Below are 57671 nucleotides of genomic sequence, written 5' to 3'. Positions count from 1 at the left end.
AGAGGAAGAACCTATCCCCGTCCATCGTCGGGAAACGAGTGAATCACAAATAGTTTCAACCAATATAGCTACTATTTATTTTGAGCATAACAACCGGGTTGCTACCTTGTTGAAATTAGTTGGATATGTATTTTTAGTGACAGGATTCTTAGTAGGGTTGTTTTTCCTTGTTAATGAGGAGTTCCTAGGCTTTTTCTGGATGGTGATCTGTGCAGTCATATCATTCATCCTTGCTTTAGGATTTGCTGAAGTCGTTCAACAGCTGCATCATATTAATATCCGTTTACGGAAAAAGGATTTTTTATTGGATGAGGAAGAAACGAAATTCAATTCCAATGAATGATACATAATTGTGAGGCACTGGAGGGCAGTGTCTCTTTTTGATTTTAATATAATAATAGTGAAAACGTGATAAATATCACAGACTTACAGGCTACAGCCATTTATTATTAAGGTACATTCATCATACAGGAGGTAGGCATGATGAGGCCTTTACTCGATAGATTGGAGCAAAATGAAAAAGATTTATTGCTCGCTAACTCAAAAGAAACATTCGTCAAACGTGGAGAAGTAATATTTGAAGAAGGATCGGAAGCTTCCCATTTGTACTTTATCCTAGACGGTACAATTCGTGTTCATAAGCAGATGAAACAGAATAAAGAAGTAACCGTATTTTTACGTAAGAATAATGATTCATTCGGAGAGATAGGGATCTTCTCTGGAGAAATTTATTCTTGTTCTGCGGTTGCTTTGACAGACGCTTCTTTGTTATATATATCAAAAAACGATATGGAAACCTTAATGGCGCAAAATGGTCGATTAGCTTTAGGCATTACGAAATGGCTGGCAGAATCGCTCGAAGCCAGTAAAGCCAAACTGCGAGACTATTTAGTGTTCGGTTCGGAAGGTGCAGTCGCATCTATTTTTATCCGGTTAAGTCATATGTATGGTAAAGAAACTCCAAGAGGGGTGGAAATTACAGAACCGATTGTCGTCCAGGATATCGCAAAGTACGTCGGGATTACCAGGGAAACCGCCAGTAGAGTGATCAGTAAGTGGAAAGACCAAGGCCTCATTGACAATGAAGCAAAAAAATTCTTTATTAATGATATCGAATATTTCCGCTCCTTATTGATGTGTGATCAATGCGGCGTTCAAAATTGTACATTATAGAAAAATTTATTTAGAGGCTATAAAAGCCTCTTTTTTTATTGGGATTGGTATATTCCTCAAAAATTACAGACCATGCTTAAAAGTCTTTCCAGTAAACAGCTTTCCTATAATAGGGTTGTTTTTTTCGAAATTTCAAAATAATATGGGATTACAGCTTACTAACCAGTTGATATGTTAATAGATTATGGTTAATGATATAGATTTACACCAGGGCCTCGGGGCAAAATTTAATATGGGAGGAATCGATTATGTCAGATAGATTTAATGGAAAAGTAGCATTTGTAACCGGCGGAAGCCGTGGTATAGGAAAAGGAATTGTTCAAAAATTTGCTGAAGAAGGCGCAACAGTAGCCATTATCGATATTAACGAAGAAGCGCTTGCGCAAGCTGCAAATGAATTTAACAAAAAAGGTTATGAAGTGTTTACGAAGGTTGCTAATGTGATGGAGGCAGAACAGGTAGAGAGTGCCATGGCAGAAGTGTATGAGAAATATGGTTCGGTTGATATTCTAGTTAACAATGCTGGTGTAATCAAGGATAATATGCTATTTAAAATGACTGATTCCGATTGGGATACCGTCATGGGAGTGCACCTTAAAGGATCCTTCAATGCCGCCCGGGCAGCACAGAAATATATGGTTGAAAAGAAATTTGGCCGCATTATTAACATCTCCTCGACCTCTGCCTTGGGCAATCGCGGACAGGCAAACTATGCTACAGCTAAAGCTGGATTGCAGGGTTTTACCAAAACATTGGCAATTGAACTTGGCCCCTTCGGCATAACAGCAAATGCGGTCGCTCCCGGGTTCATTGAGACTGATATGACCAAGCAGACAGCGGCAAGAATCGGTATTTCCTTCGAAGAATTGGTGGAAGCTAGTGTCTCCAATATTCCTGTAGGAAGAAGTGGTAAGCCAGAGGATATTGCAAACGCTGTTGCTTTTTACGCTGATGAACAATCATCCTTCGTGAATGGTCAGGTACTCTACGTAGCTGGCGGACCAAAAGATTAATCAAGGAGGAGTCATAGATGCTGACACATGTTATTGGTAAGAAATCGAAACCCGTAAAGAATACCGTGGAAAGAGGAGCAGTCAAGAAATTTGCAGAAGCTATTGGTGACTTGCACCCCATATTCATATGTGAGGAGACCGGGAAGCAGTCAAGGTATAACAATAACATTGCTCCCCCGACTTTTCCGAGAGTCTTTGATTACGGCGCTATTGAAGCATTGGAGTTGCCTGGTAAAGGTTTGATCCACGGCGAAGAAACCTTTCATTATGAAAGACCTTTGCTCGTCGGAGAGGAAATCAATTGCTACGTGGAAGTAAAAGATTACTATGAAAGAAAAGGAAAAAGCGGGGAAATGGGCTTTTTACTTTTAAAAAGATATGGGGAAGACCTTGATCGGAAGCTGGTTTTCACAGAAGAGCAGGTAGTCATCATTACAGAAGCTGTTCGGAAGGAGATGAAGGTGTGAATCGGTTAGCTGTGTTAGAAGCAGGGGAATCACTGGAGAACGTAACGTTATCTCCGGTTTCGAGGCTGGACTTGATCAAATACGCGGGCTCATCAGGTGATTACAATCCAATCCATACGATAGATGAAGAAGCCAAAAAAGCTGGGCTTCCTGGAGTTATTGCCCATGGCATGTGGACGATGGGCAATCTCGCTAAATTATTCACTCCTTATTTTGAAGAAGGGTTTATCCAGGATTATACCATCAGGTTTCAAGGTATGGTCCGACTGCATGATGTCATCACCTTACAGGCGACATTAGCCGATAAAACTGACCGGCAATTACATTTCGATGTGAATGCAATTAATCAAGAGGGAAAGGATGTTATCAAGGGTACAGTTGTATTTAGTCAGTATGAATAGGAGTATCAAAGGAACATAAAGAGATAAATACAAAAGATAGTCACCCTATAGGATTCGATTAATTTTTATGTTTTTCGACAAAAAATTAAAAATCCCATTGCACTACTAAACTACCCTTGTTATAATTATAAATGTCATTTCAAAAAGGCATTTTCACTATACGGGTGTAGTTTAGTGGTAAAACCTCAGCCACGAGCAACGCATCCACCGAATAAGCTACGAGTTGTCTCGACGGATATACTTCCATGAATTATCTGGCAGAGGAAGAGACATGATTGTTCGTGAACCTGACTTAAAGCAGTCATTTAATTAACATGCGGGTGTAGTTTAGTGGTAAAACCTCAGCCTTCCAAGCTGATGATGTGGGTTCGATTCCCATCACCCGCTCTTATTGCCGGTTTTATCCGGCAAGAGTAATTATTTCCCCAATCAAGTTAACCAACGCAGTGTTTCGTTCTAGGTGACAACGAAGCATTGCGTTTTTTATGTTGTAAAGATGGCAACATTGTAAATAAACAAAGTAGATAATTGGATTGGAGATGATTCGTGATGAAGAAACTTCAACAGCAATTACAGCAAATAGACGGGAAAAGTTATAAAGGTTATAAGCAATTGCAGGGAAGCTATCAGTTTGAGCGCTACCGGCTATGGATTGATTATGTACAAGGGGATCCGTTTGCGGCTCCTTCTAAAATAAGGATTCAAGTGCCGTACGACAAACGTCCGATCAAAGCCGAATGGAGAAAAGACAGGAATCGTCGCGTCTATGCGGAGGATACGATTACAAGAGATATCGCCCGTACACTGATGAAGCTTAATCCTAATGTGAAGGGATCAGGTAAGAGCGGATTGGTGGCAATCGATCGCCCAGGGCAGGAAATATTAGAACGTACGGCTGTCGAATTGAATAGTGACCATATGATTATCTGCCTAAGCATAGGTTTACCGGCCAACGGTAGACGTATTAATGGAAAGCAAGCAGAGAAACTGTTCTTACAGGTGCTTCCTGAGCTGATTGATAAATCTGTCTTTCGTATCAACGATGAAGAAATTGAGGAAGCAGTGCAACTGGCTGACCAGCATGTAGCGATCCGCAGGGAAATGGAAGCGAATGACTGGATTGCATTCGTCGCAGATGGAGCAGTTTTACCTCGGAAAAGCGGCGTCAGTGAACGGCCGATGGAAGGTGCGGTGCCGTTTGAAAGTCCTGAACAGAATCGTGTCACAATTGAATTACCTCACCGCAACGAGCCATTGACAGGTATGGCGTTGAAAAAAGGGATAACGTTGATTGTCGGAGGCGGGTACCATGGTAAAAGTACCCTGTTGAATGCGATGGAACGCGGGGTGTACCCTCATATTAAAGGGGATGGCCGTGAGTATGTGCTGACTGATCCGGCAGCAGTGAAAGTCCGCGCAGAGGACGGAAGAAAAGTTACAACCGTAAATATTTCGCCGTTTATTAAAAACCTGCCGCATGGTACAGACACAACCAGGTTTACGACGGATAATGCAAGTGGAAGTACGTCGCAGGCTGCCAATGTAGTGGAATCTCTTGAGGCAGGCGCTGGCACACTGCTGATTGATGAAGACACCAGCGCAACGAACTTTATGATACGAGATGAGCGTATGCAGGAGCTGGTAGTGAAGGAGAAAGAGCCGATTACTCCTTTCATCGATAAAATCAAACTGCTTCGCGATGAATTAGAGGTCTCGACGATACTAGTCATGGGGGGATCCGGTGACTATTTCGATGCTGCTGATAACGTCATCATGATGGATCAGTATCTCCCTTATAATGTTACGAATAAGGCAAAAGAGATTGCAGATAGATATCCGCAACAGCGTAAAATTGATAGAGAATACAGCTTTGGCGAGATAACCAGGCGTAGATTTTTACCAAACAGCCTGCAGACCCAAAAAGGGAAGAAAGCTAAAGTACAAGCAAAAAGTAAGACGTTGATTTTAAAAGGAAACACGGAAATATCCTTGCATTATGTAGAGCAGCTTGTAGACGCATCCCAGACACGAATGATTGCAGATATGCTGCTTCATTTAGATAAAAAAGGCTGGCTGGAAAAGAGCAGGTCTATGGAAGAATTACTTGATGCCATGGAAGATCAACTGGATAAGCAAGGATTGTCTTCCTTCGCCCCCTTCCAAAACCAGCACCCTGGTGAACTGGCACGTCCTAGGCGGTTTGAAATCGCAGCGACTTTAAACCGCATGCGAACAGCAAAAGTAAATCCTATATTATAAACTATGGACTTTAAAAATGGAGTAAGTGAGTGAATTCCTAATATCATCAATTTAGTCCAATTAATCTAAATGAAAGGAGGGGTAAGGATGGATTACAAGCAATTGAAAGAAGAAGTTATCGCTTATAGTAAGGAAATAGGCATTGATAAAATCGGATTTGCCTCCGTAGATGTGTTCGGGGAAATGAAAGCCCGTCTGAAACGACAGGAAGAACTGTCGTACCAATCGGGGTTTGAAAAAGGGACAGTTGATGAACGCACAGAACCAAGCCGGCTCTTGCCTGAAGCACAGTCGATTATTTCGATTGCTTTAGCTTATCCCTCTAAAATGAAAGATGCACCAAAAAGTAAAAAAGGCGACAGGCGTGGTATCTTCTGTCGTGCTTCGTGGGGACAGGATTACCATGATGTCTTGCGGGATCGACTGCAGAAGCTTGGAGAATTCTTAAAAGAAAGATTTCCTGAGGTCAGTATCAAATCGATGGTGGATACAGGAGAGCTGGCTGACCGGGCAGTAGCTGAACGTGCGGGCATTGGGTTCAGCGGGAAAAATTGTGCGATCATCACGCCTGAATTTGGTTCCTATGTATATCTGGGAGAAATGATTACGAATATTCCCTTCGAGCCGGATGAACCTGTCGAGGACAGTTGCGGCGATTGCAATATTTGTGTCGATGCCTGCCCGACTGGAGCCCTTGTCCAGGGGGGACAGCTGGATGCCAATAAGTGCATCGCATTTTTAACGCAGACGAAGGACTTTCTTGCTGATGAATATCGTGTGAAGATCGGTAACCGGCTATATGGTTGTGACACTTGTCAAACCGTATGTCCGAAAAATAAGAAGAAAGATTTTCATCTGCATGAAGAATTTGAGCCGAATCCAGAAGTGACCAAGCCAAGATTGAGGCCGCTCCTTTCGATTTCGAACAGGGAGTTTAAGGAGCAATTCGGTCCGATTGCCGGATCCTGGCGTGGCAAAAAGCCGATTCAACGTAATGCTATTCTGGCATTGGGTCACTACAAAGATGAGACTGCAGTGGACGACTTAATTCGTTTGATGAAGGAAGACCCTCGCCCGGTCATCCGTGGAACTGCTGCCTGGTCGCTGGGTAAAATTGGTTCTCCTGGGGCTTACGAAGCAATTGAAGCTGCGATGGAGAAGGAGACGGATGAGCAAGTGTTGTTTGAAATGGAAAAAGGGCTTGGGTTTCAGCTGAATTGACAGAAAACTCCTTCCCATCTTTGCATTTCTCTAGTATAATAAAACAAACTTTTTAAAAAAGAAGGGGTTGTTTATGGCTAAACGTTCCTTTCTTTATTATGATGAATTGGAAACTCCACTTGGTCCGGTAACATTCGTTGCAGATAAGGACGGTGTCTGCCGGATCGACTATGGAAGCTATCAAGAGCTGGCAACGCATCATAATAATTGGGCGAGACAGTATTTCCTTTGTCCGAAGTTTGTGCAGGATGATGAGTTGTTAGAACCAGCCAAGCAGGAGTTCCAGGAGTATTTTCTAGGAACCAGGCATGCATTCACCTTTGACTATCAATTGTATGGAACCCCTTTTCAGCAAAAGGTGTGGAAGGCTTTGTGTGAAGAAATTCCTTATGGAGAAACAAGGTCGTACAAAGACATCGCAAAAGCGATCCAGTCGCCTAAAGCGATACGTGCTGTAGGCGGTGCGGTAAACCGCAATCCTTTATCGATTATTATTCCATGTCACCGAGTGATCGGTACGAACGGAAAATTAGTGGGCTACAATGGTGGTTTAGAAAAGAAAAGAAAGTTATTGGAATTAGAAATGCCACAGATGCTTTTCAATTTTTAAGATGAAGCCGTGATATACTCACGGCTTTTTTTGTTGTTAATCCCTGTTTCTTTCATAAACTGATAGGGGAGGGAGGAGCACTGATGGTGAATGGTAATATACTTAAAGATTTCTGGAATGAGGTATTGACCAGTCAGCGGGACATGGACACCATCCCATGGCTAAAGAGAAAATGGGAGCTTCACAAAGAACGGGGATACCGGGTAGCCCGTGTTTCTGGAGCTGTCACCCCTTATCAGCGGATAGAGGATTCTGATAGCAGGACAGATTTGCGTTATATGTTGAAAACTAATTTTGTCCTCAAAAAGAAGAACGATTTCTATGTGGAAGAATTAGAAATGGACTGCCGGGCACAGATGAAACACAATGAAATTTTACGCCATGAATTCATGGAGGAAAAGAATGGACCTGTGGAAGGTGACAAAAAGTATGAGCCCATTCCGATGGGAGAAGTACGGGACCTTCGTTTCAATTATGATCGCCGAAGCGCTGTGAGATACGCTGAACGCTGGTGGAACAGTTATAATCCTGAATATCGTACATTCACAGATGATTGTACGAATTTTATCTCGCAATGCATGCGGGCTGGAGGAGCGCCGATGTGGGGGACTCCGAATCGCGGAAAAGGCTGGTGGTATTCGGGGAAATCATGGAGCTACAGTTGGACGGTAGCCCATTCCTTCCGTTGGTATCTGAGTGGATCCCGGCAAGGGCTGACTGGAAAGGAAGTCGATTCACCGAAGGATCTGATTCCAGGTGATGTTATCTGCTATGATTTTGAAGGGGATGGAAGATGGAATCATAATACGATCGTCGTGAGTAAAGACGCGGATGGGATGCCTCTGGTAAATGCCCATACTTATAACAGCAGAATGCGGTACTGGTCCTATGAAGACTCCACTGCTTATACGCCGAACATTGAATATAAGTTTTTCCGAATCGGAGAGTGAGTATGTTATAATAAGCGGGTCATTAAGCAACCAGAGGTGAAGAAAATGCCTATCCATGTCGTTTTATATCAACCAGAAATACCCGCTAATACGGGAAATATTGCAAGGACCTGCATCGCTACCGGTTCTACCCTACATTTAATCCGTCCGCTCGGTTTTTCAACTGATGACAAAATGCTTCGCCGTGCCGGTCTTGATTACTGGCATGATGTTGATATCCATTATCATGACAGTCTCGACGAATTATATAAAGTCTATCCAGAAGGTGAATTTTATTATATCGAGAATTTCGGGACGAAACATTATACGGACTACAATTTCAATCAGCCTGAAAGAGATTTGTTTTTCGTGTTCGGAAGAGAAACAGATGGAATCCCGCTTGATTTGCTGGAAGGGAAAGAAGACCGGTGTCTGCGTATTCATATGACAGATAAAGTCCGTTCTCTAAACTTATCCAATACAGCCGCCATCTTGATTTATGAAGCGTTACGCCAACAGGATTTCCCTGGCCTTTCGTGAAAAAAGGACTGGAAGCCATATAAAAAACCCGCATCTGATTGGATGCGGGTTTTGTTCGACCTTATGTTTATTTTTGCGGGGTACCTGGCTTTTCGTCATATCCAGCAGCGAAAATAGATGTCAGGAATGTCACACATACTCCGATGATCAACGCTAGTTTCATAAAATGGCGCCTCCTTTATTCTCTACAATATCAACTAACCCTTATTATAACTAAATTGTCCAAAGATGTGAATTACTAATCGTACAAATGTCTATAAACTCCTGCCTATACATCTGGGTACTTCCCCACATACAGTGAACCATAGGTTACGCTGTACAGAAAGGGGAGGAAGAAAGTGGACTATGATTACTACCCTGAAACTATGATGGAGATTGAGGATGAAAGACAGCGCCCGCGTCCTGGAAGACGACCCAGAAGGCCGTACTACGGCGGTTATGGAGGATTTTATGGATCCCCATTTTTGGGCGGGGTGCTGGGCGGTTTGTTAGGGAGCGCTTTATATCCCTATCCATACTATCCGCCGTATTACTACTACCCACCTTATTATCCACCATATTATTATCCGTATTATTAATTCATGCAAAAAAAGCCATCCTGGCATCAGGATGGCTTTTATAAGTTAAAAGTTCACGTTATCCAATTTTTCACCCTGCGACTCATAGCCTTGCATATATTTGATACGACGCTGGGCGGATGTGGAATTGACTTGTTCGTCAGCGTGATAGGAAGAACGAACCATAGGCCCTGCTTCACAGTGTCTAAAGCCTTTTTCTAAAGCAATCTGCTTTAATTCCTCGAATTCATCCGGATGATAGTAACGTTCTACATTCAAATGTTTCTTGGTCGGCTGCAAATATTGTCCGATTGTCATGATGTCGACGTTATGTGCAAGCAAGTCATCCATCGCTTCGATGATCTCTTCTTTCGTTTCCCCAAGGCCAACCATGATGCTTGATTTTGTCGGTGTGTCAGGAGCGATTTCTTTTACCCGTTTCAAAAGGGTAAGGGATTGATCGTACATGGCACGGGCACGGACACGCTTGGTCAATCGGCGGACCGTTTCGATATTATGGTTGAAAATGTCCGGCTTTCCTTCCATTAATGTATGAAGGCTTTCATAGTCGCCTTTCATATCGGAAGGTAAGATTTCTACTGTACAACCAGGTACACGGCGACGGATGGCTTTTACTGTTTCGGCAAAAACTGCTGCACCGCCGTCTTTTAAATCGTCACGAGCAACCGCAGTGACAACCACGTGTTTCAGTCCCATGATTTCTACAGATTCAGCTACACGTTCCGGCTCGCCCCAGTCCAGCTCATTCGGCAGGCCGGTTTTGACCGCGCAGAAGCGGCAGCCACGTGTACACGTATCACCAAGAATCATGAAAGTTGCCGTTTTACGTTCACTCCAGCATTCGTGGATGTTCGGGCAACGGGCCTCTTCGCATACCGTATTGAGTTTCTTGTCGCGCATCAGTTTTTTTAATCGGTTGTATGATTTATTCGTGTTAATCTTAATTTTCAGCCATTCTGGTTTTCGTATGTACTCTTCTTTTTTAGCCATGTTGATGACACTCCTTTAATAAAGATTATCGAGCATAATTCCATTTATCATTGCGATATCGTTGTTCAGCTAACTGATGGACAGCCTTTAATTGTTCCTTATTCAACTGAAAAGGCTCCAGCTTGATATTCAGGCCTGTTTCAAATCCTTGCTTAAACGCTTCTTTCGTTTTATCGAAAGTGATTGGCTCTGGCACGATTTCATTAATTGCTACTGCTTTATCGCCGAATGCTTTGCGAGCTCTTTCCTTTACTCGATCATTCGGATAAATGAACATATCGAATAATTTTCCGTCATCAACTTCAATAGGGATCGACCCATGTTGAAGAATGACTCCTTTTTTTCTTGTCTGGGCACTGCCTGCAGCTTTCTTGCCTTCGACAATAAGTTCATACCATGAAGGCTCTTCAAAACAGACCGAAGAACCGGTTGTTTCCAGTTTTCCTTCTGGAATTGCAAAATCTGCCTGGACACCGAGGTTTCGGAACCCATGCAGCAGTCCCTTTGAGATGACTAAATAGGCTTCTTTAACAGATTTAGGCATATCCGGGTGCTCTTCTGATACAATAACACTATACGTCAATTCCTGGTCATGGAGTACCGCACGGCCGCCTGTTTGTCTGCGTACTAATTCAAAGCCATGACGTTTGACGCCTTCCAGGTCAATTTTTCCTTGGACCTTTTGGAAGTAGCCTACCGATAATCCGGAGGGTTCCCAGCCATAAAAACGGAGTACAGGAGGAATTTTTCCTTCACTATGCCAATTAAGCAGCAACTCATCCATTGCCATGTTGAAGGCTGGAGTTGCATGGCCAGTGTCGACATAATACCAAGTCTCACTCATCATGATCCTCTTCTCTGTAAGAATATTTCATACTTTAATTAAGTAAAATGCACAAACTAAGTTTAACAAGGTAGTCATTTATGTGTCAAAAGAGATTAAATGGGAAAAGTTGCGTAAGCTGACGTTCTTTAAAACCCCCCATTTGTATTGTCAATCTGTTAAATTGACGATAGGATATGGGATAAGCAGGAAAATGGACTAAAGGCCAGCCAAAACCACGTAAGGGAGGAGTCCCTGGTGAGCCAAACTCTTTATTCGAGTGTACTGTTTTTAGTAAGCTCAGCGATTTGGGCCATTTTAGCATTTATTTACCCTGATTTTAGAGTATTGAACATTATTTTATTTATCGTATTCCTGGTTTTAGGGCTGAGGAGACGAAAGCAGTATCAATTTGAAAAACAATATATGGATGAAGATGACTGACCCTGTATCGGGTCAGTCTTTTTTTATCCTGAGAGTTTTAGGGAAAAGATCCGATCGCGATAAATAGAATTGGGAGTGAATTCCCGACGATCAAACACAAAAAATAACTTATGCACGAAAACGCTGACTTGGGGAAATTTTAATTAAGCCTGTACTGCCAAATATGTCCAGAGCGCTATTCTTTTGAGAAAGGGACAAGTTTTTCTTACTTCTTCTCATTATCTATTCATCACCTGTACATTTGCTACATAGACTTTATTAATCAGCTTTTGCCCATTATCTACAGGGGAGGTAGTACATTGGATATTTTGAAAAAGATTCAAAGTTACCGGGAAGAAGAGGAGAAGCTGAAATGGGAAGGAACCTTTTCTGATTATTTAGAGTTGCTGAAAGAAAGGCCTTATTTAGCTCAATCTGCACATTCGCGTGTTTATAATATGATTAAAGACGCAGGGATTGAAGAAGAACAGGGGCATCATAAGTACAAATTCTTTGAACATGAGATTTATGGCCTGGAAGATGCGATGGAGAAGCTGGTCGAGGAATATTTCCACCCGGCAGCCAAGCGGCTGGATGTCCGGAAGCGGATTTTGTTATTGATGGGGCCGGTCAGTGGAGGTAAATCTACTCTGGTCAATATCTTGAAACGCGGGTTAGAGAAGTATTCCCATACAGATAAGGGAGCGGTTTTTGCCATCAAAGGCTGTCCAATGCATGAAGATCCACTGCATTTGATTCCGCATCACTTACGCCCTGATTTTGAAGAACAATACGGCATCCGGATTGAAGGCAACCTTTCGCCGCTCAACATGATGCGCGTCGAAGAAGAATATGGTGGAAGAATTGAGGATGTGCAGGTGGAACGTATCTTCTTCTCAGAGGATAAACGCTGCGGTATCGGTACCTTTAGTCCATCGGATCCAAAATCGCAGGATATTGCTGACCTGACAGGTTCGATCGACTTCTCGACGATTGCGGAGTATGGCTCTGAGTCTGACCCGCGTGCCTACCGTTTTGATGGTGAACTGAATAAAGCGAACCGTGGGATGATGGAGTTCCAGGAGATGTTGAAGTGTGACGAGAAATTCCTGTGGCACTTATTGTCACTGACGCAGGAAGGGAATTTCAAAGCAGGAAGGTTTGCATTGATTTCGGCAGATGAGCTGATTGTTGCTCATACCAACGAAGCAGAATATCGTTCCTTTATTGCTAATAAAAAGAATGAAGCACTTCATTCACGAATGATCGTCATGCCTGTACCTTATAATTTAAAAGTCAGTCAGGAAGAGCGTATTTATGAAAAAATGATTCGCCAGAGTGATATCAAGGATGTTCATATCGCTCCTCATACACTGAAAATTGCTGCCATGTTCACGATTCTGACGCGGCTGAAAGATTCTACCCGTGGCCAGGTGGATTTATTGAAGAAAATGAGACTTTATAATGGAGAGAATGTAGAAGGCTTCAGCGATGTGGATGTCGAAGAATTGCAAAAAGAACATCCGGATGAAGGAATGAGCGGCATCGACCCGCGGTATGTCATCAACCGAATCTCTTCTACTATTATTAAGAAAGAGATGACTTCGATTAATGCACTCGATGTGCTCAGGTCATTGAAGGATGGGCTGGATAGTCACGCGTCTATATCAAAAGAAGACAAAGAGCGGTATTTGAATTTCATCTCCGTCGCTCGTAAAGAATACGATGAATTGGCGAAGAAAGAAGTCCAGAAGGCATTTGTATATTCCTATGAAGAATCGGCAGTCACTTTGATGGATAATTACCTGGACAATGTCGAAGCTTATTGCAACAAGGCTAAAATCAGGGATCCGCTGACAGGTGATGAAATGAATCCGGATGAAAAGTTGATGCGGTCGATTGAAGAACAGATCGGAATTTCAGAAAATGCCAAAAAAGCATTCCGTGAAGAAATTCTTATCCGTATCAGTGCTTATGCCCGTAAAGGGAAAAAATTCGATTATCACTCCCATGAGCGACTGCGGGAAGCAATCCAGAAAAAATTGTTTGCTGATCTCAAGGATATCGTCAAGATTACCACATCTACGAAAACGCCTGATGAGCAACAATTGAAGAAGATGAATGAAGTGATTGCTACATTAGTAGATGAGTATGGTTATAATTCCAGCTCAGCAAATGAACTGCTCCGTTATGTAGGAAGTCTATTAAACAGATAATCACTTAAAAGCATGTGGAAGGAAATCCTTTCACATGCTTTTTTATTGTCAGAAAGGGTAAAGCCGAATCCTTTAATTTGGTTTTCAGGTTTTTCCAGAATAAAGTTAGGGTATAGTAATGTAAAAAGGTGGTGTGCGTATGGGAGATAAAAGAATGGAGAAGAATAAGCCCAATAACAGTTCCATGGCAAAAGATATGAAAGAAATGAAGTATCAAGGAAGAGTAATGGAGCGTATGAATACGAATGATGAAGTGAAAGATAAAGGGCAGGATCCTGATCCCAAACAGCACGAAAAATAAACCATATCACTAAAATTCCGGGCATTCTTCACATTGACATAATGCTTCCAGGCTTTTCATGTTAAACATTGTCGAAAAGTTGTAAAAGACGTACCCACAGGTGCGTCTTTCTTGTTATAATGAATTTGTTGTTTTCAGTCGAATAATTAGGTTATAATTCTTGAAGAACAAATCACTCGAACCTATAATGTTATTTAGGTTTGCAAACGTTTACGTCAACCGCAACGATAGACAAATCTACATGGGGGTAATCAACTTGTCAAACAATGGGTCACAAGAAAGCTTTTGGGAAAACTTTCACGGCCCCAACACGGGGTACATCGAAGAACAATATGAACTTTATACAGAAGACCCTGATGCCGTCGATCCTTCTTTAAAGGAAATGTTCGATGAGCATGGGGCACCTGTCTGGATGGAAGCTGGAGCCGAACGCACTACAAGTAATGGCGCCGCTGCACCATCGGAACAGGATATTGCAAAGGTGACCTCAGCATATAAACTTGTTGAGGCTATTCGTCGTCATGGACACTTAGAAGCGGATATTTATGCCGTTGGGGGGAAAGAACGGTATTCAGAGCTTCTTGATCCAGCTACCTACAATTTGACTGAACAAGACTTAGAAGCCATCCCGGCGAACTGGGTTTGGCCAGATTCTCCTGTCAAATTGAAAAATGCTTTACAGGTCGTTAAAACGCTGAAAGAACGTTATGCAGGGACAATTTCTTTTGAATACGACCATGTAAATAATGAAGAAGAGCGGCAATGGCTGCAGGATAAAGTCGACACTGGCTCCTTCGTCGTTTCTTTGAGCGACGAAGAAAAGAAACAGTTGTTGAACCGGTTATTGGATGTTGAAGGGTTCGAGAATTTCCTTGCTAAAACTTTCGTCGGGCAGAAGCGTTTCTCCATTGAAGGTTTGGATATCATGGTACCTATGCTTGAACATATTATCCAGTCTTCTTATGCCGACGAAACGGAACATATCATGATGGGCATGGCCCACCGTGGACGTTTGAATGTACTTGCTCATATTCTCGGTAAGCCATACGATAAGATCTTTTCTGAATTCCACCATTCTCCGGATAAGGAACTGGTTCCATCTGAGGGTTCAATGGGAATCAACTATGGGTGGACCGGGGATGTCAAATATCACTTTGGTGCACGCCGTGAAATCAAAAACGGTGAACAACATTCTACACGTGTGACGCTTGCACATAACCCGTCCCATTTGGAGTTCGTCAATCCGGTAGTTCAAGGGTTCACACGGGCTGCTCAGGATGACCGCTCTCAAGCCGGTTTGCCTAAGCATCATCCAGATCGGGCTTTCGGTATCACCATTCATGGTGATGCAGCTTTCATCGGTGAAGGTGTAGTCGCAGAAACGTTAAACATGAGTGACCTGCCCGGCTACCGTGCTGGGGGTACAATTCATGTGATTGCCAATAACCTTGTCGGGTTTACCACAGACCGTGAACATGGCCGGTCTACGCGCTATGCGAGTGATCTGGCAAAAGGTTTTGAAATCCCTGTCGTGCACGTTAATGCGGATGATCCGATTGCTTGTTTATCTGCGGCAGCACTTGCCTATGAATATCGCATCAAATTCCATAAAGATTTCTTGATCGACCTGGTCGGATACCGCCGCTACGGTCACAATGAAATGGATGAACCGCGTGCGACACAGCCGCATCTATATAAGGAAATTGATAATCATCCTACCGCTGCAACTGTTTATCAGGAAAGACTGCAGCAGGAAGGTGTCATCAAAGAAGAAGACTTCAAAGAGATGAAAGAAAAAGGCGAAAACAAACTTCGTGAGCTTTATCAGAACATGAAGGAAAATGAAACAGCTGAACCAGAGGCTCAGAAGCTTCCAAAAGCAGTTGAAAACACGTTGGAAGAAATTGAAACAGCTGTAGATTTTAAGCGTCTGAAGGCTCTTAATGAAGGCATGCTGAAACGTCCGGAAGGCTTCAATGGTTTTAAGAAGCTGGAGAAAATTTTACAGCGTAGAAGCAAAATGCTGGAAGATGGCGGTAAAGTAGACTGGGCAACAGCGGAAGCCTTAGCATTTGCTTCTATTTTAGAAGATGGCCTGCCGATCCGACTTACTGGTCAGGATAGTGAACGTGGTACATTCGCTCACCGTCATATGGTGCTTCACGATGTCGAAACAGGGGAAACATACAATCCGTTGCACGGCTTGGAGCAGGCGAAGGCATCGTTTGCTATTCACAATAGCCCACTTTCCGAAGCAGGTGTGTTAGGGTTTGAATATGGATATAGTGTCCAGGCACCAGAATCACTTGTATTATGGGAAGCACAGTTTGGTGACTTTGCCAATGCCGGGCAAGTTATTTTTGACCAATTCGTAGCAGCTGGTCGAGCGAAATGGGGAGAGAAGACAAGCATGGTCTTCTTACTGCCTCATGGTTATGAAGGTCAGGGGCCGGAGCATTCCAGTGCCCGATTGGAACGTTTCTTACAGCTGGCAGCAGAAAACAACTGGACGGTTGCGAATGTTACGTCAGCAGCGCAATACTTCCACTTATTGCGCAGACAAGCTGCCATCAGCGGTAAAGAAGAAGCTCGTCCATTAGTGTTAATGACTCCTAAGAGTCTATTACGGAACCAGCGTATAGCTGATCCGGGTGAACGTTTCAGTGAAGGTAAATTTAATACCATCACACGTCAGCCTGGTTTAAGTGAAAATAAGGAAAAAGTAAAAACTTTACTGATCGGAAGCGGAAAAATCATGGTGGAAATAGAAGATGCCACAGAAAAGGCAGAAGGCCAAAACTTTGATTCGATTGCTGGTGTCAGGGTCGAGCAAATTTATCCGTTCCCTGATCATCGCTTGAAAGAAATCATGGATGAATATCCAAATTTAGAAGAGTTGGTATGGGTACAGGAAGAACCACAGAATATGGGAAGCTGGTACTTCGTCGAGGGTATCCTCCATCGATTACTAAATAAAGGCCAAATCCACCGTTATGTCGGACGTCCGCATCGTGCTTCTCCGTCAGTCGGTGAACCAAACATCCACAAGACAGAACAAAAACGTATTATCAATGAAGCACTTATGATGTCTAAAGGAGGAGATTCAAGTGAAAGAAATTAAGGTCCCTGAGTTAGCTGAGTCTATTACAGAAGGAACGATTGCCGAGTGGCTTGTCAAAAAAGGAGACAAGGTATCAAAAGGCGATCCGATCCTGGAGCTTGAAACAGATAAGGTTAACGTCGAAGTAAATGCTGATGCCAGCGGTGTTTTGACGGAAATCGTAAAAGATGCCGGAGATGACGTTGAAGTTGGCGATGTTATTGCCAAAGTAGATGAAAACGGTGAAGCTGGCGGATCTTCTGATGACTCCTCCGATCAAAAAGAAGAGCCAAAAGAAGAGAAGAAAGAAGAGCCTAAAAAAGAAGCTAAGCAAGAAAAGAAAGAAGAACCAAAAGAGAAAGAAGAAAAAACTGCTGAGAAAGAAAGCGGAACAGGCGATGTCGTAGCAACTCCAGCTGCGAGAAAACGTGCCCGCGAACTGGGAATCGATCTTAGTGAAATCAATGCCCGCGATCCATTAGGCCGTATCCGCCCTGAAGATGTAGATGCTGCTGCCAGTGGTTCTCAGGAAAAAGAAACGAAGCAGGAAGCTCCTAAAAAAGAGAAAAAAGCAGAGAAAAATAACGAAAAGACAGAATTCGATAAGCCGGTCGAGCGTGTGAAAATGTCCCGTCGTCGTCAGACGATTGCAAAGCGCCTGGTTGAAGCACAGCAAAACTCTGCGATGCTGACAACGTTCAATGAAGTAGACATGTCTGCGGTTATGCAGCTGCGCAAAGAACGTAAAGAAGACTTCCAACAGAAACATGATATCAAACTGGGCTTCATGTCCTTCTTCACAAAGGCAGTTATCGGTGCCTTAAAAGAATTCCCACTGTTGAATGCAGAAATTCAAGGAAATGAAATCGTGAAGAAGAAATTCTATGACATCGGTATGGCTGTATCCACAGATGAAGGTCTTGTCGTACCAGTTATCCGTGATGCAGACCGCTTAGGCTTTGCAGGCATTGAAAAAGATATCTCCCGTTTGGCTAAGAAAGCGATCAACAAAGAATTACAGTTGGATGAACTGCAAGGCGGTTCGTTCACGATTACAAATGGAGGTACTTTCGGTTCCATGCTTTCTACACCGATTTTGAATGCACCGCAAGTAGGTATCCTTGGCTTGCACAACATTCAAAAGCGCGCCATGGTTATGCCGGATGACAGTATTGAAGTTCGTCCGATGATGTATATCGCCCTTTCTTATGACCATCGTATCGTCGATGGGAAAGAAGCAGTCCAATTCCTGGTACGTGTGAAAGAATTGATCGAAGATCCGTACGATCTATTACTGGAAGGTTAAAACTTTGTGAATCCTCGTCATCGAATGTGGCGAGGATTCGTTTTTTCTGATACATTGTAAGTACCAACAGGAAAGGTGGGATCATATGAAGAAACCGCGTTCTTTCAACATGATTTTATACCCAAAGAAAACGATCTCTATAAACGGAGCCATTTATGATGTTGATCTCACCCATGATGAATTTTTGAATGAGTTCATGGACTGGGTCGAATCAAAGGGCTGGTCTTTTATGGGGCTGACAGAAGTGACATCAGCAGAAAAAGCAAGCGAAGAGCTCCTTTCACAAATGAAAGCTGAGAATAACGAAGACAACGAAGAAGATTAATAATACAGTAAACATCTCATGGTACGTGGCCATGAGGTGTTTTTTTATTTGTTCTAAACCTTGCGTTAGGGAAGAATAGGATGGAGATAAGAAAGCATATTTATGCGTTAGTAAGAAAGTCTCTGGTTAAGCAAGCATACCAATGCGTTAAGTAAGAATGTCACAGAATCAGGGCAGAACTTCACTGGCCAATCATCCGATTCAGCATAGAAAGCAATGGCTCTCTTTTTCAGCAGGCACCCAATAAATTTAATAGAATAGAGGACAGGTCGACGGAATCATTGTCAAATCAAGCTTTATAAAGCCTATATTTTGAATATGATTGGTATTTTTTTAAATTAATAGTCTGAATATTTAATCAAAATCGACAAACCTGCATAGAATAAAATAATACTAAAGCAGGAGGGGATGACGTTGGCTGAAGAAAAGAATTTTGTGATTGCAGAAGAAAATTGGTCCCTCCATCGAAAAGGACATGACGACCAGAAGCGCCATCAGGAAAAAGTTCAGGAGGCCATGAAGAATCAACTCCCAGATTTGATCACCGAAGAAAACATCATCATGTCTAAAGGCAAACATGTTGTTAAGATACCAATTCGATCACTGGATGAATATAAGATTCGTTACAATCATGATAAGAATAAACATGTTGGTCAGGGGGATGGGGACAGTCAAGTAGGCGATGTCGTAGCGAGAGATGGATCTGGAGATAAGAAAGCAGGAAAAGGTGAAGGAGCCGGCGACCAGGCTGGAGAAGACTACTATGAAGCGGAAATCAGTCTTGCTGAGTTGGAAGAAGCATTATTTAAGGAATTAGAACTGCCAAACCTGGAGGAAAAAGAGAAAGACAATATTGTGACCACTGATATCGAATTCAGTGATGTCAGAAAAACAGGGCTGACTGGCAACATTGACAAGAGACGAACGATGCTGGAAGCTTTTAAACGTAACGCCATGAAAGGTACGTCCTCATTCGCGCCGATTTATCCGGAGGATGTCCGTTACAAGACATGGAATGACGTTATAAAGCCAGAATCGAAAGCGGTAGTCATCGCTATGATGGATACGTCAGGATCGATGGGGTTATGGGAAAAGTATATGGCACGAAGCTTCTTCTTTTGGATGAACCGATTTTTGAAGTCAAAATATGAGACTGTAGATATTGAATTCATCGCCCATCATACCGAAGCCAAAGTAGTCAGTGAAGATGATTTCTTCTCCAAAGGGGAAAGCGGTGGAACGATTTGTTCTTCAGCTTACCGGAAAGCACTTGAGCTGATCGATCAAAAATATTCTCCAGAGCGGTATAATATCTATCCTTTTCATTTTTCAGACGGAGATAATCTAACATCAGACAACAAACGGTGTATCCAGCTTATCGAGGAGCTTTTAAAGGTATCCAGTCTCTTTGGGTACGGGGAAGTGAACCAGTATAACCGCCATTCCAGTTTAATGCAGGTCTACAAAAAGATAGAACATCCGAAGTTCAGTTATTATGTTCTACGGAAAAAAGCCGATGTCCTTTATGCCATGCAGAAGTTCTTAAGTGGAAAAGAAGAGGAAATGACCGTTTAACCAGCTCTCATGGAGCTGGTTCTTTTTTTGTTTGATGTTTTACTCCAGGGAAGGAGTGGAATATTTTTGCACATAAGAAAAAAAGTCTATAATAGTATTATTACAAGCTTTCAGTTGAGGTGTTCGCAACAATATGATCCAAGAGGTACTAGAGTCTAATCAAATCATACTTTTAATCGCTTTATTATTAGTCATCAGTGTCGTCGTCACAAAGTTTTCCTCGCGCCTTGGCGTGCCATCGCTCGTTCTATTCATACTAGTCGGCATGCTGGTGGGGTCAGATGGGTTGGAAATAATCTATTTTGATAATCCTGAACTGGCCCAAATTATCGGGGTCATTTCTTTAGTGATCATTTTATTTGAAGGTGGTATGCAGACAAAATGGGGAGGTATGAAGAAAGTTCTTGCCCCCTCGATCACACTGGCTACTTTCGGGGTTGTACTGACAACCAGTATTGTAGCGATATTTGTTAAATACATTCTTGGGGCTTCATGGCTCGAAGCTTTTCTGATTGGTTCGATTGTAGGCTCTACGGATGCGGCAGCCGTCTTTGCAGTCCTGAAAGGTAAAAATATTCGTCATAAGCTGGAAGATACATTAGAAGCAGAGTCAGGGACCAACGATCCGATGGCGGTGTTTCTCACGATTACTTTCATCCAGTTATTAACTGAAGAAGCTACCAGTATCTTCGGTTTGATCGGTTTGTTTTTTTGGCAGATGGGTCTTGGAGCTGTAGTCGGGGTTACTTTGGGATACATAGCAAGTTACTCATTGAACCGTATCAATCTGGATTCCAGCGGCCTTTATCCGCTTTTTGCTATTTCTTTCGCTCTCCTTTCTTACAGTGTCAGTTCGCTCTTGCAAGCCAGCGGACTGTTGGCTGTGTATGTAACAGCGGTAGTCATTGGTAATGCCGAGCTTGCTTATCGCTACTCCATTTTGCGATTTAACGAAGGTTTCGGCTGGATGGCTCAGATTTTAATGTTCGTCATTTTAGGCTTGTTCGTTTTCCCTTCGGAAGTTTTCACTTCGGATATTATGCTGAGAGGGATACTGATCTCCTTGATTCTGATGTTCGTTGCGAGGCCTGCTGCTGTTTATCTGGTGCTGGCATTCTTCCGTTTTACGAATAAAGAAAAAATGCTGCTCTCCTGGGCGGGACTGCGCGGGGCAGTTCCAATTGTCCTATCGATATTTCCAATGCTGGCAGAAGTAGAAAACAGCCAGATGATTTTCAACATTGTCTTTTTTATTGTACTGACATCCGCTTTAGTGCAGGGTGCATCCATCACCTGGCTGGCAGAGAAGCTTTCTCTTGTTTCCGATAAGCTCAGTAACCCAATTCATTCCCTGGAGCTGATTTCAGTAGGCAGGGCTAATGTAGAAATTATTGAGTTTGACGTTGCTAATAACAATCGAATTACCGGTGAGAAGCTGGAAGATATTCAGTTGCCTGATAAAGCATTGATCAATGCAATTATCCGTAATGGTGATATCATCACCCCTTATGGGCAGACGAAGATATTAGCTGGGGATACGCTGTATGTAACGGTTTCGAAACAGGTAAAAAAACAAGTGCAACAAGTTTTGAAGGATGTCAAAGAAGGAGTAGAAGAGGAAGAATAAAGGCCGAGGATATTATTTGTTTCAGAACGAGAAAAGCCGAGCTGTTTTCAGCTCGGCTTTTCTCGTAGCAGCTATGATATTTTTGGTGAATCGTTATGATATGAACAGTACATGGTTAATTATAAGAAAGTGTCATCCATTTGTAAACCCTTTCTCAGAAATTTATACCATTTTTCATGGATATCAGCTAAATAATCTTATAACAGGCAGGTATTTTAGGTTTTCATGGGGAATATAACAGAAAGTATTGTAGTGGCGAATGATGTCGAATCAATCGGTTGATCAATTGTTTTTTAACTACAATTATCATACAATGAAAAACTATAATTATCATACAATGATAAAACGGTTTGTGCTGAAAGGAGAGTAACAAGATGAAGAAGCAAATAGGATTTATCGGTTGTGGGAATATGGCCCAGGCGATGATCCAGGGCATGTTGAAAGCGGGAGTTGTCTATAAGGACCAGGTTTCCGCTACCGCCATTACAGATGAAACGATCGAAGGGGCGGCCTTCCGTTTCGATATTGATACATCGAATAACAATAAACAGCTGGCTAGTGAGAGTAATATTTTATTCCTTGCTGTCAAACCGTATATCTACAAAGAAGTGATGGAAGAGATCAAGTCTTATGTAAGAAAAGACGCCATCATTATTACGATTGCCGCTGGTATTACGATTTCCGATATTGAAAGCTCATTTGATCATCAGGTGAAAGTAGTAAGGACCATGCCGAATACACCTTCGCTTGTGGGCGAAGGAATGAGTATCCTATGCCCGAATGAGTTTATAACTTCTGATGAGCTGGACGAAGTGCGGAGTATTTTTGAAAGCTTTGGAAAAGCGGAAGTTATGCCGGAGAAGCTGATGGATGCTATGCCGGCTGTTAGTGGATCGGCACCTGCCTATGTGTATATGTTCATCGAGTCGATGGCGGATGGAGCTGTGCAGCAAGGGGTACCTAGAGCTCAAGCATACAAGTTGGCCGCTCAGGCTGTGCTTGGAGCAGCAAAGATGGTACTCGAAACTGGCGAGCACCCTGGAAAATTGAAAGACGATGTCTGTACCCCTGGCGGGTCTACGATTGAAGCCGTGACAGCATTGGAAAGCGCCGGTTTCCGGGGAGCGATTCAATCTGCGATGGATGCCTGTACAAAAAGGGCTAAATACTTATCAGGAAGTAAGAAATGAAAGAAGCCGTTAATCGGCTTTTTTTATTTCTATATTCGTGGGTGAGGGCTTGCATAACCTTCGAAAAACGAATAATATATTAAATGTTGTTATTATTATTCGGAAAGTAAGGTGTTTGTATGTCCAACGTTTTTCGCCTACAGGAAAATAAAACAAATGCACGTACAGAAGTGATGGCAGGTGTGACGACGTTTTTGACAATGGTTTATATCATAGTTGTCAATCCAGCTGTATTATCTGCCGCGGGCGTGCCATTTGAGCAGGTGTTCATGGCGACAGTGATTTCTGCATTAGTCGGGACATTGATTATGGCTTTTGCCGCTAATTATCCGATTGCTATTGCACCGGGAATGGGATTGAATGCCTATTTTGCCAGCGTTGTAGTCTCTCAGGGTGTATCTTATCAAGTTGTCTTTGGAACTGTTTTTATAGCCGGTATTCTATTTATTTTATTAAGTTTAACTAAATTAAGAGAAACCTTGATAATGGCAATACCCGCTTCATTGAAATATGGAATAACATCCGGGATCGGATTGTTCATTGCTTTTCTCGGACTGAAAATGTCAGGGATTGTCGTTCCAAGCGAAGCGACAATGGTGACCTTTGGCGATTTGCATCAGCCGGTCACTTTGCTGACTCTTGCTGGCCTGTTCATTACGCTGGGGCTGATGGCCAGGAATGTCAAAGGCGCGTTATTTCTCGGAATGGTGATTACAGGAATCATCGGTTATTTCACGGGCCAGCTTCAATTTGAAGGATTCATTTCTGCTCCACCAGCTCCTGTGTTCTTCGACCTGGATATCGCAGGCGTGTTCGCTAATGGATTATATACGGTGATTTTTGCGTTTTTGCTGGTGACCATTTTTGATACGACCGGAACGATGATCGGTGTTGCGGAGCAGGCTGGTTTTATTAAAGAGGACGGCAGTCTGCCCCGTGCCAAGGCTGCTTTAATGGCTGATGCGGTTGCTACAACCACGGGGTCCATGTTTGGTACAAGTCCATCTACGGCATATATCGAATCAACTTCCGGTGTAGCTGCGGGCGGAAGGACAGGTCTTACATCTGTTGTTGTGGCTGCTTTGTTCTTTTTGTCTATTTTCTTATCGCCAATTGTAGCGGCTATTTCAAATTTGCCGGCAATTACAGCTCCAGTGCTTATCATTGTTGGCTGTTTTATGATGGTGGGGCTTGCGAGGGTCGATTGGAGAACATTTGATGAAGCTTTTCCTGCTTTTGCGATCATCTTGACGATGCCGTTAACCTCCAGTATTGCTACTGGAATCTCTATCGGTTTTATCACCTATCCATTATTGAAACTTGTCAGTGGAAAAGGAAAAGAAGTCCACTGGATTTTATATACGTTTGGAATCATTTTCGTTTTGCAGATGATTTTCTTCCCTGCACATTAATTCACCGCGATGCCCCCGATTAATTGGGGCATCTTTTTTATTCTTTAAGAAAGGTTAACTTTGTTAAAGGATTAGGAAAATACTAAGGCTTTCGCACGACAAGGCAATTATTTCTATTAACTCTCCTTCCATAAATGACTAAATCCTCCAATATCGCTCATACTAAGAATCACTATGTAAAAATAAAGGCGGTGAGTGGGATGGGATATCGCAGACGAAAAAAAACTTCAGATAAACTTGTTGAAGAGCAGCCGGGCCAAAGTGCTGATGTCAAAGAACCAAAGCAACCCAGTTACTCTCAACTTTCTCAAAATATCGAATATCTCACGAAAGCCTTGAAGCATTCCAATGATTTGAAGTTGAGAATTTTACAAGATGGCAACGCTGTACTTCTTTACTTTGAGACACTTGCAGATCAGGAAAAAGTGCAAGAAAAAATTTTCACGCAGATGGAGTTCGGAAAGTGGAACTCCATAGCTGAATTGCCGAATGGAAAGCATACAGAAAACCTGGAGGAAGCCCTCAAGGTTTTGTTACGGGGACATGCCCTCTATATAGAAGAAGACAATAAAAAATTATCTTATTTCAATGTCACTTCAGAGATTAACCGAAGTGTCGAAGAGCCCGCCAATGAAAAAGTTGTCCGGGGCTCCCATGAGGGGTTTGTAGAAAACCTCATGATCAATATCAACTTGATACGGAAAAGGTTGGAACACCGCGACTTGACGATAAAGTACTTCCGTGTAGGGAAGAAAACGAATACGAATGTAGCTATCGCTTATATGGAAGGGATTACAAATCCTGCCTTAGTAAAGGAAGTCAAAAAGAGGATTAAAAGTGTCACTGCGGATACGATTTTAAGTCCTGGTTTTATGGAAGAGTTCATCGAAGACAATCCAATGTCGCCATTTCCACAAACATTAAGTACGGAACGCCCCGACCGGGTAATTGCAAACGTGATGTCAGGAAAGGTGGCTTTGTTGGCTGAAGGAAGTCCGACCGTATTAATTCTTCCCTCTACTTTTTTCATGTTTTATCAGTCGCCGGATGACTATCATGCCCGTTGGGTTTCTGGTACCTTTATTCGGATAATCCGATTAATGAGTTTCCTGATTGCTATTGGTCTTCCGGCTATGTATATCGCTATCATCGGTTTTCATTTCGAAGTGATTCCGGATGACCTGGTATCGCCTGTGAAAAGTGCTATTGAGCAGATAGCTTACCCTCCGTTCGTGGAAGCATTCATTATGGTCATCATCATCGAACTGATCCGGGAAGCTGGTATCAGGCTGCCACAGCCTGTAGGACAGACAATCGGTATCGTGGGAGGTTTGGTCATTGGAGATGCGGTCATAAGGGCAGGGCTAATTTCAAATTTAATGGTGATTGTCGTCGCGTTGACAGCGATCGCTTCTTTTGTCGTCCCTTCCCATGAATTAAGCACGACACTCCGCCTGTTAACATTTCCGTTGATCATACTTGCAAGTACCCTGGGGTTTATCGGGATCGTCTTTGGCATAATGTTCATCCTCATTCATTTGGTCAAATTAGAGTCCTTTGGGAATCCGTATTTCGCTCCGGTTTCCCCTTTAAGGATTCAAGACTTAAAAGACACCTTTGTCCGTCTGCCTTTATTTAAGTTAAATACCAGACCGAAGGATGCAAACCCAATCAATGATCAGTCAATGGGAGAATCAAGGGAGTGGAAGAGAAGTGGCAAATCAAAAAAATCAAGGAAAACAAAAGGGACAAACAAAACAAAATGATACAGCCTTTCTTAATAACAAAATCTCCCGCCTGCAATTTTTTTTCCTGATTGTCCAGACACAAATCGGTGTAGGTGTCATATCTCTCCCTTATAACCTGCAGCAAGTGGCGAAACAGGATGGCTGGATATCTTTGATCGGAGCCAGTCTGGTTGTTCAGCTGATCATGTTTTTATATTGGCTCCTTCTTAAAAATACTCCTGGCCAGCATTTATTTATAAGTTTGGAAAAGATTTTTGGCAAATGGATAGGGAAGACTTCTACGCTGTTTTATTCTTTTTATTTTATTGCCGTAGGAGCCTTGATACTTATCCTTTATACACGGGTCATCAATTTATGGATGCTGATCAATACTCCTAAATGGGTACTGATGTTTTTAATGGTTACTGCTGGCTTATATCTCATTTCCGGTACGATAAAAGTACTGGCAAGAGCTTATACGCTTTTCTCTGGTTTGATGATCATCCTGGTTGTTTCATTGATTTACGGCGTCAGAGATTCTCATTTTATTTTTATCTTACCCGTAGGTAAAGCCGGGATAGAGCCTATTTTGAAAGGAGTCAACGAAGGTGTACTTTCCCTGTTAGGTTTTGTTTTCGTATTGATCATCTATCCCCTTGTGGAAGGTACGAACAAAGAGAAATTGAAGACGATATTTTATACCCAGTGGTTTGTGCTGGGATTTTACTTGTTAGTTGTTTTTTCAACGTTCACTTTCTTTGGTGCTAAAGAAATATTGCTCGTTCCAGAGCCTGTATTATATATGCTAAAGGCCTATGAATTCAGTGTTGTTGAACGGCTGGATCTATTTTTTATCTCGGTTTGGGTTGTGTCAGTGACCACTTCTTTTACCACATATTTGTATATGTCCGGTAAAGGCTTGAAGCATATGTTCAATAGTAAAAAGGAGATGCCTTTCATGATTATGATGGCTATCGTAGCCTTCATTTTGGCATTAACATTCGGCAGTGGCGAACAGCGGATTGGTCAATATGGAGATGTGGTGATGAAGTTCGGCTATCTGTTCTCTGGTTCACTGCCGGTCATTTTATTATTAGTATTCTTCGTGCGTAAAAAGAAGCTTACAGGAAGTGATTCCAAATGAAAAAGAAAGGTTTGTTATTGCTGCTGTGTTGTATGGTGTTACTAACCGGCTGCTGGGATCAGCGGTTATTCAAAGATGCTAAGCTGATCATGGGGGCTACTTTTGATCTAACGGAAGATGGAAGAGTGAAAGATACCGTCTCTATACTGATACCAGAAGCTGGAACAGAAAGAGCGACGGAGGGGCAAGCTCATATCGAAACAGGGATTGGTCATAACTTATTTGATGCGAGAAATGAAATCGATAAACAATTATCCTATAAATTCGATCCCTCCAAAATAGAGGTATTACTCATAGGAGAAAAACTTGCAAAACAGGATATATATTCTATTCTTGACGGGTATTATCGGGCTCCACAAAACAATTTAAGCGCTGAAGTAGCAGTCGTGGAAGGGGAAGCCTCAGAAGTTTTTTCTATAAAGACAGATCAGGAACCCCGTGTTTCTGAACATGTTGTTGGCCTGCTTGACGCTGTTGCCAACACCACCCATTCTCATGGGGATAATGTCCAGCTGATCTGTGCGGAACTATTTGAACCAGGTATCGATATTGCCTTACCTTTACTTACCGTAGATAAAGAAGCGAATGAAATAATTTATAAAGGGTTGGCTCTCTTCCATGACAAAAAATATTCTGGAATATCGTTAGATGCAGAGCAAGCCACGCTATTGTTGTTAATGAATAATAAGAAGGGGAAAGTCGCCAGAATAACCCGGCAAGTAAGTGAAACAGGTGAACCAAGGCTTACAAGGTATATAAGCGCTCAAGTAATCAAACAAAATCGTGATTTAAAAATCACACCTTTTGGAGGAACAATCTCTGTAGATGTAAACTTAGATTTATATTTGAATGTGGTAGAATACCCGAAGGATAAACTGACAGACCCGAAAGTAGTAGCAGAGTTGGAGAAAAAATTATCCGAAAAACTAACAAAGGAAGCGACAGAAATTATGTCACTATTACAAGAGTCTCACAGTGATGTGTTAGGGATTGGCAGACGTACGGAAGCTTTTCATTATGATACATGGAAACAGTTAGACTGGGATAAAGACTTTAAAAATATCACGATCACTCCGAAAGTAAATGTGGTAATTCAGGAACATGGCACGATTGGTTAAAAAAATGTAAAAATCTGAAACTTTTTCCTGGATGAGATCGTCTACAGAAATAGAGAAATTTTTGTCCAGGGGGAAGAAATATGAAAGGAACAAAAGTCGTCATCTATTTCGGTCTATTGGCTCTCGTACTTTTTATGACAGCGTGCCAGAGTACCAAAGCGGTACCTCACGATTACTACGAATATGATCAGAAGCAGGCAGAACAGGCTGTTAGTCAGATGGATTTTGAGCTGGAACTGCCGGAATTCATCCCGTTTGAAATGGTGATGATGGTCTCTGATGTGTATAAAGTCGATGATGCTGAAGCACTGGATCTAAGCTTTTATACCAATGAAAATGATTTGTTGACCTTGCAGTTCATTGAGGGGAACGTCGAACCAGACTTGTTTTCACCAGAACAAGTGGCCATTACCGATTCGCTTTCCGGTCAATATGTTGATAATTCATTTGCTAAAACCGTCACATGGCAAAAAGACGGGGTCACCTATAAGATGACCTATCGCCCCAGTAACTTTTCCGACGACAGCACCGACGTGGAAAAATCAGACTTAATCGATGTAGCACGCTCGTTCCACTTTTAATAGTACGCCAGATCATAATTCTATGGTCTGGCGTTTTCATTTAATTGTTTTTCACTCTGGGGTTTGGTGATAAGTCATGTCTTTCTATGGTACATGAAACTTAAAAAGTAGAAGAAACTAAGTCAGACATCTTCGTAAAGGAGAGAATAAATGTGGGAAAGTGGTTTGTATGTTTGTTTCTGTTCATTTTCTTGCTGATAACAGAAACAGGAAATAAAGTTGATGCAGAAACAATGACCTATCATATAAAACCAGGGGATACGATGTGGAAAATTTCCCTCCGTTATGATCTTTCTTTAAGTGACTTGATAGAGAGCAACGCTCATATCGAAAATCCGGGGGTGATTTATCCAGGTGACCGGCTGCTGATTCCTTCCGGAGAAATTACGGAAACAATAGTCGAGCTTACAAATGAAGCACGAATTCAAAAAGGGATCAAACCGCTGCATATGGATGAAGCGTTGAAACGTGTCGCAGCTGTTAAAGCCGAAGATATGGCTGAAAATAACTACTTCAGTCACCAATCCCCTACGTATGGTTCTCCCTTTATGATGCTCCGTGATTACCAAATAGACTTCGAGCGTGCGGCTGAAAATATAGCGGCCGCACCGTTTTCTCCCGAGGAAGTGGTTTCCCAATGGCTGGCACACTCTGGTCATCGAAAAAATATATTAAATGCCAGGATGACACATATCGGAGTAGGATATGCAGAAGGAAACAATGGAAAAGGATACTGGGTACAATTTTTCATTCAAAAATAATAGTAACGGTCATAACGGTGATGACGAACCCTAATAATTTTGTTAAGGTGAATAAAGTCCTGAGCAAGATAGTAAAAAAGGTTGACCGTTCACATTACTTTCAAAAATTGTAAACGTTGATATGACAAGGTTTTCAGTTCTATGACTAAAAATTACACTTGCATGACGTCTGACAACCTGATAGAATCCATTATGAAATGATCATATGTAAGCATTTTCATTATGGGACGGACAACTTTGAGGGAGGAACAAAATATGGGAATTTTATTAGGTCTTTTGGCCATTGTCGTTGTACTGGGTATCGCATTCTTGATGTCCAATGATAAAAAGAACATCAACCTTCGTGGAATTGGAATCATGCTAGCTTTGCAGCTGTTCACCACGTGGTTCATGTTCAATACAGATGTCGGACAGGCAATCATTGGTGCTATTTCAGCCGGTTTCAATAAATTGATTGAGTTCGGCTCAGAAGGTGTCAACTTTGTACTTGGGGGAATCGCTGTCGAAGAAGGCGGCGGAGGCGTGTTCTTTTTCAACGTCTTGCTATTGATTATTTTCTTTGCGACTATTCTATCTGTATTGACTTATTTAAAAATCTTGCCTTTCATCATCAAATATTTAGGACAAGCTCTTTCTTACATTACAGGACTTCCAAAAATCGAGTCCTTTAACGCGGTCAATAGTATCTTCTTCGGTCAGTCCGAAGCTTTGATTGCGATTAAATCTCAATTCCATCAATTGAGTGACAACCGTCTTTATATTGTCAGTGCATCTGCAATGGGGTCTGTTTCTGCTTCCATCGTAGGGGCTTACCTGGGAATGCTGCCGGCGCAATATGTACTTGTAGCGTTGCCATTGAATATGTTCAGTGCATTGATTGTAGCTTCCATCATTGCACCTGTCAAAGTAGACAAGAAAGAAGACACCGTTGAAATCCAGGATGTTTCCAATGCGAAGAGCTTTTTCGAAGCGATGGGTAATGGGGCCCTTGATGGTGGTCGTATCGCTTTGATCGTTGCAACCATGCTGATTGCTTTCATTGCATCACTAGAATTAGTGAACTGGGCATTTGCCGGGATCTTCAATGGATTCACCTTACAGCAAGCTTTAGGTTATGTCATTGCTCCACTCGGGCTATTGATGGGCATCCCAGCGGCTGAAGTTATCGATGCTGGTGCCATTATGGGTACAAAAATCGTAACAAACGAATTCGTAGCAATGCTGGAATTCCAGAACATGCTGGACCAAGTTTCTGAGAAAACAGTTGGGGTCGTCACTGTGTTCCTGACTAGTTTCGCCAACTTCTCTTCTATCGGTATCATCGCCGGTACGGTACAAGGAATCGACTCAGAAAAAGGCGGAAGAGTTTCCGGTTTCGGTATGAAACTATTGATTGGTGCTACATTAGGCTCTGTCCTATCCGCAACCATCGCAGGTCTATTCCTATAAGAAACTGACAAAAGTGCTATCCTTTCAAGTAAGGATAGCACTTTTTTGTATAGGTTCTGATTTTACAGTTAAGATCCCTTTAATTGAAGACTCAGTTTCGAGAGCAACTGTTTCCGTTACGGTTGGGAGCGTTTGGAGGTCCTGGAAATCACTCGCTTTCCATGGGCGTACGGTGAGCTTCCTCAGGCTTCGCCTTGCGGGATCTCACCATGTACTATCCTCCCATTGGAGTCTCGCAATTTCCCGGACCTCCTTGCTGTGGTGAGGAAACGGAAACAACCGCATGGAGCATTTTTAAAGAGCTATTCATAAAAAGGAAAAACTGCCACACTCACTGTTATTCACATTATGTAGCATAGGTAGAAGCATTTTCATTCATTGTAGTGGTCCGTTTATCTCGAAAAGGATAGGTTGGCGGGGAAACGGTGAGACTCCCGTGGGAGAAGGGGCTAGGCGAGACCCCACAGGTCGTGAAACGACCGAGGAGGCTTGCCAGTTCCCCCACAGGAAAGCGAATCGTTTCCCCGCCGCCCTTATTCCTGACTCGGCAACGGACCCGAAGTATCTCGAAATTAAGTTTTCCACAATTCGCCCAATAGTTGAATAAGCATCTCATGAAAAATTAACGACGTTTAAAAAAGCTTTAATGTAAAACTTTGTAATAACAGAGTTTCAGCCTGGGGTGTTTAGGAAATAGTTTACTGTAACCATTATTAAGAAGGAGAGATGTTATGGTACAGACATATAACCTATACATCAATGGCGAATGGGTAAAGACAGATGATCAACTAGAAGTCCTTAATAAGTATACACAGGAAGTTTATGCCCGGGTATCAAAAGCGGGAGTAAAAGAAGTAGAGCAGGCGACCACCGCTGCGGAAACTGCCTTCAAAGAAAACCCGCTTCCACCATACGAACGTTACAAAATTTTAAAGAGAGTAAGTGAACTGCTTCAGGAAAACAAAGAAGAGCTCGCTAAAAACATTACGATGGAAGCCGGAAAACCATTGAAGCAGACTCGAACGGAAATTGACCGGGCGACTCAGACGATTGAATTATCAGCGGAAGAGGCGAAGCGCATCCATGGGGAAGGCGTGCCGGTGGAAGCGGCTCCTGGTTCAGAAAACCGGATGGCCTATACGATGAAAGTTCCGGTCGGTGTAGTCGGAGCAATCAGTCCATTCAATTTCCCGTTGAATCTCGTAGCTCATAAAATTGCTCCTGCTATCGCAGCCGGAAATACTGTTGTTTTGAAACCTGCGAGCAACACGCCGACTACAGCGTTGAAGCTGGCTGAACTATTTGAGCAAGCTGGACTTCCGAAAGGCTTTTTGAATGTGGTTGTTGGTTCCGGATCAACCGTTGGCCAGCAGATGATGGAAGATGAACGGATTAATCTATACACGTTCACCGGCAGCGCTAATGTCGGTTTGAAGTTAAAGCAGAATACCGGCTTGAACAAGCTTATACTGGAACTTGGAAATAACTCTCCTATCATTGTAGATAAAGAAGCGGATTTAGACAAAGCTGCCAGCAATATTGCCCAGAAAAGTTTCGCTTTTGCCGGCCAAGTCTGCATTTCTGTCCAGCGCCTGTATGTCCATGAAGCTATTCAGGATGTATTCCAGGACAAATTATTTCAGGCAATCGACCAATTGAATATCGGCGACCCGAATGATCCCGATACAGATGTTGGACCGATGATCAGTGAAGAAGAAGCCGAGCGTGCCGAGCAATGGATTAAAGAAGCGGAAGAAAACGGCGCGAAAGTGGTCTATGGCGGTAACCGTGAGGGAGCCTTACTTCATCCGACGGTAATTACTAATGTGAAAAACGACATGAAAGTTGTCTGTGAAGAAATTTTCGCACCAGTCATAAGCATGATTCCTTTTTCAGACATTAAGGAATGCATCGATGAAGTGAACAAATCCCAATACGGGCTCCAAGGCGGAATCTTCACAAAGAACCTGGAAACAGCCTTTTATGCAGCTAAACATGTCCACGTTGGAGGACTCATGATCAATGACTCCTCTCAGTACCGTGTCGACTTGATGCCATATGGCGGCGTCAAAGGTAGCGGCTGGGGTAAAGAAGGACCGAAATATGCGATCGAGGATATGACTGAAGAGCGATTGATTGTTTTCAACCTTGATCAGTAATAATAGAAACCAGCTGACACTTTGGTGCCAGCTGGTTTTTTACCTATTATAAAGTCTGATATTCCTTCGTTGCAGCAAAAACATCCGCCCATATAAGGTAATGGCTCCAGCAGTCAAACCGATAATCAAGCTCATCCAGTAGCCATATGGACCAAGTGCTGTATAGTTGGCAAGCAGCCATCCGCTTGGGAGACCAATTACCCAGTATGATACAAACGCCATGACCAGCGTAATATTGACGTCCTTGTATCCACGCAAAATCCCCTGAATTGGAGCTCCGACAGCATCCGATAATTGGAACCAGATCGCGAAGAAAATGAAGTTCTTCGTCAATTCAATTACGGCAGGATTGGAACTGTAAAGACGAGCAACGGCATCGTCAAATACATACAAAATCATCCCGGCCAGTACGGACATCGCAACTGCTATTAATATACCTAAATAAGAATACGTACGGGCATCCTTGTGGCGGTTTGCCCCTGTTTCAAAACCTACGGCAATGGTCAGGGTGAAAGCAATGCTCAGCGGGATCATATATAACAAAGAAGCGAAATTGATGGCTGCCTGGTGTGCTGCAATGGTATACGTATCATAAGCGGTCATAAAAAAAGTGACCGCTGCGAATATACTAGTCTCAAAGAAAATTGCGAAACCAATGGGAATGCCAATTTTTAACTGTTCTCCCCAGGCCTTCAATGATGGACGAATCCAGTTGGAAAAGATGCGATAGACACGGAATGGCTGAACAGTCTGCAGAATAACTACGGCGATGATAAAAGAGACCCAGTAGGTCAAAGCAGTCGCCAGCCCTGCACCGATCCCGCCAAGTGCTGGAAATCCGAATTTCCCAAAAATGAATATATAATTGAATAAAATATTGGTAGGAAGGGTAAGAAGAATGATGATCATCGATATCCTTGTATACCCGAGAGCATCGATGAAACTGCGATAAATATTGAATACAAATAATGGTATGATTCCAATTCCAAGTGTAATCAGGTAATATTTCGCGATATAGGTTACACCATCCGTTATATCCATCAGACCAAGCACCGGTTCGATTAAAAAGAAACCTGCCACACCGATAACGATCGCGATCACTGCTGCAAGGTACGCCCCCTGTTTAACTGCGACGGGGATTTCGCTGTCTTGTTTCGCTCCCTTTAACTGTGCCACAATAGGGGAAATGGCCAGCATGATACCGTTCAGCCCGGTGAAAATGGGCAGCCATACATTTGAACCGATGGCGACACCGGCTAAATCTTCAGCTCCAGCCTGGCCGGCCATAATCGTATCAAAAAAATTCATCGCATACATGCCGATTTGCGTGATAAGAATCGGGATGAGGATGGTGAGAAATAGCTTGATTTTCTGTTTCAAGGTTGAAGTTTCATACATATGTCTCTTCCTTTTCTGATACAATTCACTTAGGATAGAGAGGATTATAGCACAAAAACAAGACTTAACCTATATGAAATTATGAAATAGACAGGATGACGAAGAGAAAGGAAGTTTTTTATGAGTAAGAAAAGCATATTATTTACCGGTGGAGGAACAGCAGGACATGTCATCGTGAACCTCGCGTTAATTCCGGAATTCCAAAAACAGGGATATGAGATAGATTATATCGGATCCCACAACGGGATAGAACGACAATTGATTGAAGACCTCGATGGTGTTTCCTACCACGCTATCTCTACAGGAAAACTGCGTCGCTATATGTCGAAAGAAAATTTGAAAGATCCTTTCAAAGTCATGAAAGGTACCGTGCAGGCATGGAATATCATCCGGAAACGGAAACCGAATGTCATTTTCTCTAAAGGGGGATTTGTATCTGTCCCTGTAGTGGCTGCATCATGGATGAATCGCGTACCGGCAATCATCCATGAGTCCGATTACACCCCAGGGCTTGCAAATAAACTGGCGTCACGGTTTGCGAAAAAAATCCTGGCGACTTTCCCGGAAACGATGCAGTATTTACCTGAGGGAAAGAAAGAATATATTGGGGCTGTCATCCGGGAGGAATTGTTTAAGGGCGATAAACAAAAGGGACTGGAGATGTGCGGCTTCTCTACTTCGAAACCCGTCCTGATGGTGATGGGAGGAAGTATGGGATCGAAAAAAATCAATGATTCGATTCGTAACCAATTGGATGAGTTGCTGCCAAAAATGCAAATCATCCATATATGCGGCAAAGGAAATGTCGATGAGTCGGTTAAGCAGTCGGGCTACGTCCAATTTGAATATGTAACCGATGAATTGAAACATCTTTTTGCGGCGACTGATTATATCGTTTCCCGCGCAGGATCCAACGCTATCTATGAATTTTTGGCATTACAAAAACCAATGCTGCTTATCCCATTATCGAGACAAGCAAGCCGCGGTGACCAGATATTGAATGCTGATTCGTTTGTCAAACAAGGATACGCAAGAAAACTGGAAGAGGAAGAATTGACAGAAGAAACGCTCATAGAAGAAATTGATGGGTTGATGAAAGATAAAGATGAAATCCTTAAAAATATGGAAAACTACCAAAGCCAGCAAGTGAAAGAAAAGGTTGTCCAGTTGATACAAAGTTACGAAAAAAAATAAATGTTAGACTGCCTTACATAAAGGCAGTCTTTTTTTCATTCAATCATTGTTATTGTAGGGGGATGAAGAAATTTAAGTTATAATTAAAAGTACCAAGATTATACAAAGTCAGGAGTCGATGTCATTGAAAAATGTCGTTTGTCATTATTGTAAGAAGGAAGTGAAAGACAGGGATAATCTTGTTACTGCTTCCAATTGGTTCCGTATCAAAGCGTTCCACTATAATTGCTTCAAAGAACAGGAGCAGGATACCAAGCTTTCGGTCAATTCCTGGAATCCGGTCAATGGCGGCGCTGGGAATGTCAGTTTTGCTATCATGCTGGCATTGGCTGTCTGGATGCTGTTCACCAACACGCTGGGTTTCATCGGTGACTTAATAGGAATTTTAGCATTATATCCAATCTTCCTCCGTTTTTTATCGTTAATTTTTATCGAGTCTACTTTACCTAAGTTCAGTTCAGATAAGCAGAGAAGGTGAAACCTGCTCAATGAAGCCCGTAACGGCAAAGTAAGCTATGATTGCGAGGATGTATAATAATTGTATGATGATTCCAACGATACTACATACAAGGCCTGCGATCGCGACATTCATCCCTGCTTCATCTTTGGTTTTTATTTCTTTCATGCTTCCCTTGTAATAATAAATTCCTGCAATGGCACAAAATAAACCGATGACAGGAATGACGATGGACAGGATACCTAAAGTCAGTGAAGTGATTGCTTTGTTATTGGTAAATTGCTTGTCACTCAAATAATCCGCCCCTTTTCTCTCTATATAATCAGTATAAAGATAAAGCAAGAAGATTAGAAGGTTTTACCTTATTTCCAAACAGGGTAAATACATAAAGTGAGTAAAAATGATAGGATGTAAGCAAGCATTTCGCAAAGGAGAGATAGGATATGAGTTTAACAAGTACTGTCAAAATGCGTAATCATGTAGAAATGCCATGGCTCGGCCTTGGGGTATATAAAATGGAAGACGGCCAGGAAGTAGTGGATTCGGTGAAAAGTGCCTTAGAACTGGGTTACCGTCATATCGATACTGCGTCATTTTATAAAAATGAAGAAGGTGTCGGACAGGCGATCAAAGAAAGTGACGTACCCCGTGAGGAGATATTCGTCACTACGAAGGTCTGGAATGATGAGCAGGGTTATGAAGAAACACTGGAGGCTTTCGATCGCAGCTTGAATAAGCTGGGTCTTGAATACCTTGATCTATATCTGATTCATTGGCCAGTTCCAGGAAAGTTCACGGATACGTGGAAAGCGTTGGAGAAGCTTTATAAAGATGGAAAAGTGAAAGCGATTGGTGTCAGCAACTTCCTGCCGCATCACTTGGAAGATGTGATGAAAGACGCTGAAGAAACTCCGATAGTCAACCAGATTGAACTGCATCCGGAACTTCACCAACAGCAAACAAGAGAGTTCTGCGAAGCAAATGATATCCAGGTCGTTGCCTGGTCGCCACTTGCGCGTGGGAAGTACCTGGATGCTCCTGTTTTAAAAGAACTAGCTGAAAAGTATGATAAAACACCAGCACAAATCATTCTTCGCTGGGATTATCAAAGTGGTATCGTGACGATTCCTAAATCCGTTAAAAAAGAAAGACAGCAGGAAAACGCGGATATCTTCGATTTTGAATTGACAGACGAAGAAATCAAACGTATCGATGAATTAGACCTTGGAGAGGAAGGACGTAACGGTCCACATCCAGACGAATTTGATTACTGATATCCAAAGCAAAAGCGACCGGTAGGTATCGCAATAAAGGCATGGACATTTTGCTGTCCATGCCTTTTAATCCTTTAAAAAAGTTTAACTTTGTTAAAGGATTAAAGTATAAGGAACACTCAGGCTTTCGTTATAAGGGCTTGGCGACAAGCCTTTTCTAATAATGTTTCTTTTTGCCTGTCTCTATCAGGTCCGTTATGAATCAGGGGTATGCATGAATATCTGTTAGGTTGGAATGGTAGAAGGGGGGAGTTGGACGAATCTTTGTTTGTTGGCTATATGGGCAGTTTGCCATCAACGAAGGAGATTAATGTGAAAATGATGATCAGGAACAGAATATATACGAACAGGGTCAACAGCAATATTTTCGGTTTTCTGAGAAATAACATGTTCGATCCCAGCATAGTATCCCTGTTATTTAATTTATGTTCGAGCTCATCTAATAATTTATCAATGGTTTGCTGCTCATTCCTGGAATTGGCTTCTCTTATTTCATTTAACACTTTGTAGTAGGCTTTCGGGATACTCTGGTTTTTACTGCTGCCGTGTTGGCCGGTTGATAACTCAGTTTCCATATTGACGATTTTTTCGAAGTAGTTGTCCTTTTGTGTCGCATCCAAATGTTTGCTTCTCTCGAAACGGAGGACAAGGTCACCGAACAAGTTTTCCAAATCATAATTGGCTTCTAAATCAACATTAAGGTCCCTTTCTACTGAACGAAAAATTTTGATTAATTTATTGTGGGAAACCTTTTCTTCGCTGACTAACATTCCTTCCATTATATCAAGCAAGGTATCTTTCGCTTTATTGATTCTTTCTTTTTTTACTTTCTTTCCAGAAAACCATAAACCAATTGGTCCCAGAATAAAAAACACTAAACCACTTATAAACGACACGATGATATTGTTTCTATTTGCTTCCCAAAAAGTAGTTATCCAGTCCATCATTACCACCACCTGTCTATGAAAAGTGAGATGTTTGGGAACAGAGGGTGTTGTCCCTTTTACATATCTATGAAAGACGGGAGAAATAAATTCAATTGCAATGCATTCATACCACGTATTTTTCGTGTCACAGGAGAGGGCGTCCGGTAACATTACTGTTGATGCGGCCATGCCATAAGGTAGGGGGGCGCGGTGGTCAGCCTACAGAAGCTGGAAGGCCTTAACGGAAAATACATAAAAAAGACGACCTTATCTAAACGGGATAAGGTCGTTTTATATTATAATCAGAAAGGGGAATAACTGATTATTATTGTTTTGCCAATCCAAGCATAGCATTCTTATCAGCGCGAAGCGCGTTCACTGCTTTCAGGCCTGCTGACATTTGTGCAGAGTTAGCACTCATGGTAGAAGTAGGCGGGAAGCAAGTGATACCTGTGAAGCAGCTAAGGTCCACTTCAACGCATATGCCCGTGCTGAACCATCCATCGAAAAGTAAGAGACATGGATCTTCGTCACAAAGACTTGGGAAAAGTAGTTCCAAAATAGCACAGCAATCATCATTGTCTTTGAACTTCTTCACTCGGAAGAATGGGGAAGGCACTGGCCCGAAGCAGTCGTTTTCGGTACGAACTCCCCATGCGAAGTAAGGAAGCAATCCGGCAAAGGTATTTTCGCAGCCGCACAGCAGCATAAAAGGAATCGTATCGTTGCCGTTCCCGTTACCAGTAGGGGATACCAGGTCCCTGATGGACATTTCACAAGATCCACTTCTGCAACAGTCATTGTTTGCGACTTCGTCTTGCACTTCTGCGATTCTTCTTACTTTTCTGCACACGCAGTTGTCTTTTTTACATTTACAACTCATTCATTTCACTCCTTGATTCGTTTTGCCCGAAGGTATTAATAGAATATGTCGGGACTACAGGAGTGCATGGGAGTTTGTCTCTATCAACATAATAAATGTACGTTTGTCCATAGCAGGCTTGTCCAGTGAAACAAGCAATACTCTGACAGCTCGTCCCCTAAGAGGGAGAAGCTTTAGTTAATAGATTTTTTCTGTAAGGCAAGGGGTGAGAAAAGGATCCACGAAAAAGCCTGATTCCAGAAGGGCTAAAGCCATTTTTTAATATTTTCGATTGACTGAACTTTTTTGGTTTCTTCCATTACTCGGAACGGACATCCTTTTTCACGCAAACGCTGGAAGGTGTTACGGATTGTGAATATTTTTGGATCTTTTAATGAGTCAAGTTCTTCCCAATATAACGGAGTGGAAACGCTTGCGGCAGTATTTCCCCGCGGGGAATAAGGAGCGATGATTGTTTTACCAGGCGCATGCTGGACATGATCGACGTACAACCTCTCTTTCCGCTTTTTCTTTAATCGTTCTGTGGTAAACAGGTCTGGTTGATAATCGACCAGCGTATTAGCGATTACCTCTGTGAAGCGGCTTGTCTGATCATAGGTTAAGGACTTGTCCGGAAGCGGCAGGTAGACTTGCAGCCCCTTGCCTCCTGAGGTTTTCACAAAAGCATGAACCTGGAGTTCCTGGAAAATCGTATAAAGATGCTTTGCTGCCTGGACAGCGAGATGAAAACCATTTTCGTCCGGGGGATCGAGATCAAAGACAATCTCCGCTGGATAGTCACTGTTTTGTTTTTGAAAAGGAACATGGTATTCAATTGCTGCCTGATTACCAAACCAGGCAACCTGGGCGGCGTGAGAGATGAATTGGCTTCCTTCCTCGTTCTTGACAAATATATCCGGGGCATAGGCAGGCAGGTTTTTTTGAAAAAAAGCTTCCTTATTTATTCCATCAGGATAACGGATGACGGTCAATTTTCTGTCATCCAAAAAAGGTTTCATATATGGGTAGATTCTCCGCAAATAACTAATCAGCTCTGCTTTGGAGAGTTCCAGTTCCGGATATAAATGTTTATCCAGGTTCGTATAGGAAACTTCATCAGGTGGCATACCTAACTGCCAGTCCAACCGGGAAATGGTGCAAGCTTCCGGTGCCATGTCCAAACGGAATGCAGCAAAAACAGGCTCTCTCAATTCGTTGCCATGAAAACCAAGGCAATGGATGTCCATACAAATTGCAGGAGGGACCTGGAAATAATCGCCACGTTTGGTGCCCCGCTCTTTTACTGCCTTAATCAATGTTTCCTTATCGTTTTGATTCAGACCATGCTTGCATTTACCTATTGTCAGAAGAGAATCGTTTTCATCATAAACAGATAAATCAAAATAAGCGTTTTGCTTTTGGTAGCCAGTCACTATACCGGTGATTGTCAGCCAGTTCTTGATTTTTTTCCATTTTTCATTTTTACCTTCCTCATAGAGTGCAGAGGTGAGTTTCGCCACCACGCCTTCAGCCAGATGGTCATCGACACGTTGCTGGATCTCTGACTTTCTTTTAACAGCCTCGACATAACCAAGCGGCACGGTAAACTGAATGGCAAGCGGGAGGTCAAGGAGCTTGAACAATTGCGCGAGCTGCTTTTTTCGTGAAGTATAAGCGGAGGTCAATTTTTTCCCTTTCCACTCCACGATATCAAAGACGAGGAAGTGAGCTGGCCTTTGTTCTGCTTGATGTTGAATACGCGCTTTATTGCTCATGCGTGAGCGTGTCTGCAAGGTATAAAAGTCACTCTGATACAAGGTATTCAAAACGGTCAACTCACCATCCAGAACTAGTGGCAGATAATCCTCTAATTGTTCGGATTGCTCGTAAAAAAATTCCACCACCTCGGGAAATTGCTTCGTCAAAGATTTTCCATTACGGCTGATTAATTCGACATTGCCATTCTCCCACTTGACGAAACATCGAAAGCCATCGTATTTCACTTCGTAAACCCAATTTTTACCATCTGGCAATTCAGCGGCAAGTACTGGCTGCATGGTTTTATACTTCATAACGACACCACCTATAGCGTTAGTTTGGCAATCAAATAAAAAGCTAAACATAAATCTTCGCTGGATGCTCAAACTAATGAAAAAGAAGGTGACGAAATGCACACGATGTGGAAAGGGACAATCAGTTTCGGTCTGGTCAACATCCCGGTGAAATTGCATGCCGCGACAGAAAATAAAGATGTTAAGATGCGCCAGCTTCATAAAGAATGCCAATCCCCAATCAAATATGAAAAGGTTTGTCCGGTATGTGAACGAGAAGTAGAACAAAATGAAATCGTCAAAGGGTACGAATATGCGAAGAATAAATTCGTCTTGATCGATGAAGAAGAAATGGAAGAATTGAAAAAGGAAAATACCGATAAAGCGGTTGAGATTGTTGATTTTGTCAGCCTGGAAGAAATCGATCCGATCTATTTTGAAAAAAGTTACTTTTTATCTCCGAATGAAGGCGGTTCGAAGGCATATGTCCTGTTGCGGGAAGCACTGCAGGACACGGGCAAAATTGGTGTCGCTAAAATTCTGATACGCGCTAAAGAGCAGCTGGCTGTCATCCGTGTTTACCAGAACACACTTGTAATGGAAACGATACATTATCCAGATGAAGTCCGTGCCACCGTAGATGTACCGAATGTGCCTGAAAAAGGGGAAACCGTCAAGAAAGAGTTGGATACGGCAAAAATGCTGATTGATCAATTGACCTCGGAGTTCGATCCAGAGAAGTACCAGGATGATTATCGCAATGCATTGCTGGAACTTATTGAGGAAAAGAAAAACGGAGAAAAACATATTGCGACTGCCAAAGAAAAGAAAGCGCCTGATAATGTGACCAACTTGATGGATGCTCTGCAGGCATCACTCGATAAAGCAAATAAAAGCGGTGGAAAAACAACCAAGAAAAAATCAACGACTAAGAAAAGCAGTACTGCGAATAAAAGTACTTCAAAGAAAACCTCTTCATCGAAAAGCAAAACAAAAAAGAATGCATAGTACAGTTGTAACTTGCTTTTCTGGACGAATGAGTTTTTGCCACAAAAATGACAGTTTCCGGTAAAAATAAAAGCTGCCCATATATGGACAGCTTTCTGTTAATCATTCCTGGTATCCCTTTGTCACTAGATCAAGCTTCCCTGTCTCTGGATCAATAACAAGTCCATGGACGGGGGTGCTTTCTGGAAGCAAAGGATGATTGCGAATCATATCGACACTGTTCTGGACAGAGTCCTCAACACGCTCGAAACCTTGCAGCCAATCTTTCACGTCAACGCCGGCATAAGAGAGTGTATCAAAGGTTTCTTCCGTGACTCCCTGGTCTTTCATTTTAGCCATCATATTTTCACCGTCAAAATGCTTCATGCCGCAATCATGATGGCCAACTACGATGATTTCGTCAGCCTTCAGTTCATAAATGGCGACAAGCAGGCTGCGCATGACACTGCCAAATGGGTGAGTTATGACAGCACCGGCGTTTTTGACCATTTTTACATCCCCATTTTTAACATTCAGTGCCCTGGGAAGCAATTCTACCAGCCTGGTATCCATACAGCTTAACACGACAAGTTTCTTATGGGGGAATTTGTCCGTCTGGTATTCTAAGTATTGCTTTTCTTCTACAAAAGTACGGTTATATTCTAATATTTCATCCAAGTACATGTAATCCCTCCTAACAAGATTAGTTTTATTTTAACGAAAATTCTTCATTTTTGCAGGTGTTTTGATGTAATTAGAATAGACACTGCGTCATTATAAGGAGACAACACTTATGGAAATGCAGTTGGTAGAAGTTTATATTCCCAATAAACGATTTGAATCGATCTATGACAAATTGGAAGAATTCGATTCGCAATCGCTCTGGGTGTCAAATGAATCCGAGGAGCGTAAGTTAGTCCGTATTTTAGTATCTACCAAAGATGTGGAGGATGTACTGGATTATCTGGAAGGAGTAGCAGGTGTGGTTGATGGGTTTGAAACGATGCTGCTTCCCGTCCGGGCATACTTTTCAAAAGACACCGTCAACAAAGCGGATGAGACGGAAGAAGAGGAGAAGCAAGAGGAAGAAGAAAAGGAGGCATTACTGCTTCGGGCAAGCCGGCATGAATTGATTAATAACGTAGAAAAAAGCAGCAACATCACGCTCAATTATACAATGATGATTATTTTATCAGCAATTGTGGCAACAGTAGGATTCATCAAAGACAGTGAAGCAGTCGTCATCGGCGCTATGGTGATTGCTCCGATGATCGGACCTGTAATTGCCATAGCTTTTGCTTCGATTCTTGGGGACTACAAAAGACTCTGGAAGGCGTTTCAAGCTTCTATCTTTGGTGTTATAATTGTCATCGTCATTTCTGTTGGACTGGGATCCATGTTTGATGTTGGTTTGAAAACCGACCAATACTGGGATCGTACCGAGGTAGCTATTTCCGATATTTTTCTGGGGATTGCATCAGGTGCTGCTGGCGCGCTCGCATTTTTAAACCGGCTATCTGGTAACCTGGTCGGAGTTATGGTAGCAGTCGCATTGCTTCCGCCCACGGTTGCGTTGGGAATATCGCTTGGCGGGGCACTTTGGACAAACGCTTTTGGTGCCTTCGTATTGCTGATGCTTAATATTTCTTCGATATTATTAGCTGCCGTCACTATTTTCTCCATTGCGGGCATTCGCCCTGTCAGATGGGAAGAGGTACAGAAAGCGAATGTATCCCGGCCATTGTCGATTGTATTTATTGCTTTGCTTGTGTTTGTTTTAGCACTGACAATTTTATTTGGACAAGGAATCTAAAACGAGAGTGCTGTCGAAATATTTTGCAAAAAAGTTCCATCTATTGTGTTGATTAAATTTTTTGAAAACTATATAATATATAATCATTAAGATTAAAGGAGGCCACGACAATGATTAAGCAACTAGTAGTATACGTGCAAGCCGCTCTACATACAACTTCATATCTCGCGTGGCCGGTTGATTCCTGAGCAATGGCAGGGGTTTGATTAATTTTATTTGAACATAGGGGAAATAGGCCACGAATAGCTTCGTGGCTTTTTTATACTTTCATTAGGCCTTGGCGATCAGCCAGGTTTTAATAATGTATTCAGGGCATACGTCACGAGCGTATGCCCTTTTGTGGTTATTAGGCAGTTTTATTTTGGCTGCTTGATATAGAAATAAAGTTTTGAAGGAGGAGTAACGATGGAAATTTGTAAGCGTTTGAAGCAAGTAATTGAAGATTGGAAAGACAGTGGATAGCAAGAATCGCGGAAGGGAAGTGAGTAGATTATGTTTGGTGTATTCAGTAAATTAGGATGGTTTTTTAAATTACATTGGAAACGATATACCTTTGCAATTATTGCTTTAATAATTGCTAGTGTGGTTGATATCATTCCACCAAAATTGGTGGGGATGGCAATCGATGATATTCAATTCAACGCTCTTACATCCGACCGTCTCCTGGAAATTCTGTTGATTTATGGCGGTTTGATCATAGCAAGTTATACGATTTCATTTCTATGGGATTACACGTTATTCGGCGGGGCAATCATGATGGAGCAGACGATGCGCTCCAAATTGATGAATCATTTTTTGAAAATGACACCAGGTTTTTTCGGTAAATTTAGGACCGGTGATTTGATGGCAAGGGCCACTAATGATTTAAAGGCGTTGAATATGACTGCGGGCTTTGGAATATTAACCTTAGTCGATTCCACGATTTTCATGTTGCTGCTGATTGCAGTCATGGGATTCACAATCAGCTGGAAGCTTACCTTGGCTGCTTTGCTGCCACTGCCGATTATGGCGTTCGTCATGAATCGGTACGGTAAAGTTATCCACGAACGTTTCATGGAAGCCCAGAAAGCCTTTGGTGATATGAATGATGATGTCCTCGAATCAGTCAAAGGAGTAAGAGTAATCCGAGCCTTTGTTCAGGAAAAGCAGGATGAAGAACGTTTCAAAACCATGACGGAAGATGTCTACCATAAAAATGTGGAAGTCGCTAAAGTAGACGCGATGTTTGAGCCGACAATCACCATATTGGTTGGTATTTCATATACGATCGGGCTCGGATACGGGACCTCACTTGTGTTCCAAAATGTAATGACCCTTGGGGAATTAGTTTCATTCAACGTTTACCTCGGTATGTTGATCTGGCCGATGTTTGCAGTAGGTGAGCTGATCAATGTCATGCAGCGGGGGAACGCTTCTTTGGACCGCGTCAATGAAACACTGGATTATAAAGCAGATGTAAAAGATCCGGAACAGCCGGAAGTTTTGGAGAAGCCAGGCACCATCGTGTTTGAAAAAGTGTCCTTCACTTATCCAGGCACCGATCTGCCCAGGCTGCAGGAGATTGATTTGAAAATCGAAAGCGGGCAGACCATCGGTGTTGTCGGAAAAACAGGAGCAGGTAAAACTACACTATTCCGGCAATTGCTCAGAGAGTATCCTGGAATGTCAGGAGCATTGACGATTTCAGGTATTCCTATCACGAATTTTGCACTTGAAAAGACGCGTTCCTGGATCGGATACGTTCCTCAGGATCAAGTATTGTTTTCAAAGACCGTGCGGGAAAATATCCAGTTCGGCAAAGAAAATGCCAGTGATGAAGAAATTTACCGTGTTATGGAGCTTGCTCATTTCATTGATGATATCAAAAATCTTTCAGAAGGACTGGATACAAAGGTCGGAGAGAGCGGTGTCACGTTATCAGGCGGGCAAAAGCAGCGCGTAGCGATTGCCAGAGCGTTCATCATGGATCCTGAGATATTGATTTTAGATGATGCCATGTCAGCAGTCGATGGAAAAACAGAAGCGAATATCATCCAGCATTTGAAGCAGGAACGAACAGGAAAAACGACCTTGATTGCTGCGCATAGGCTGTCAGCTGTCACACACGCAGATCATATTATCGTTTTGGAAGACGGAAGGATTGTCGAAGAAGGGACCCACGATCAATTGATGGAGACTGACGGCTGGTATCAGGCTCAGTATAAAATGCAGCAGCTTGATGAGAAGGGGGCAGTATCATAATGAAACGTTCAACGGAAAAACAATTATTTCAGTATGCTTGGAAATTCCGGAAACAAATTACTATTGGACTGCTTTGCCTGGTCGTTGCGGTAGCACTTGAATTGACCGGCCCTTTCATAGCGAAACGTCTGATCGATAATCATGTCGTCGGCATCGAATCGACATGGTATCAGGTGGAGAATAAGGACGAATATACTGCCTCCTATCAGGGTGATTTTTATAAAAGAGAAGACCGGTTAGACGGAACAGAAGAAACAGGTGATAGGACAACAGTGCTGCAAGTGGGTACCAGCTACTATTTTGTAGACCAGGCGGTCCCAACCACCGGAAAAAGGCAAATCGAAGGCGATACGCTGATAATCGATACGCCTGATGGCGAAGTCGCAGCAAACGCAGAAAAGTTGTCATTACAGGAGTTATACAGTTTTTTCGCTCCAGAGCGCCCGGCGATATACAGGCTGTTAGGTTTGTATATTGGATTGCTTTTGGTCGCAGCTGTTTTTCAATTTGTTAACACATTTTTGTTACAAAAAACATCCAACCGAATCATTCAACGGATGAGGAAAGACGTGTTCGGGCATATCCAGCGGCTGCCGATTAATTATTTCATCAATCAGCCAGCAGGAAAAGTAGTTGCCAGGGTGACCAATGACACCGAAGCGATACGTGAGCTTTATGTAAGGGTATTAGCTACTTTTGTTACAAGTATCGTTTATATGACTGGCATTTATATCGCCTTGTTTTTGCTCGACCTAAAGTTAGCAATGCTTTGTTTGCTGCTATTGCCAATCATAGCGGTATGGATGCGTGTGTACAAATATTATGGCGGTAAATATAACAAGGTAGTCCGTTCTACTGTAAGCGATATGAACGGGAATATTAATGAAGCGATTCACGGAATGTCAATCATTCAGGCCTTCCGAAAGCAAAAGCAGACATCTAAGGAATTCGAAGCTTTGAATCAAAAACATTTCACGTATCAACGAAAGTTAATCCGCTTAAGCGCTTTGACGTCACATAACCTTGTCAATGTATTACGCAATTTCGCTTTTGTTGCGTTTATCTGGTATTTCGGTTCTCAGTCGATGGGTGCGGAGGGTGTTATCACCGTGGGAGTACTTTATGCGTTTGTTGATTACTTGACGCGTTTGTTCCAGCCTGTCAATGACCTGGTCAATCAACTGCCACAACTGGAGCAAGCGCGGGTAGCGGCAGGACGTGTATTTGAATTGATGGAAGAAGATGGCGAAAACGTCAAGGATGCCAAAGTTCCTCGTTATCACGGAAATGTACGGTTTGACCACGTATCGTTTGCTTATGAAAAAGATGATTATATTCTCAAAGATATTGATTTTGAAGTAAAAGCTGGTCAGACAGCTGCATTTGTGGGGCATACAGGATCAGGAAAGAGCTCAATCATGAATCTTCTCTTCCGATTTTACGACCCGCAAAAAGGCAGGATAACTATTGATGGTAAAGACACGAAAGAATGGTCCAGACAGCAGGTGCGCAGTCATATGGGAATCGTCCTTCAGGATCCATTCATTTTCACTGGAACTATTTTGTCGAATGTAACGATGAATGACCCGAATATTTCCCGGGAAATGGCGATTGATGCCTTGAAAGCGGTAGGAGCAGACCGGTTTGTTGAAAAGCTGCCGAATCAATATGATGAACCGGTCAAAGAGAAAGGGAGTTCCCTTTCAATGGGAGAGAGGCAGTTGATTTCTTTTGCGAGGGCACTTGCTTTCGACCCTGCGATTCTTATTCTTGATGAGGCGACGGCTAATATCGACACCGAGACTGAAAAGCTGATTCAGGATGCACTCCAAGTCCTTAAAGAAGGGCGAACGACGTTAGTAATCGCTCACCGGTTGTCTACAATTCAGCAAGCTGACCAAATTTTTGTGTTACATCATGGTACAATGATGGAAAAGGGAACCCATGCGCAATTGATTTCTGAAAAAGGTCTATATTATCAGATGTATCAAATGCAGCAGGGGAGATTGAAAGCGACCGCGATGTAGGCTCGCTGATTTTGTTAATGAGGTGGCGGCATCATGGAGAGAGATGACCGAAAACAGGATATCATTGATGAAGACTTATATGAAGAAATTGATGATGAGGAAATGTATGAGCTCGTCCAGGAAGAAAAAAGAAAGGCGATCGCTCGTGCCCAGGCAGAAAAAGAGGAGTCGAAACGTCCCTTCCCTAAGTGGGCGTTCTGGCTTGTCGCTATCGTTATGGTATTGAATTTAGCGGCAGTCATCCCTCAGACTTATTCGATACCTGCCATCGATTTTTTGGTTACTTCTGCAAAGCTGTCTACCAATCCTGTCATTGATGATTATCAAGAAGCGGTTGTCGTAGTAAAAGCAGGCCAAAGCAAAGGAACTGGATTTGCGATCACAGGGGATGGGACGATTATAACGAATCATCATGTGATTGAAGATGAAAAACGGATCTCGGTCGCATTCCCGGAGGAAGGTTTGTTTCATGCGGAAGTGGAAGCAGCTTTTCCTGACGTCGATCTGGCCGTCCTTAAGGTGGAAGGAGAATCGCTCCCCCATCTTGACCTGGCTGAAGAGACGAAGTTTGAATCGGAAGAACACTTTTATTTTATCGGCAACCCATTGAGGTTTACAGGAATTGCTAACCAGGGGACGATCATCGATTACACAAAGCTGGAAAGTTGGAATCAGCCGGTCATGATGTTGGATGCGCCTATTTATAAAGGTAACAGTGGAAGTCCGGTCATTAATGAAGAAAGTGAAGTGATCGGCGTCGTGTTTGCTACATTAAAACATGAAGAGCATGGAAGGGTTGGCCTCGCCGTTCCGATTGATTATTTTCATAATAAGTATCCTTAGTTTTCCTGAAATTTCGCTTATTCAGTATACAGACCTTAAAACCCTCAGTGCATATGCACTGAGGGTTTTAAATTAAAGCTCACTAACTTGTAAACTCAGTTTCGAGATACTAGGTCCGTTGTCATGAGAGAAATAGGATGGTTTGGGAAACGACTCGCTTTCCTGCGGGGGACCTGGCAAGCTTCCTCGGGCTTCGTCCTGTGGGATCTCGCCTAGCCCCTTCTCCCGCGGGAGTCTCGCTGTTTCCCTTCCCATCCAGCTAGATTTGTAATAAACGGACCCTTCGATAGGAGAAAGGTGAAAGTCGTTTGAATTAAAAAGTAGTCTGTGTGGAATTTAGTTTTCATGCAGACCACTATTCTTCTGATTTCGTGAAAAACGCCATCGCAAGAACTCAAATTCATGGACAATTGCTGGTCTAACATAAAGTTCCTCACTTTTCTGATATAAGAAAAAGAGGGACTTTCTATTTAAATCAAAGAAAATCACTCTTCTTAGGTTCAACACTGTTGATTCCACGATGAGCGTTCGGTGGTGACGCCTGCGGGAACAGCGCTAGCCGAAGATCCACTTGGTCAAGTGATCTTCTTGACCAAGTTAGCTGAGGCCGTGCCCGCGGCAAGCATCCACCGACAAGCGATTCGTGATAATCAACAACAAACTTTAACAGCTCCTCTAGGTTAGAAAGAAAAGTCGAGTATAAAACCTTTGTGGCTTTATACTCGACTTGATTACATCTCTCAGCCAGAGAGCATTTTTTTATCGAAAAGGGGAAGAGTTATAAAATTACGATTCCAGGACATTTCCAAGGGTAGGAATGGGATGAAACTTGAAGAGTTCAGCAAAATGAATCAAATTATAAGTCATTCTTTCAATATTGTTCAGTGCTTTATCATCTCTTGATATATCTACGGCTTCATCTTGGCGGGGATCTATTCTCCCTTCATACGTCGCGTGTGCGTGAGGAGGGATAGTAAATCCTATCATAGAGAGCTGGTAGAATATTGACTGGGCCGCAGTGCGGCCTCCGTCCTCTTTGGCGCCAGCTACTACCACACCACCGACTTTATTATAAAAAAGAGATTGCCCCTTTTGATTTTTTAACTCTTGATAACCTTGAAGTCGTTCCAGTATCAAACTGGCGATACTGCTTTTTTCCCCCATAGAAATCGGGGTGCCGATGATCACAATGTCAGCTTCTTTAATTTTATTAAATATAAACGGCCAATCATCATCGCCGTCTAGACGGTCTGTAATCCCGAAAGAAATATGAAAATCTCTTAAGTGGATTCGGTTGGTATCGATCTGTTCTTTTTGTAATATTTTGGTTGCCTCGTGAAGCAGCTGTTCTGTTTCACTTGCGTCTGTTCCTCGTTTCAATGTTGTATTCAAGAGTACAGCTTTCAACTTGTTCCCTCCTTTCGTCAGCTTTCCTACTGTGTTTATACCTGTTCTTTCATACCGATAAACCCAAGCTGAAAACTTACCAGCTTTTTGTTTTACCTTTTTCTGTGACGGGAAAATACTTATAAATAAGCAGTCTGACTAAAGGAGTGATAAACATGCTATACCTAGCAAGCACGTTAGAAACATATAATATCCAGGCTGTAGATGGAGAACTCGGGAAGTTGAAAGATTTATATTTTGATGATAATAAATGGGCGATTCGCTATTTAGTGGCTGACACAAGAAAGTGGCTTCCGGGTAAGAAAGTGGTAGTCTCCCCATCCGGAATGGAGACGGTAAAAACCGAAGAAAAAGTCATACACGTTAAGAATAAGAAAGAGGATATCAGAGACAATGCAACTCTCGAGGAAAAGCAGGAATTTTCCTATGATAAAGAAGTTGAATTATCGGATACCTTTGGGTGGAAACAATATTGGAGTGGAGAGTTTCTCTGGGGCGGATATCTTACACCGCTTGACCCTATGGAAGAGCCAGTAAGAACCGCTGAGCCAGCAAGGACGGAAAAGCCGCCGATCAATGATAATGTCCACGGAAGCAACCATAAGCTACGGAGTATCGAAAACATTAAAGGTGAGTTCCAACATGCGGTTGTACATGGGGATAATGGAAAGATCGGTTATATCAAAGATATACTGATTGATGATGAAACATGGAGAATAAGATATTTCATCGTAGATACCAGTGAGTGGTCCACAAATGAAAGTGTATTGATTTCTCCGGACTGGCTGCAGTCTGTAGATTGGGTCGACAACGATTTCTATATTGACTTGAAGCTGGAAACAATAGAAGACGGTCCGAATTATAAAAAGGAACAGCAAGTTACAGAAGAGCTGGAGGAAGAGGTTTACAGAAAGTATCGTAAAGAACCTTATTGGAAGTAATAAACAAATATTGAAAAGCCCTGCCATTTGGTGGGGCTTTTTTCTTACCGTATAATTGTCTAGAGGTAATAGGTACTATCTTTTGAAATCATCATTTAATAAAATGTAAACAACCTGTGCTAGATACTGATTCCATAATTCGATAAGATAGTCACGTTGAATATTTAAAAATCATAGCTCCCCTTAATATAGTTAGGTTATACTTCAGAAATAAGGTTGGTTGAAACATATTTGTAACATAATTGAAAAGTTTTTTAATAATAACACCCATAAAATTAAAGACTTTCTCGAAATTACTTAATAGCTGGAGGTGGTAAAGGTTGATCAGGAGTCTGTTTCACAAGAAAACTGACACCTCCCTTAATGAGCAAGTGACATTAGCACAATCGGGAGACGAAGACATTCGTAATCACCTTTTGAAGCAATATCAACCTTTTATCGCCAAAAATGTTTCTGAAGTATGTAAACGGTACATTGACCAAAACAAAGATGATGAATTCAGTATTGGCTTAATGGCTTTTAATGAAGCGATCGATTCCTTTTCTTCCTCCAGAGGAAGCTCGTTCCTATCCTTTGCGCGGCTTGTCATCAAGCGTAAGGTGATCGATTTTATCCGGAATGAGCAGCGCCATTTGATGGCTGCTTCCCTCGATGAGGACTATGAAAATGATGAACAGATGGAAAACCCATCGGAAATCACAGCGGCTAAAGAGCAATATGAACGTCAGACAGAGGCATGGTACAGACGAGAAGAAATCAAAGATTTCCAAATGAAATTGATGCAGTACAAGCTTTCTTTCAAGGAACTTACCGATGTTTCACCCCAGCATCGTGATGCCCGTGAGTCAGCAATACGGGTAGCGAGGCTGATATATGAGGATGATGCATTGAGGGAAAAAGTATTGAAAAAAGGCAGACTGCCAATCAAGGATCTTGTCGATCGTGTTGATGTCAGTAAAAAAACGCTGGAACGGAATCGTAAATTCATTTTAGCGATGGTCATCATCTTAAGTGAAGAATATGTGTACCTCCAAGACTATATTAAGGGGGTGGGGTTGTGAGAAAAGGGATTGTCATGGAACACCACCGTGGCTATACCATTGTACTTACCGAATTCGGTACCCTTCATAAAGCAAAACCATTGAACGATGTGGAAGTTGGAATGGAGACTGGTTTCGAACTTCTGCCGGAGAAAACTGGGTTAGCAGCGCTATTCCAGTGGAAGAAACAGCAGGCACGATTAAAAATCATTGCTATGGTAACAGCATTGTTAATAGCGTTATTCCCGCTTTATTCCTGGTATGACAGTAACCAGGCCTATGCTTATGTTAATGTCGACATTAATCCAAGCATCGAAATGGAAATTAATGAGGACCGGGAAGTACTGGATATAACCCCCTATAACGACGAAGCAAGAGAGCTTATTAAAGATCTTGCAGATTGGAAGCATCAGCCAGCAGGGGACGTGATCCTGCAAATCATTGAATTCAGTGAACAAAAAGGACTGATGAATGATCTTGATAGTGTACTGGTGGGTGTTAGTTATCTGAAAGATGACATCGCAAGTGATTTTACCGAAGAGATTGAATCATATGTGAGTAAACACGCAGCGGCTTTGACAGTGGCAGCATTCGTCGTGCCTGAAACGGTCAGAGATAAGGCGAAAGAAAACAAACAAACGGTGAATCAATATATGGCTGAAACATTGTCTGATTCCTCCTCGGCAAATACCGGTAAATCATCTGATCAAGTTCAGGTTGATGGGAAAGATAAGGACGTTATTCAATCTTTTTATAATAAAGAACAAGACAACAAGCCGGTACAATCAAAAGACAAGGATACAACAAAAAATAAGGGTTCTAAAATTGAAAAAGTGACAGATCCATCTTCCGGCCATAAAAAACAGCAGGAAAAGGAAACTCCTGTGAAGAAGAAAGACGCACACCCAGACAAGGGAAAAGGGCTGGATAAAGAATCATCCAACAAAAAAGAAAACCCATCGAAAGGGAATGGTCCTCCGGACAAGGTGAAAGAGAAAAAGCAGCAAGCACCTGGTCAAAAGAAGAAGGAGAATGACTATTCTCCTTCGCGTGCAGATAAACATAAAAAGGATAATCCTCCCGGTAAAACAAAAAAGGAAACAAAAAAAAATGGCAAGCAAAACAAAGGTAATAGCTCCAAAAAGCAGAAAGCCGATCCACCGGGACAGGCAAAAAAAGAAAATAAAAAGTGATGTTATCAGCCGTGAGTGCTCTTGGAGTCTCACGGTTTTTTGCATGTATGAAGGAACTTCAGAATAAATATAATAGAGGACGAGCTAATGCATCTATCTATTTTTCTGAGAAAATAGTATACTAATATACTGGTATCTTTTTGTAAAATTTAGAACTTATATGAAACTTTCAGCAGGTGAGGTCGTAAGACTATAGTGACAAAAATTATGAGCAGAATCAGGGGGAGAACTATGAGTGACAACCAAAGAAGAAATGGTGCAGGCAAGGGAAAAGGCAGCATGAAAAGCTGGGTATTTATTGTTTTGACGGTAGTGATCGTTGCTGGCATCGGTGCGACAGCTTTCGGGATGCTAAAGGACAAAAATCCGATGACACGTTATTTGACCGCTGAGCAGAATACGATAGAAAAGCAAATGACGTTCATGGATAGTCAATCAGACCAGATGGAACAATTGGAAGAGAAGATGATGGGGAACGCATTCCGTAGTAACTCGACCATTACTGCTGATTTTAACCTCGAGGATGGAGCACAATCGTTTGGTGCGATGCTTCCGATGATCAAAGGAATGGTTTCGTCATCAAAAATCGAGACAGAACAGAGGCTGGATCCTGGTACAAAGGAAACGTTCCTGGCATTTGATCTGTTATTGCAAGGACAAAGCTTAGGAAATGCAGAATTATATCAAAATGAATCTAATGCCGCGTTGAAAGTACCATTTTTGTACGAAAGCTATTTCACTTTGCCAAATGATCAATTCGGTGAATTTTTACGGAAGAACGGAGAAGAAGCTGCTGGGATGGAAGAACTGCCCAATCTGGCTGATTACCAATCCGCGACCCTGACACGTGATGAATTGGATGAAATTGCAGAAGATTATGTAACCACTTTAATTAAAGAATTGGATAAAGAGCAGTTCGAGATGGAAAATGGGGTAGCCTATGAAGGCAGCAAGTTCGATAAAGTGACCCTTACCCTCTCTGAAGACGAAACGAAAGAGATCTTGAAAGTCATGCTTGAAAAATTGAAGAATGATGATCGCATTTGGGAGATGGTAGAGGCACAGATGAACATGAATATGGCAGCTGGTAATATCAAGGATGGCAAGGCTTCTGTCGAGGAATTGGAAAAAGAAGTGGATAACCTGGAGCTGCCTGATGGATTCAAGCTGGAAGCTTACCTTGATGGAGACATTGTCGCTTATCGAGATATCAATTTCAAAGTCAGTCATAAAGAAGCAGATGAAACAGCAGCATTTGCTATTCATACGGGTTATTCCGAAGAAGATGAGGATACTTATACTTCTACGGTGGAGATGAATGTCGTACCTTCTACCGATGAAGGTGCTATGGCGTTCACATTTGAAGAAAAAGGAAAGAAAAGTGGAGAAGATCTTCATTTCGATCACAATATTTCTCTTAAGATGGAAGACGCAGGGGGACCTTCTAGTATCGGAGCCAATCTTTCTTCTGTGATAAAGGACAATACGACAGAGATGACGTTCGATGTGAAGATGGAAGGTGCCATGTTTGCAGGAGGACCTGTTCCTGAAATCGGTGGTTATTTCAATACCGAAACAGAAGTAGATGGGTCTGCTGCTAATCAAAAGATGGACCTTGGCGTCGAGTTCGCGATGGAGGATCCGATGACGGGACCGATAAGCGGGATGGTGGAATTCCATATCGATACAGATACAGAATTCACAAATGACCTGCAATTCCCTTCACTTGATGATAGTGAAACAGTTAATGTCATGGAAACTTCCGATCAGGAAATGGAAGAAATTATGATGGAAGTTCAAATGAATCTTCAAAGCTATTATCAAAATATGTTCGGAAACCTGGGAGGCCTGGGCGCCTTTTAATGGTGTAAATGTTCCGCATAGGAAAGATAGGAGGATCGGTTGTGCATAGCATCTCGCTGCTATTACTGGAAATCAGAGCGGCTGCCAGACGGCCGCTCCTTCTTTTTGTTTGTTTACTTGGACCTTTTCTATTGCTGGGATTCCTTGGCTATGCTTTGAGCGGGTTTGTAAAAGAAGATAATGAAAACATTGTTGTTTCGATAGTCGACGAGGATCAGACTTTTGAAACGAAGTCATTGATCAATCAGCTCCAGGATGATGAAACACTGGCACAACAGCTGGATTTTGAAGAGATGGGAAAAACCGAAGCTGAACAGGAATTGAGGGCCGGAAATGGGACAGGTGCTGTCATCATTCCAGAAGGGTTTACTGCTGATTTGCGAAACGGTACTAATACACCGATCGAAGTCTGGCTGGATGACCAGCAGCCTCTCGAATCAGGTGTCCTGCGATTATTACTGGACAGTGCTGCAAGCTACATTTCTGCCGCGCAAAGTGGAGTAAACGCGGTGTACGATTCTGTTATCAAACCACTGGATCACTCCAGTGACCGACAGCAGTTATTACAGCAGGTGATCGTTACATTCACCCTGGAGGCACTCGACCGAAATGACTTATTTGATACAAATACGTTGAAGCGTGGGTCTGTGATTGGCTGGGAAAGGCATGCAGTCATGGCTGTTTGGATGCTTGGTGCGTGGCTGGCGTTGAGCTTGTTCATCGCTTCAAGGCAGTCGATTTTACATAGGGGTGTCGGTGATCGTTTACGTACCATGAACATAGGAAGAAGCCACATCCATATCACACAGGTTATCTTGTATACTCTTTTCTTATTTATTGCCAATGAAATTTTCTTTTTGGCATATGGCATCTATGATCAGGATACGCTTCAAGGATGGGATTTTCATTTGCTGTTGCTGACTCATGCGTTTCTTCAGGCAGCATTGGCAGCCTTGTTCCTTGCTTTTAACAACAGGAAAGGACAAGTGGCTTTATGGTATGTCATTCTGTCGCTTCCGTTACTGATGGCAAGCGGTAGTTTAATTCCTGCCAGCTATCTGCCTAAGTGGCTTAGTGAGATTACTGCATTTTTACCCTGGACCCATATTTATCAAGGCCTGCAGCAGCCATCGTTTGGCTTCCTGGTCCTACCTGCTGCATTCGGTCTGGCATTGTTTGTAGCAGGCAGACTTATCAATCAGAAGGTGGAGAAGCATGATGGCTATCCAGCTTAGACTGCAATTTTTTCGGATGATGCTACGGTGGAAAAGCCTGCTGTTTCTATTTTTATTCCCCCTGGTGATTGTAATAGGTCTTTATCCTATCCTCTCCGTCGCTGTATCGGGGACTCAAATCCCTATAGCATGGGTGGATCAGGATAACTCGGAGTTTTCTCAGCTGGTCTATGATCGACTACAAGAAAATCAACGCCTCAACATAAAAGCTCTTAACCAGGAAGATGCAAGAAGACAATTACAAACAGGGGAAGTAGAGGCTGCGTTTCTTATTGAATCTGGTTTTGAGGAACAACTAAAAACCGGAGAAATTGATGAAATCATCAGATGGCTCCGAACAGAAGCATCTACCCTTGATGCTTTTGCGAAAGAAAAGGTTGCTTCAGAAGCGGTCAGGTTGATGCTAAACAGTAAAGCGGCTGAATTTGTTGCTGTTCGATCAGGAGATGAAACCTGGGAAGAAACGTTCAAACAAGCAGATAGTTACTGGGTACCTGAACC

At 42.4% G+C, this 57671-nt stretch carries 52 protein-coding genes and 1 tRNA gene (2 of these 53 cut by a window edge); 44 read left to right on the top strand and 9 right to left on the bottom strand.

Features of this window, described 5'->3' with window-relative positions; all coding sequences use genetic code 11:
- The 12 genes from ACGTN9_RS14555 to ymaG all read left to right on the top strand — a co-directional run.
- Window positions 1-343, top strand: partial view of a hypothetical protein gene (locus tag ACGTN9_RS14555; protein WP_499593983.1) — the 3' portion only. It extends 74 nt beyond the left edge of the window; 343 of the gene's 417 nt are visible here — the last part of the coding sequence; the start codon falls outside the window, past its left edge; it ends in the stop codon at window positions 341-343.
- 140 nt (window positions 344-483) lie between these two features.
- A complete protein-coding gene (locus ACGTN9_RS14550; RefSeq protein WP_499593981.1) occupies window positions 484-1173 on the top strand; it encodes a Crp/Fnr family transcriptional regulator in 690 nt (229 codons plus the stop codon).
- A gap of 248 nt (window positions 1174-1421) precedes the next feature.
- Complete coding sequence (gene fabG / locus ACGTN9_RS14545; RefSeq protein ID WP_499593979.1) at window positions 1422-2186, top strand: 3-oxoacyl-ACP reductase FabG; 765 nt, start codon at window positions 1422-1424, stop codon at window positions 2184-2186.
- Window positions 2187-2203: 17 nt separating this feature from the next.
- On the top strand, window positions 2204-2653 hold the full coding sequence (locus ACGTN9_RS14540; protein ID WP_499593977.1) for a MaoC family dehydratase N-terminal domain-containing protein: 450 nt from the start codon (window positions 2204-2206) through the stop codon (window positions 2651-2653).
- Window positions 2650-3054 carry a MaoC/PaaZ C-terminal domain-containing protein gene (locus ACGTN9_RS14535; RefSeq protein ID WP_499593975.1) on the top strand — a complete coding sequence of 135 codons (405 nt, stop codon included), beginning with the start codon at window positions 2650-2652 and terminating at the stop codon, window positions 3052-3054. The genes ACGTN9_RS14540 and ACGTN9_RS14535 overlap by 4 nt, the downstream gene beginning before the upstream one ends.
- A 316-nt stretch (window positions 3055-3370) precedes the next feature.
- A tRNA-Gly gene (locus ACGTN9_RS14530) sits at window positions 3371-3441 on the top strand.
- A 162-nt stretch (window positions 3442-3603) separates the two neighbouring features.
- A complete protein-coding gene (locus ACGTN9_RS14525; protein WP_499593973.1) occupies window positions 3604-5313 on the top strand; it encodes an ABC-ATPase domain-containing protein in 1710 nt (569 codons plus the stop codon).
- A gap of 87 nt (window positions 5314-5400) precedes the next feature.
- Window positions 5401-6534 (top strand): tRNA epoxyqueuosine(34) reductase QueG, encoded by a 1134-nt coding sequence (queG, locus tag ACGTN9_RS14520; RefSeq protein WP_499593971.1) that lies wholly within the window; start codon window positions 5401-5403, stop codon window positions 6532-6534.
- 73 nt (window positions 6535-6607) lie between these two features.
- The gene (locus tag ACGTN9_RS14515) at window positions 6608-7144 is read left to right on the top strand and encodes a methylated-DNA--[protein]-cysteine S-methyltransferase (RefSeq protein WP_499593969.1); all 537 of its coding nucleotides are present in this window, start codon (window positions 6608-6610) and stop codon (window positions 7142-7144) included.
- 83 nt (window positions 7145-7227) lie between these two features.
- Window positions 7228-8094 carry an amidase domain-containing protein gene (locus tag ACGTN9_RS14510; RefSeq protein ID WP_499593967.1) on the top strand — a complete coding sequence of 289 codons (867 nt, stop codon included), beginning with the start codon at window positions 7228-7230 and terminating at the stop codon, window positions 8092-8094.
- A 45-nt stretch (window positions 8095-8139) separates the two neighbouring features.
- The gene (trmL, locus tag ACGTN9_RS14505) at window positions 8140-8613 is read left to right on the top strand and encodes a tRNA (uridine(34)/cytosine(34)/5-carboxymethylaminomethyluridine(34)-2'-O)-methyltransferase TrmL (protein WP_499593965.1); all 474 of its coding nucleotides are present in this window, start codon (window positions 8140-8142) and stop codon (window positions 8611-8613) included.
- A gap of 368 nt (window positions 8614-8981) precedes the next feature.
- Complete coding sequence (gene ymaG / locus ACGTN9_RS14500) at window positions 8982-9191, top strand: inner spore coat protein YmaG (RefSeq protein WP_499593999.1); 210 nt, start codon at window positions 8982-8984, stop codon at window positions 9189-9191.
- Between the two features lie 45 nt (window positions 9192-9236).
- On the opposite strand, the gene lipA is transcribed toward ymaG, so the two are convergent.
- A complete protein-coding gene (gene lipA, locus ACGTN9_RS14495) occupies window positions 9237-10181 on the bottom strand; it encodes a lipoyl synthase (RefSeq protein ID WP_093046412.1) in 945 nt (314 codons plus the stop codon).
- A gap of 25 nt (window positions 10182-10206) precedes the next feature.
- On the bottom strand, window positions 10207-11028 hold the full coding sequence (locus tag ACGTN9_RS14490) for a lipoate--protein ligase family protein (protein WP_499593963.1): 822 nt from the start codon (window positions 11026-11028) through the stop codon (window positions 10207-10209).
- 234 nt (window positions 11029-11262) lie between these two features.
- Here ACGTN9_RS14490 and ACGTN9_RS14485 point away from each other — a divergent pair, with 234 nt between their 5' ends.
- From ACGTN9_RS14485 to ACGTN9_RS14405, 17 genes are all read left to right on the top strand, one after another.
- Window positions 11263-11448: a hypothetical protein gene (locus ACGTN9_RS14485; protein WP_499593961.1), complete on the top strand. Its 186-nt coding sequence runs from the start codon at window positions 11263-11265 to the stop codon at window positions 11446-11448.
- Between the two features lie 299 nt (window positions 11449-11747).
- Window positions 11748-13643, top strand: coding sequence for a PrkA family serine protein kinase (locus ACGTN9_RS14480; RefSeq protein ID WP_499593959.1), 1896 nt, complete (start codon window positions 11748-11750; stop codon window positions 13641-13643).
- 139 nt (window positions 13644-13782) lie between these two features.
- Entirely contained in the window at window positions 13783-13944 is a 162-nt protein-coding gene (locus ACGTN9_RS14475) for a hypothetical protein (protein ID WP_499593957.1), read from the top strand.
- Between the two features lie 241 nt (window positions 13945-14185).
- Window positions 14186-17065 (top strand): 2-oxoglutarate dehydrogenase E1 component, encoded by a 2880-nt coding sequence (locus tag ACGTN9_RS14470; RefSeq protein WP_499593998.1) that lies wholly within the window; start codon window positions 14186-14188, stop codon window positions 17063-17065.
- Entirely contained in the window at window positions 17052-18350 is a 1299-nt protein-coding gene (gene odhB, locus ACGTN9_RS14465; protein WP_499593955.1) for a 2-oxoglutarate dehydrogenase complex dihydrolipoyllysine-residue succinyltransferase, read from the top strand. The genes ACGTN9_RS14470 and odhB overlap by 14 nt, the downstream gene beginning before the upstream one ends.
- A 109-nt stretch (window positions 18351-18459) precedes the next feature.
- Window positions 18460-18675 carry a hypothetical protein gene (locus ACGTN9_RS14460; protein WP_499593997.1) on the top strand — a complete coding sequence of 72 codons (216 nt, stop codon included), beginning with the start codon at window positions 18460-18462 and terminating at the stop codon, window positions 18673-18675.
- A 408-nt stretch (window positions 18676-19083) separates the two neighbouring features.
- A complete protein-coding gene (gene yhbH / locus ACGTN9_RS14455; protein ID WP_028781854.1) occupies window positions 19084-20250 on the top strand; it encodes a sporulation protein YhbH in 1167 nt (388 codons plus the stop codon).
- A 133-nt stretch (window positions 20251-20383) separates the two neighbouring features.
- The gene (locus ACGTN9_RS14450) at window positions 20384-21877 is read left to right on the top strand and encodes a potassium/proton antiporter (RefSeq protein ID WP_499593953.1); all 1494 of its coding nucleotides are present in this window, start codon (window positions 20384-20386) and stop codon (window positions 21875-21877) included.
- A 374-nt stretch (window positions 21878-22251) separates the two neighbouring features.
- Complete coding sequence (gene proC, locus ACGTN9_RS14445) at window positions 22252-23067, top strand: pyrroline-5-carboxylate reductase (protein ID WP_499593951.1); 816 nt, start codon at window positions 22252-22254, stop codon at window positions 23065-23067.
- Window positions 23068-23186: 119 nt separating this feature from the next.
- Complete coding sequence (locus ACGTN9_RS14440) at window positions 23187-24479, top strand: NCS2 family permease (RefSeq protein WP_499593949.1); 1293 nt, start codon at window positions 23187-23189, stop codon at window positions 24477-24479.
- A 134-nt stretch (window positions 24480-24613) separates the two neighbouring features.
- Window positions 24614-26245 carry a spore germination protein gene (locus ACGTN9_RS14435; protein ID WP_499593947.1) on the top strand — a complete coding sequence of 544 codons (1632 nt, stop codon included), beginning with the start codon at window positions 24614-24616 and terminating at the stop codon, window positions 26243-26245.
- The gene (locus ACGTN9_RS14430) at window positions 26193-27350 is read left to right on the top strand and encodes a GerAB/ArcD/ProY family transporter (RefSeq protein WP_499593945.1); all 1158 of its coding nucleotides are present in this window, start codon (window positions 26193-26195) and stop codon (window positions 27348-27350) included. The genes ACGTN9_RS14435 and ACGTN9_RS14430 overlap by 53 nt, the downstream gene beginning before the upstream one ends.
- A complete protein-coding gene (locus ACGTN9_RS14425; RefSeq protein ID WP_499593943.1) occupies window positions 27347-28468 on the top strand; it encodes a Ger(x)C family spore germination protein in 1122 nt (373 codons plus the stop codon). The genes ACGTN9_RS14430 and ACGTN9_RS14425 overlap by 4 nt, the downstream gene beginning before the upstream one ends.
- Before the next feature lie 80 nt (window positions 28469-28548).
- The gene (locus ACGTN9_RS14420) at window positions 28549-29049 is read left to right on the top strand and encodes a hypothetical protein (RefSeq protein WP_499593941.1); all 501 of its coding nucleotides are present in this window, start codon (window positions 28549-28551) and stop codon (window positions 29047-29049) included.
- A gap of 152 nt (window positions 29050-29201) precedes the next feature.
- Window positions 29202-29810: a CAP domain-containing protein gene (locus ACGTN9_RS14415; protein ID WP_499593939.1), complete on the top strand. Its 609-nt coding sequence runs from the start codon at window positions 29202-29204 to the stop codon at window positions 29808-29810.
- 255 nt (window positions 29811-30065) lie between these two features.
- Window positions 30066-31259 carry a NupC/NupG family nucleoside CNT transporter gene (locus ACGTN9_RS14410; protein WP_499593937.1) on the top strand — a complete coding sequence of 398 codons (1194 nt, stop codon included), beginning with the start codon at window positions 30066-30068 and terminating at the stop codon, window positions 31257-31259.
- Window positions 31260-31990: 731 nt separating this feature from the next.
- Complete coding sequence (locus ACGTN9_RS14405; RefSeq protein WP_499593935.1) at window positions 31991-33418, top strand: aldehyde dehydrogenase family protein; 1428 nt, start codon at window positions 31991-31993, stop codon at window positions 33416-33418.
- 39 nt (window positions 33419-33457) lie between these two features.
- Here the strand turns inward: ACGTN9_RS14405 and ACGTN9_RS14400 are convergent, their stop codons facing one another.
- A complete protein-coding gene (locus tag ACGTN9_RS14400) occupies window positions 33458-34816 on the bottom strand; it encodes an MATE family efflux transporter (protein ID WP_499593933.1) in 1359 nt (452 codons plus the stop codon).
- A gap of 120 nt (window positions 34817-34936) precedes the next feature.
- On the opposite strand from ACGTN9_RS14400, the gene murG reads away from it, so the two are divergent.
- Window positions 34937-36010: an undecaprenyldiphospho-muramoylpentapeptide beta-N-acetylglucosaminyltransferase gene (gene murG, locus ACGTN9_RS14395; protein WP_499593931.1), complete on the top strand. Its 1074-nt coding sequence runs from the start codon at window positions 34937-34939 to the stop codon at window positions 36008-36010.
- 124 nt (window positions 36011-36134) lie between these two features.
- Window positions 36135-36488, top strand: coding sequence for a hypothetical protein (locus ACGTN9_RS14390; RefSeq protein WP_499593929.1), 354 nt, complete (start codon window positions 36135-36137; stop codon window positions 36486-36488).
- On the opposite strand, the gene ACGTN9_RS14385 is transcribed toward ACGTN9_RS14390, so the two are convergent.
- A complete protein-coding gene (locus ACGTN9_RS14385) occupies window positions 36468-36761 on the bottom strand; it encodes a DUF4190 domain-containing protein (protein ID WP_499593927.1) in 294 nt (97 codons plus the stop codon). The genes ACGTN9_RS14390 and ACGTN9_RS14385 overlap by 21 nt on opposite strands.
- 149 nt (window positions 36762-36910) lie before the next feature.
- On the opposite strand from ACGTN9_RS14385, the gene ACGTN9_RS14380 reads away from it, so the two are divergent.
- Window positions 36911-37741 carry an aldo/keto reductase gene (locus ACGTN9_RS14380; RefSeq protein WP_499593925.1) on the top strand — a complete coding sequence of 277 codons (831 nt, stop codon included), beginning with the start codon at window positions 36911-36913 and terminating at the stop codon, window positions 37739-37741.
- Window positions 37742-38016: 275 nt separating this feature from the next.
- Here the strand turns inward: ACGTN9_RS14380 and ACGTN9_RS14375 are convergent, their stop codons facing one another.
- From ACGTN9_RS14375 to ligD, 3 genes are all read right to left on the bottom strand, one after another.
- Complete coding sequence (locus ACGTN9_RS14375) at window positions 38017-38685, bottom strand: hypothetical protein (protein WP_499593923.1); 669 nt, start codon at window positions 38683-38685, stop codon at window positions 38017-38019.
- Between the two features lie 307 nt (window positions 38686-38992).
- Window positions 38993-39550, bottom strand: a complete 558-nt coding sequence (locus tag ACGTN9_RS14370; protein ID WP_499593921.1) for a CotY/CotZ family spore coat protein — start codon at window positions 39548-39550, stop codon at window positions 38993-38995.
- A 245-nt stretch (window positions 39551-39795) separates the two neighbouring features.
- Entirely contained in the window at window positions 39796-41601 is a 1806-nt protein-coding gene (gene ligD / locus ACGTN9_RS14365) for a DNA ligase D (RefSeq protein ID WP_499593919.1), read from the bottom strand.
- A gap of 96 nt (window positions 41602-41697) precedes the next feature.
- Here ligD and ku point away from each other — a divergent pair, with 96 nt between their 5' ends.
- Complete coding sequence (gene ku, locus ACGTN9_RS14360; protein ID WP_499593917.1) at window positions 41698-42588, top strand: non-homologous end joining protein Ku; 891 nt, start codon at window positions 41698-41700, stop codon at window positions 42586-42588.
- Between the two features lie 102 nt (window positions 42589-42690).
- Here ku and ACGTN9_RS14355 read toward each other — a convergent pair whose 3' ends face one another.
- Window positions 42691-43251 (bottom strand): beta-class carbonic anhydrase, encoded by a 561-nt coding sequence (locus ACGTN9_RS14355; protein ID WP_499593915.1) that lies wholly within the window; start codon window positions 43249-43251, stop codon window positions 42691-42693.
- Between the two features lie 109 nt (window positions 43252-43360).
- On the opposite strand from ACGTN9_RS14355, the gene ACGTN9_RS14350 reads away from it, so the two are divergent.
- The 5 genes from ACGTN9_RS14350 (at window position 43361) to ACGTN9_RS14330 (ending at window position 50175) form a co-directional block, all read left to right on the top strand.
- Window positions 43361-44380 carry a TIGR00341 family protein gene (locus ACGTN9_RS14350; protein WP_499593913.1) on the top strand — a complete coding sequence of 340 codons (1020 nt, stop codon included), beginning with the start codon at window positions 43361-43363 and terminating at the stop codon, window positions 44378-44380.
- Between the two features lie 492 nt (window positions 44381-44872).
- Entirely contained in the window at window positions 44873-46621 is a 1749-nt protein-coding gene (locus ACGTN9_RS14345) for an ABC transporter ATP-binding protein (RefSeq protein ID WP_499593911.1), read from the top strand.
- Window positions 46621-48648: an ABC transporter ATP-binding protein gene (locus ACGTN9_RS14340; protein WP_499593909.1), complete on the top strand. Its 2028-nt coding sequence runs from the start codon at window positions 46621-46623 to the stop codon at window positions 48646-48648. Before ACGTN9_RS14345 ends, ACGTN9_RS14340 begins: the two co-directional genes overlap by 1 nt.
- Before the next feature lie 33 nt (window positions 48649-48681).
- Window positions 48682-49491 (top strand): S1C family serine protease, encoded by an 810-nt coding sequence (locus ACGTN9_RS14335; protein WP_499593907.1) that lies wholly within the window; start codon window positions 48682-48684, stop codon window positions 49489-49491.
- Between the two features lie 531 nt (window positions 49492-50022).
- Window positions 50023-50175: a hypothetical protein gene (locus tag ACGTN9_RS14330; RefSeq protein WP_499593905.1), complete on the top strand. Its 153-nt coding sequence runs from the start codon at window positions 50023-50025 to the stop codon at window positions 50173-50175.
- Window positions 50176-50277: 102 nt separating this feature from the next.
- On the opposite strand, the gene ACGTN9_RS14325 is transcribed toward ACGTN9_RS14330, so the two are convergent.
- Window positions 50278-50898: a flavodoxin family protein gene (locus ACGTN9_RS14325; RefSeq protein ID WP_499593903.1), complete on the bottom strand. Its 621-nt coding sequence runs from the start codon at window positions 50896-50898 to the stop codon at window positions 50278-50280.
- Between the two features lie 155 nt (window positions 50899-51053).
- Here ACGTN9_RS14325 and ACGTN9_RS14320 point away from each other — a divergent pair, with 155 nt between their 5' ends.
- The 6 genes from ACGTN9_RS14320 to ACGTN9_RS14295 all read left to right on the top strand — a co-directional run.
- Complete coding sequence (locus ACGTN9_RS14320; protein WP_499593901.1) at window positions 51054-51839, top strand: PRC-barrel domain-containing protein; 786 nt, start codon at window positions 51054-51056, stop codon at window positions 51837-51839.
- Window positions 51840-52159: 320 nt separating this feature from the next.
- On the top strand, window positions 52160-52900 hold the full coding sequence (gene sigI, locus ACGTN9_RS14315; protein ID WP_499593899.1) for an RNA polymerase sigma factor SigI: 741 nt from the start codon (window positions 52160-52162) through the stop codon (window positions 52898-52900).
- The gene (locus tag ACGTN9_RS14310; protein ID WP_499593897.1) at window positions 52897-54072 is read left to right on the top strand and encodes an anti-sigma-I factor RsgI family protein; all 1176 of its coding nucleotides are present in this window, start codon (window positions 52897-52899) and stop codon (window positions 54070-54072) included. The genes sigI and ACGTN9_RS14310 overlap by 4 nt, the downstream gene beginning before the upstream one ends.
- A 231-nt stretch (window positions 54073-54303) precedes the next feature.
- Window positions 54304-55935, top strand: a complete 1632-nt coding sequence (locus tag ACGTN9_RS14305; RefSeq protein WP_499593895.1) for a hypothetical protein — start codon at window positions 54304-54306, stop codon at window positions 55933-55935.
- Between the two features lie 41 nt (window positions 55936-55976).
- Window positions 55977-57170 carry an ABC transporter permease gene (locus tag ACGTN9_RS14300; protein WP_499593893.1) on the top strand — a complete coding sequence of 398 codons (1194 nt, stop codon included), beginning with the start codon at window positions 55977-55979 and terminating at the stop codon, window positions 57168-57170.
- Window positions 57154-57671 carry the beginning of an ABC transporter permease gene (locus ACGTN9_RS14295; protein WP_499593891.1) on the top strand. The gene runs 541 nt beyond the window's last position, so the window shows 518 of its 1059 coding nt (coding positions 1-518); its start codon is at window positions 57154-57156; its stop codon lies beyond the right edge, outside the window. Before ACGTN9_RS14300 ends, ACGTN9_RS14295 begins: the two co-directional genes overlap by 17 nt.

Source organism: Halobacillus sp. B23F22_5 (assembly GCF_043497085.1).
Lineage (GTDB): Bacteria > Bacillota > Bacilli > Bacillales > Halobacillaceae > Thalassobacillus.
The sequence above is the reverse complement of the archived record's forward strand: the minus strand, read 5'-3'. Positions and strand labels throughout refer to the sequence as shown.

Coding starts and splice junctions, on each gene's coding strand:
- ACGTN9_RS14550 (WP_499593981.1), top strand. CDS start 484: ATGAGGCCTTTACTCGATAGATTGGAGCAAAATGAAAAAGATTTATTG.
- fabG (WP_499593979.1), top strand. CDS start 1,422: ATGTCAGATAGATTTAATGGAAAAGTAGCATTTGTAACCGGCGGAAGC.
- ACGTN9_RS14540 (WP_499593977.1), top strand. CDS start 2,204: ATGCTGACACATGTTATTGGTAAGAAATCGAAACCCGTAAAGAATACC.
- ACGTN9_RS14525 (WP_499593973.1), top strand. CDS start 3,604: ATGAAGAAACTTCAACAGCAATTACAGCAAATAGACGGGAAAAGTTAT.
- queG (WP_499593971.1), top strand. CDS start 5,401: ATGGATTACAAGCAATTGAAAGAAGAAGTTATCGCTTATAGTAAGGAA.
- ACGTN9_RS14515 (WP_499593969.1), top strand. CDS start 6,608: ATGGCTAAACGTTCCTTTCTTTATTATGATGAATTGGAAACTCCACTT.
- ACGTN9_RS14510 (WP_499593967.1), top strand. CDS start 7,228: ATGGTGAATGGTAATATACTTAAAGATTTCTGGAATGAGGTATTGACC.
- trmL (WP_499593965.1), top strand. CDS start 8,140: ATGCCTATCCATGTCGTTTTATATCAACCAGAAATACCCGCTAATACG.
- ymaG (WP_499593999.1), top strand. CDS start 8,982: ATGGAGATTGAGGATGAAAGACAGCGCCCGCGTCCTGGAAGACGACCC.
- lipA (WP_093046412.1), bottom strand. CDS start 10,181: ATGGCTAAAAAAGAAGAGTACATACGAAAACCAGAATGGCTGAAAATT.
- ACGTN9_RS14490 (WP_499593963.1), bottom strand. CDS start 11,028: ATGATGAGTGAGACTTGGTATTATGTCGACACTGGCCATGCAACTCCA.
- ACGTN9_RS14475 (WP_499593957.1), top strand. CDS start 13,783: ATGGGAGATAAAAGAATGGAGAAGAATAAGCCCAATAACAGTTCCATG.
- ACGTN9_RS14470 (WP_499593998.1), top strand. CDS start 14,186: ATGGGGGTAATCAACTTGTCAAACAATGGGTCACAAGAAAGCTTTTGG.
- ACGTN9_RS14460 (WP_499593997.1), top strand. CDS start 18,460: ATGATTTTATACCCAAAGAAAACGATCTCTATAAACGGAGCCATTTAT.
- yhbH (WP_028781854.1), top strand. CDS start 19,084: ATGACGTTGGCTGAAGAAAAGAATTTTGTGATTGCAGAAGAAAATTGG.
- ACGTN9_RS14450 (WP_499593953.1), top strand. CDS start 20,384: ATGATCCAAGAGGTACTAGAGTCTAATCAAATCATACTTTTAATCGCT.
- proC (WP_499593951.1), top strand. CDS start 22,252: ATGAAGAAGCAAATAGGATTTATCGGTTGTGGGAATATGGCCCAGGCG.
- ACGTN9_RS14440 (WP_499593949.1), top strand. CDS start 23,187: ATGTCCAACGTTTTTCGCCTACAGGAAAATAAAACAAATGCACGTACA.
- ACGTN9_RS14435 (WP_499593947.1), top strand. CDS start 24,614: ATGACTAAATCCTCCAATATCGCTCATACTAAGAATCACTATGTAAAA.
- ACGTN9_RS14425 (WP_499593943.1), top strand. CDS start 27,347: ATGAAAAAGAAAGGTTTGTTATTGCTGCTGTGTTGTATGGTGTTACTA.
- ACGTN9_RS14420 (WP_499593941.1), top strand. CDS start 28,549: ATGAAAGGAACAAAAGTCGTCATCTATTTCGGTCTATTGGCTCTCGTA.
- ACGTN9_RS14410 (WP_499593937.1), top strand. CDS start 30,066: ATGGGAATTTTATTAGGTCTTTTGGCCATTGTCGTTGTACTGGGTATC.
- ACGTN9_RS14405 (WP_499593935.1), top strand. CDS start 31,991: ATGGTACAGACATATAACCTATACATCAATGGCGAATGGGTAAAGACA.
- ACGTN9_RS14400 (WP_499593933.1), bottom strand. CDS start 34,816: ATGTATGAAACTTCAACCTTGAAACAGAAAATCAAGCTATTTCTCACC.
- murG (WP_499593931.1), top strand. CDS start 34,937: ATGAGTAAGAAAAGCATATTATTTACCGGTGGAGGAACAGCAGGACAT.
- ACGTN9_RS14380 (WP_499593925.1), top strand. CDS start 36,911: ATGAGTTTAACAAGTACTGTCAAAATGCGTAATCATGTAGAAATGCCA.
- ACGTN9_RS14375 (WP_499593923.1), bottom strand. CDS start 38,685: ATGGACTGGATAACTACTTTTTGGGAAGCAAATAGAAACAATATCATC.
- ACGTN9_RS14370 (WP_499593921.1), bottom strand. CDS start 39,550: ATGAGTTGTAAATGTAAAAAAGACAACTGCGTGTGCAGAAAAGTAAGA.
- ligD (WP_499593919.1), bottom strand. CDS start 41,601: ATGAAGTATAAAACCATGCAGCCAGTACTTGCCGCTGAATTGCCAGAT.
- ku (WP_499593917.1), top strand. CDS start 41,698: ATGCACACGATGTGGAAAGGGACAATCAGTTTCGGTCTGGTCAACATC.
- ACGTN9_RS14355 (WP_499593915.1), bottom strand. CDS start 43,251: ATGTACTTGGATGAAATATTAGAATATAACCGTACTTTTGTAGAAGAA.
- ACGTN9_RS14350 (WP_499593913.1), top strand. CDS start 43,361: ATGGAAATGCAGTTGGTAGAAGTTTATATTCCCAATAAACGATTTGAA.
- ACGTN9_RS14345 (WP_499593911.1), top strand. CDS start 44,873: ATGTTTGGTGTATTCAGTAAATTAGGATGGTTTTTTAAATTACATTGG.
- ACGTN9_RS14340 (WP_499593909.1), top strand. CDS start 46,621: ATGAAACGTTCAACGGAAAAACAATTATTTCAGTATGCTTGGAAATTC.
- ACGTN9_RS14335 (WP_499593907.1), top strand. CDS start 48,682: ATGGAGAGAGATGACCGAAAACAGGATATCATTGATGAAGACTTATAT.
- ACGTN9_RS14320 (WP_499593901.1), top strand. CDS start 51,054: ATGCTATACCTAGCAAGCACGTTAGAAACATATAATATCCAGGCTGTA.
- ACGTN9_RS14305 (WP_499593895.1), top strand. CDS start 54,304: ATGAGTGACAACCAAAGAAGAAATGGTGCAGGCAAGGGAAAAGGCAGC.